This window comes from Patulibacter ginsengiterrae (assembly GCF_056269115.1).
In genome coordinates, this window is record NZ_JBWDOG010000014.1 from 1 (window position 1) to 54,765 (window position 54,765).

A 54,765-nucleotide genomic window follows, 5' to 3' on the forward strand; every position below is an offset into this window, starting at 1 on the left:
CTGATGGAACCGCCAAGACCCCCGCGTCCGCAGCAACCGGGCGGACGCGGGCACCTCCACACGGGACGAATCACGAGGGAAGCAGCGAGGGGCGCGACATCAGTCGCGGCCCTCGTCGTTTCGATGGAGCGGGCGACGGGAATCGAACCCGCCCTAAGAGCTTGGAAGGCTCCTGTGCAACCACAACACCTCGCCCGCCGGTGCTCCTGCAGTTTACCCGGGACCGGCCGATCGCGGTCTGCCCGCGCGCCGAGCCCGGAGCGCACGGGATCCACCGACCCCCGCGGGGTAGGCTCAGCGGATGGCCGACCTGGCGTTCCTCGGACCCGAAGGCACCTTCACCCACCGTGCCGCGCTCGACCTCGCCCGGCCCGGGGAGCAGCTGCGTCCACTCGACCGGGCCGAGGACGTGATCGCCGCGGTCGCCGACGGCACCGCCGAGAGCGCCGTGATCGCGTTCGAGAACAGCCTCGACGGCCCGGTCGCCGCCAACCTCGACCTGCTGCTGGCGACCGAGGACGACATCGTCATCACCGCCGAGCGGGTGCTCGAGGTCTCGTTCACCCTCTGGCGCCGCCCCGGCGACGACTCCCCCCTGCGGGCCGTCGCGTCGCACTCCGTCGGCCTCGCCCAGTGCAAGCGGTTCATCGACGCCCACGGGCTGCTCACGCGGGCGGCCAGCTCCAACGGCGTCGCCTGCCGCGAGATCGCCGAGACCGACGAACCCGGTTGGGGCGCGCTCGCCGGCCCCGACGCCGGCGGTCACTTCGGGCTGGTCGCGATCGAGGAGGGGCTGCGCGACGACGACCGCGCCTCGACCCGCTTCCTCCGCCTCGGCCGCCGCTGCCCCGGCCCGACCGGCCGCGACCGCTCGGCGTTCGTGCTCCACCCGGACCAGGACCGGCCCGGCAGCCTCGTCCAGCTGCTCAGCGAGTTCTCCGGGCGCGGGATCAACATGACCGCGATCAAGTCGCGCCCGACCAAGGAGCTGCTCGGCGAGTACGTCTTCTTCGTCGAGACCCAGGGCCACCTCGACGACCCGCGCGTCCGCGACGCCACCCTCGGCCTGCTGCGGGCCTCGGTCGACGTGCGCTTCCTCGGCAGCTACCCGGAGGACCCGACACGGCCGTCGGGGATCGCCGCCCCGCCCGGCGACCAGGCGCTCCAGGAGCGCCTGCGCGAGATGCTGGCGCGCACGGAGCAGACGTGAGCGGCGCCGGGGAGCGCCCGACGGTCGGGGTCTGCGGCCTCGGCCTGATCGGCGGCTCGGCGCTGCTGGCCCTGCGCGACGCCGGCTTCGACGTTCGCGGCTGCGACGTCTGGCCCGAGCCCCGGACCTGGTGCGAGCAGCAGGGGATTCCCGCCGATGGCTCACCCGAGGCGACCGCCCGCGCCGTCGACGTCCTGCTGCTCTGCGTCCCGCCCCACGCAACCGCACCGGTCGCCGCTGCCGCGCTCGCCGCCAACGAGTCGCTGCTCGTGATCGACGCGGCGTCGGTCAAGCGGCGGGTCGTCGAGGACGTCCGTCTGCGGAGCCCCGAGCACGCCGACCGCTTCCTCCCCGCCCACCCGATGGCCGGCGCCGAGCGCGGCGGCCACGAGTCGGCCCGAGCGGACCTCCTGCGCGGGGCGCCGTGGGCCGTCTGCCCGCCCGCCAGCGACCCCGACGGCGAGTCCGCGACGGTCGACCCGCTGGTGCTCGCCGCTGGCGTGCTGGAGGCGCTGGAGGCGCGGATCGTCGTCTGCACCGCCGACGCCCACGACCGCGCGGTCGCCGCCACCAGCCACGCGCCGCACCTGATCGCCGGGGCGGTCGCCGTCGAGGCGCTGACCACGACCGACGGGCCGCTGCTGGCGGCAGCGCTCTCCGGCGGCAGCCTGCGCGACGCGACCCGGGTCGCGGGCGCCCCGCTCGGGCTCTGGCTGGAGGTCCTCCACGCCAACGCCGACCTGACCGCGGACGCGCTCGACCACGTCGCCGACCGCCTGCGCGAGGCGGCCCGGACCCTGCGCGACGGCGATCACGACCGGCTGGAGGACGCCTGGCGCGACGGCAGCCACGCCCGCCAGCGGATCTTCACCGCCCGCTGGGAGACCCGCGGCTGGGAGCCGTTCACGGTCCCCGCCCGCTGGTCCGCGCTGCTGGCGCTGGGCTCGGCCGGGGTCGCCGTGCGGGCGCTGCGCCTGACCGACGCCGGCCTGCTGGCCGGCGAACGGACCGTGCCGGCCGCGGCGCCGTAGTCCCGCCGCGTCCTCGGTCGCCCCGGTCCGTCGCCCACCGACCGCGTCCTCGGTCGCCCCGGTCCGTTGCCGGCCGGCCTGTCCTCAGTCCCCGCTGACCGCCGGCCGCTCGTGGGCAACCAGCGGCTGCCGGCGCGGCATCACCGTCATCAGCAGCACGAAGGTGATCGCGGCGACCACCGCCAGGCCGACGTAGACGTGGCTGACGGCCGCCGACATCGCCTGCGCCAGGTAGTCGGTGGCCGCCGCGTCGAAGTGCCCCTCCCCCTCCAGCGCCCGGCTGATCCCGTCGATGTCGGCGGGCAGGCGTCCCTGGAGGTCGGCCGGCGCGTCGTTCAGGCGCGCGTGGAGGGTCCCGTTCGCGATCGCCCCGAAGAGCCCGGCCCCGACGCTCTGGCCGAGGAAGCGCATGAACATCGCGGTGCTCGTCACCACCCCGCGGCCCTCCCAGCCGACGGTCGACTGGACGCCGACCACCAGCGGCACCGAGAGCAGGCCGCAGCCGACGCCGAGCACCAGGCTGGTCGCCAGCACCGCGACCATCGACGGCCGCTCGGGCAGCAGCACGAAGGCGATCGTCGCCGCGGTCGCGATCACCGCGCCGGTCATCGCGCTGCGTCGGAAGCCGATCCGCAGGTAGAGGCGGTTGGCGTACGCGGCCGCGATCGGCCAGCTGATGATCATCGTCGCCAGCAGGAAGCCGGACGCGACCGTCCCCAGCCCGAGCACGGTCTGGCCGTAGAGCGGCAGGAACGTCGTCGGACCGATCACCAGGAAGCCGAGGCCGGCCATCCCGAGGTTCGGCCCGACCAGCGAGCGGCGGCTCCACAGCCACGGCGGCATCACCGGGTCCTCGGCCCGTCGCTCGACGAAGAAGGTCGCGATCCCCGCCGCCAGTGCGACCGCGAAGACGCAGATGCTGGCCGTCGACGTCCAGTCCCAGGCGACCCCGCCCTGGAGCAGGCCGAAGACCAGCGCGCCGCCCGCCGTCAGCATCAGCACGGTGCCGGGGACGTCGATCCGGTGCGGCCGGCGGACGACGTCCTCGTGCAGGTGCCGCCACAGCATCCCGGCGGCGACCAACCCGACGGGCAGGTTGATCAGGAAGATCCAGCGCCACGAGAGCGTGTCGACCAGGACCCCGCCGACGAGCGGGCCGAGCACGGCGGAGACGCCCCAGACGCTCGCCAGCTGGGCCTGGATCCGGCCGCGCTGCTGCATCGGATAGAGGTCGCCGGCGACGGTCTGGACGGTCGCCTGGATCGCCCCCGCCCCGATCCCCTGGATCACCCGGAAGGCGATCAGCGCGACCATGCTCCAGGCCGCCGCGGCCAGCCCCGAGCCGACCAGGAAGATCGCGATCCCGATCAGCAGCACCGGCTTGCGCCCGTAGACGTCCGAGAGCTTGCCGTAGACGGGGATCGTGACGGTCTGGGTCAGCAGGTAGGCGGAGAAGACCCAACCGAACAGCGAGAACCCGCCGAGGTCGCCGACCAGCTGCGGGACGGCGGTGGCGACGATCGTGCCCTCGAGCGCGGCGAGCGCGAGGGTCAGCATCAGCGCCGCGACGACCCAGCCGCGGCGCGGATTGGTCGTCGCCTGCGTCCCGCCGGTCGTCATTCCGGGTCGGCCTCGGGCGCCGGATCGGTGTGGACGATCACGTCGGCCAGCCACGGGCAGCGCTCGCGGACCTCGTGCTCGACGCGCCCGGCCCGCCGGTGCGCCTCGCCGACCGAGCGGTCGCCGGGCAGCACGACGGTGGTCAGGACGACGCGGCCCGCCGCGGTGTCACGGAGCTCGATCTCGGCCGGGCCGCGTCCGGTCGCGGCGCAGACGGCCTCCTCGACCACCTCGCGCTCACGACGCCCGTCGTCCTCGGCGACCGCCTCGGCCTCCGCCGGCAGCGCCAGCGGCTCGATGTGGGTCATCACCCGGACCGCCTCCCCGCAGGCGGCGCGGATCTCGTCCTCGACCCGCTCGGCGATCCGGTGCCCCTCGTAGAGCGTCAGCTCGGGCGCGACCTTGACGTGGAGCGTGATCTCCTGCCGGCCGTCGGCCAGCGACAGCACGCCGACGTTGTGGACCTCGTGGACCCGCGGCACCCGCAGCGCAGCGGCGGTCGCCCGCTCGCGGGTTCCGCCCTCGCGCTCGACCGGCTCGACGTGGACGATCACGTCCGCCCCGGGCAGGGCCTCGCCGATCGCCTGCTCGACCTCGTCCGCCCGCGCGTGGGCCAGCTCGAGCCCGGCGTCGGCGCGGACGGCGATCACCACGTCGATGAAGTCCCGCCCGGCGGCGTGGCGGGCCCGCAGCCGCCGCAGGTCCTCGGGCCGGACCATCCCGGCGACCGCCTGCTCGACCGCCGCGACTGCCCGCTGGTCGGCACGGTCCATCAGCACGTCGACCGAGCCGCGGAGCAACCGGATCGCCGCCACGATCACCAGCGCCGCGACCAGCAGCGCGGCGACCGCGTCGGCCTGCGGCCAGCCGAGCGCGACGCCGATCAGGCCGCAGAGGACGGCGAGCGAGCCGGCCAGGTCCCCGGCGAAGTGGAGGGCGTTGGCGGCCAGCGCGGGCGATCCGTAGCGGACCGACGCCCGGTGGGAGGCGAGCATCCGGGTCAGGTCGATCGCGATCACCACGACCAGCACGAGGATCGCCCACCAGGCCGCGTCGATCGTGTGGCCGCCGGGATCGAGCAGCCGGCCGATCGCCTGGGACCCGAGCCAGGCGGACACGAGCAGCAGGAACGCCGACTCGGTCAACGCCGCCAGGTGCTCGGCCTTGCCGTGCCCGAACTGGTGCTCGTGGTCGGCCGGCTTGACGGCGACCGAGACCGCGAAGAGGGTCAGCAGCGCCGCGACCAGGTCGGCGCCGGAGTGCGCGGCCTCGGCCAGCAGGCCGAGCGAGCCGGTGATCAGCCCGGTGACGAGCTTGAGGACGACCAGCACGCAGGCGGCGACGACGCTGAGGACGGCGGTCCGGCGACGACCGGCGTTCGCTTCCTGGTCCGTCTCCTCCCCCGCCGTTGCCGCTCCGTCACGCACCCGGCGATCGTAAGAGGCGGCCGGCGAACGTGAGCGCACGTTGGTGCACGCAGGTGATCTTCGCCGTCTCCCGCGCCGTGCGGCCGATCCCGACGGTGCTCCCCCGGAACGACGAACGGCGCCCGGAGGCGCCGATTCGAGAGGCGGGGGATGGAGGAATCGAACCTCCCGTTACGGTTTTGGAGACCGTCGTGTTACCGATACACTAATCCCCCGGGATCGCGGATAATACCCGGCCCGCGGGGTCCTCTGTCGGCTCGTCCGTCCGACCGCGGCCACCGGGTCCGACGACCGCCGCGGCCCGCCGCCGGAAGGGCGAACGAGCCACGTGGCGCCGTCGCCTGCTCAGCCCGGCAAGTCGCAGCGGCGAACGCTGTCGCTGCCACGGACGGTGATCACCAGCGCGTTGGCGTCGCCGACCTGGCTGTCGTAGGCACCCTGCTGAGCCGCGTCGCACCAGAGCTCGGCGAGTGCGCCGTCGCCGGCGGTCGCGCGAGCGTTGCCGTCGGATCCGATGCTGATCGTCGGCTGATCGCCACCGGCGTCCTTCGGCGTCGTCGCGGCCGGCGTATCCGACGGCGGCGGCGTGCCCCCGCTCGGCTGGGTCGAGGTGGTCGTCGGCGTGGTCGTGGTGCCGGTCGGCGTGGTCGAGGGAGCGGGGTTCGTCGGGGTCGTCGGGGCCGTCGTCGTGCCCGGAGCCGTGGCGACGGGCGCCGTGGTCGTGGCGGGAGCCTCGGTGGACGGCGAGGCCGCCGGCTGCTGGTCGTCGTCGGAGCTGCCGCAGCCGACCATGGCCAGGCTGGCAACGGTCACGACGATCGCGGTCGTGCGGGAGAGGCGCATGCCCTAGGTGATACCGGGCTCGGCCGATCGGCGCGCCCCGTGGGTGTGGGCGCCCAGCCGCGCCGCTCGCCGGACGACGGCGGCCCGTGCGAATGTCGGCGGCCGCAGTGCGAGCGATGACGACCGCAATGCGGACCCGGGCCAGACCCACCCCCCTTCCGTCCGCCGCGGTGCGGCACAAGAGCACGACATCCGTCCAGTTGAACCGTCCCAACTCGTGGACAGCGTCCACATTGGGCGATAGGCCGAAGGTCCAACGACCCCAGGAGCGCACCGTGCGCCGTTCGATCCTCACGCTGGCCTTGCTCGCCGGCACCACCGCCCTCGCCGTCCCCACCGCCTCGACCCTCGCGTCGGTCGCACCAGCCGGCCCGACGAGCCACGCGTCGGTGACGAAGAAGCGCCAGAAGTGCGACAGCAACTACCGCGGTCGCTGCCTCAAGCCGAACGTCTCCGACTACGACTGCGCCGGCGGAAGCGGCAACGGCCCGTACTACGTCAGCGGCCCGTTCCGGGTGGTCGGCAACGACCACTACCGCTTGGACGCCGACCGCGACGGGATCGCCTGCGAGCGATGACGCGACGCCCTCGTCCGGGCTGCCCCGGCAGGGACCGGCCGACGGCATCCGACAGCACGGGCATCGTCGACGAGTGACCGCGCTCAGCCGTTGACGCTCAGGACGTCCTCGTCGGCGACGAGGACGTCCAGCTCGCGGACCCGGCGCGCGCTGTCGTCGTCGGCGGGCGTCATCACCAGCAGCCGGACGTCGCCGCCGCCCTCCCACCAGAGGCTCGCGACCCGGAAGCGCATCAGACCGACCCGCGGGTTGTCGAACTCCTTGACCTGCATGTCGGTGCGGGAGACCTCCTGGCGCGACCAGAGCTCGTCGAACAGCGGCGACGCGTCTCGCAGGCGGGCGACGAGCCCGGTCCACGACGGGTCGTCGAGGTGGTCGACGATCTGGGTCCGCAGACGCGCCACCATCGAGACCGCGACCTCGCGGTGGTCCCGGTAGTAGGCCTCCCAGTCCGGGCTGACGAAGTGCAGGACCATGCAGTTCCGGTCGGCCGGCGGATGACCGTCGACGTCCTCGATCAGGAACCGGTAGGTCCGGTTGTAGGCCAGCAGGTCGAAGCGGCCGTTCTGCACGCAGGCCGGGTACGGCATCAGCTGGGCGACGGTATCCAGCAGCGCGGGGACGATCGCCGTCTCGCTGCGCTCGCCGCTCTTCCGCATCCCGGCGAGCGAGAGCACGTGGTCGCGCTCGTCGTCGTTCAGCCGCAGCACCCGGGCGATCGCCAGCAGCACCTGCTCGGAGGCGTTGATGTCGCGCCCCTGCTCGAGCCACGTGTACCAGGTGAGGCCGACCCCGGCCAGCTGCGCGACCTCCTCGCGCCGAAGACCCGGCGTCCGCCGGCGCTGGCCCTCCGGCAGGCCGACGTCGTCGGGCTGGAGGCGCCCGCGCCGCTCCCGGAGGAAACGGCCCAGCTCCTGTCGGCGGGTCGCGGTCATCCCCCGAGTATGCCCGCCCGGGACGGCCCCACCCTGGTGCTGCTGATACCAGGATCACCAGGGGCCTGGTACCCGGATCCGCGCGGCCCGACCATCACCTCCATGGCCCCGCACCCCGTACCGCTCGACGCCCCCGGCGCCTCCCCCGGCCACACCGAACGCTTGCCCTCGTCCGCCCGCGAGCCCGCGACGCCGGCGACAGCGTCGCCGTCGTGCCCGCCCGGTCCCGCGCCCACGGCCGACCCCCGGCCGGCACCGGACCGGCCCGGCCGGGGCCTGGCCTCGCTGCTGCTCGCGGCCTTCACCGCGACTTACACGATCGGGGCGGTCAACGTGGCCCTGCTGCGGATCGGCGCGGACCTCGATCTCAGCGCCGGTCAGCAGGGACTGGTGCTCAGCGCCTACACGACGATGCTGGCCGCCGTGCTGATCTGCGCCGCCCGGGCCGGGGACCGCTTCGGCCGCCGCCGGCTCTTCGTGCTCGGGGCGTCGGTCTTCACGCTCGCGTCCGTCGTCGCCGGCCTGGCCGACTCCGGCCCCGTCCTGATCGCCGTCCGCGCGCTGCAGGGCATCGCCATGGGCACGCTCAGCCCCCAGATCCTGTCGACGATCCAGACCACGCAGACCGGGTCGTGGAAGGCTCGCGCCGTCGCGCTCTTCGCCACCTGCTCGGGACTCGGGATGGTGGTCGGCCAGATCGCCGGCGGACTGCTCGTCTCCGCCGACATCGGTGGCCTCGGCTGGCGCCCGGTCGTCTGGTCCTCGGGGCTGCTCGCCGTCCTCGTGCTCGCGACCGCGGCCCGGATCCCGCCGACGCGCTCGACCGCCCCGCTCACCCTCGACGCCTCCGGCTCGCTGGGGCTGGCGGCGGCTCTGGTGCTGGTGGTCTACCCGCTGACGGTCGGCTCCGGCACCGGCTGGTCGCCGACCCTCGCCGCGCTCCTGCTGCTCGGGCTGGCCGTCGCGGCGAGCTTCTGGCGGCGCCAGCGGCGGCTCGAGCGACGGGGCCAGACCCCGCTCGTCCCCCCGCGCCTGCTGGGCCTTCCGGCGCTCCGGCTGGGGCTGCTGATGAACCTCCTGTACTTCGTCGGCTTCGGCGCGTTCGTCTACGAGTTCGCGGCGCTGACCCAACGAGGGCTCGGCTACGACGGGCTCGAGTCGGGGCTCGCGTTCGCGCCGTTCGCCGTCGTCTTCGCGCTCGCCTCCAGCATGTTGGGGCGCCTGACCGCGCTCTTCGGGCACCGCACGATGACGGTCGGGGCGTCGGTCCAGCTGCTCTCGCTGGTCGCGATCGGCACGCTCGTGGCGGTCCAGGGCGACGAGGTCGACATGACGCTCGCCCAGGTCCCCCTGGTGGTGCTGGGGTTCTCACAGGCGCTGATGTTCGGCCCCCTGATCAAGACCGTGATGGGGCAGGTCCCGGCCGCGGCCGCCGGGCTCAGCGGCGGCCTCTTCGGCACCGTCCAGCAGCTCGGCTTCTCGTTCGGGGTCGCGCTGCTGGGCGGGCTCTTCGTCGCCGTCTCGCACACCGGCGCCGGCATCACCGGCGCGTTCGGCGTGACGATCGGCGTTCAGGCCGCCCTCGCCGGGGTCTTCGTGCTGTCGTCCCTCCGGCTGACGCGCTCGCGGCGGGCCGCCGCGCTCCCGGACGGGATCGGCCGTTCCCGCCGAAGCTGACGGCGGTCTACGGAGCCGGGGTCTTCTTGCCGTTGGGATCGACCAGCACCAGCTTGCCGTCGGGCAGGCGGTAGACCGTGCCGACCGCCTCGCCGCGGCCCTTGGCCTCGGTCGGGGTGTCGGGCGTGGTCAGGGTCTTCTCCTGGCCGGCGTCCTTCGTCGTCGGCCGCTGCTCGACCTTGCCGGTCTTCGTGTCGACCGAGAGGCCGAGGCCGGCGATCAGGAACGCGACCGCCAGCACCAGGCCGACGTCGAACAGGTTGACCAGGCCGTCGAGCGGATCCCCGGCATCGCTGTCGAGCTGCCCGTGGCGCCCCAGGCCGACGCGCCTCACGCCCCGTGCTCCCCGATCGACTGGGTGATCCGCTGGTGCGGGACGACCGGGGCCGGAGCCGCAGCCACCGGCGTCGCCAGTGCCCCGGGCACGACGACGCTGACCGCCCGCTCGAGCGCCGCCAGGTCCTCGGTGTAGACCCGGGTGCGGATCAGGGTCAGGGTGAAGGCCGCGGTGCCGACGAGAATGCCGATCACGGTCGCGGCGAAGGCGACCTTGAGGTCCCCGGCGAGGGTTGCGAAGTCCCCACGCCCCAGCGCGCCGAGCCCCGGGGCGAGCGGGATCAGGGTGCCCATCAGACCGAGCGCCGGCCCCGCCCGGACCAGCATCCGGGTCCGGTCGAGCCGCCGCTGGACGCCGAGCTCGTAGTCGGCGAGCGCGTGCTCGTAGGCGTCCGGCCGGCCGGTGCTCGCCGCAGCGGCCAGGTCGAGGACCGCGCGCTCGGAGAGCGGACTCGGCGCCAGCCGCGCGAGCCCGGCCCCTTGCGCCGGATCGGTGAGGGCCCGGACGGCGACCTCGTAGAGCCGCACCCGCCGGGGCCGCGCCCGGCGCCAGGTCTCGGTCGCGGACCGCCCCAGCTCCAGCGCGAGCACCAGCAGCAGGACGAGCGCGCCCACGTGCACGGGGATCTCCAGCGCGCTGGCGATGCCCGAGAGGGCGTCGTTGACGAACTCGAGGGCCGCGATTGGCGGGGCGAAGGCGGTCGCGGTCACGTCTAGTTAGGGTGCCAGAACCCGCCCTCCGACGTCGCCGACGGCCGCCAGGCTCAGCCGCCCGCGGGCATGATCAGCAGCGAGCTCGAGCCGCTGGCCAGCAGCTTGCCGGCCCCGTCGCGGACGTCGGCCTCGGCGAACGCCACCCGCCGGCCGGGCTTCGTCACCCAGCCGCGCACGGTCAGCTCCCCGGTCGTGGCGTGGATCGGCCGCAGGTAGCTGACGCTGATGTCGATCGACGTGTAGCCGACCCCGGCCGGCAGCGTGGTGTGGACCGCGCAGCCGAGCGCCGAGTCGAGCATCGTGCAGACGAGGCCGCCGTGGACGAGCCCGATCGGGTTGTAGACCGACTCGTCCGGGGTCCCGACGAAGGTGATCTCACCGTCGCCGATCGTGCCGACCCCGAAGCCCATCAGGGAGGCGATCGGGGACGGCGGCAGCTCCCCGTCCTTCATCGCCTGGAGGTAGTCACGGCCGGCCAGGCCCGCGCCCTTGGCGGCGTTGGCGAACGGGTCGAACCAGGTCACCGTCTTCTGCCGCGGCGTGCCCCAGGAGTCCGGCCCGGAGACGGGCATCCCCCGCTCGTCGCGCTCGATCGTCGGCTCCGTGCTGCTCATGGCGCGAACGCTAGCAGGGCTGAGTTCGGAAAACGAATGGAGAATCTGCGAGACTCGGACGATGCCCACTCCGCGCGTCTGCTCGGTCGCCCGCTCGCTCGAGGTCGTGGGCGAGCGCTGGGCGTTGCTGGTGCTGCGCGAGGTCTTCCTCGGCGTCCGCCGCTTCGAGGCGATCCGCGAGCACACCGGAGCGCCGCGGGCCGTGCTCGCCGAACGGCTCTCGCACCTGGTCGACGCCGGCGTGCTGGAGCGCCGCGACTACCAGGCGCCCGGCACCAGGACCCGCCAGGAGTACCGATTGACCGAGGCCGGGCGGGAGCTCCAACCCGTACTGACCGCGTTGATGCAGTGGGGCGATCGTCACCTCGCCGGCGCCGAGGGTCCGCCGCTGCGGGTCGTCCACGCCGGCTGCGGCGCCCCGGTCCGGGCCGAGCTGGTCTGCGCCCGGGGCCACCGGCTCGCCGACGACGGCCACGAGCTGCGGCCTGCGCTGCCGGCGGGGCCCACCGCACCCACCGCACCCACCGCACCCGTCTGAGCGGCCGGGCCCGCACCCCGCCGGCCCCGCCACAGACACGTGATGCACCGTCCCACCCGGGCCGCCGCCGAAGTTCTGCCCGACCGCGCCCGCCGCGGCTAGGCTCGGGCCGTGTACCGCAACGTCCTCGTCGCCGTCGACCAGGCCGGAACCGCCGTCCGGGCCCTCGAACACGCCACCGAACTGGCCCGCGGCCTGCACGCACGGCTGACGATCCTCTGCGTCGTCTCCGATCCCCCGGCCTCGGTCTACGGGGCCGGGGTCGACGTCGCCGCGCTCGACCGCGACGCCGAGCAGGACGCCGAGGCGCTCGTCCGGACCTCTGCCGCCCAGGCCCCCGACGACCTCTCGGTGACGACCATCGTCCGCCGCGGCAACCCGGGCGAGCAGATCATCGCCCAGTACCGGGAGGGCCAGCACGACCTGATCGTCGTCGGCACCCGCGGGCGCGGGCGCGTGGCCTCGACGATGTTCGGCGGCGTCGGCGCCTACATCCACTTCCACCTGCGGGTGCCGCTGCTCGTCGTCCCGCCGTGCTGCGAGGGCGACGATCCGGTCGAGCCGCAGCGGTAGGCGACGTCCGGCACCGAGCCCGCCGCGAGCGGCGCCCCGAGGCGGCCTCGTGCCTCAGGACGCCGCGACGGCTCGATCGATGCGGGCGGAGGGATTCGAACCCCCACGACTTGCGCCACGGGCACCTAAAGCCCGCGTGTCTACCAATTCCACCACGCCCGCTCGCGTTGCTGGAGCGCACCTGCAGCGTTTTTCCGCCGCAGGTCCTACTGGAGTGTAGGCTGCCGTGCGGTATGGCGAAGAACACGTTGATCGAGTGGCCCAACCGCGAAAAGGCTTCCAGCAAGCTGATGCGGGTCTTGGTCATCGTTGCGCTACTGGTCTCCTCCGTGATGATCGCGATCGTCTCGGTCATGGGCTGGGACCTGATGCAACAAGCGAAGGTCGCGCAGATCGTGTTCATCGCGATCAACCTGATCTTCGTGATCCAGCTCGTGCGCTGGAGCCGCGGGGTGCTGCCGATGGCCGCCGGCCTCGCCGCCCTGATCGCGATCTTCGGCGGCGTCTCGATCTCCAGCTGGTACGAGCGGGACGCCCCCGGCTACCTCGACGCCAGCCTCTCGGCCCAGATCGGCTTCCTCACGATCGTGATCGTGGCGATCCAGTTCGTGGTGGTCGTGCTGACGATCATCGCCTTCACGCAGAACTGGCAGACCGAGGTCGAGCGGCACCACAGCGAGATCGGCGACCCGCCCCCGCGCGCCGGCGGCAGCCGTCCGGGGCGCTCGGTTCCCGCCTGACCGCGGCCGAGCAGCACGGTTCCCCTCGCGCCGCCTACGATGGCGGGGCGAGTCACCTGCCCGGGTGGCGGAACGGTAGACGCGGCGGACTCAAAATCCGCTTCCCGCAAGGGAGTGAGGGTTCGATTCCCTCCCCGGGTACTGACGTGAAAGCCCCGCAAACGCGGGGCTTTCGTCGTTCTGAGTCGATGCTCGGCCTGGTTCCGACAGCCCGGCCGCGCTAACCGAGTGGAAACACGACGGACTGCGACCGCTCGCCGCCGCGCCTCAGGCCGCCTGCGGCCCGACCAGCGCGTACAGCGCGTCGCGGAGCGCCGGCGGCGCGATCAGGACGCCGGGCGAGAGCACGCCGTAGGGCTCCAGCCGCTCGACGCCGAGGCCGACGGCACGGGCGATGACCTCGCCCGCGGCGGTGTCCCACGGCTTCACGCCGTACTCGAAGTAGGCGTCGGCGCGGCCGGCGGCGAGCCAGCAGATGTCGAGCGCCGCGGCCCCCGCCCGCCGCAGGTCGCGGACCTCCGGCAGCAGCCGCGCGACGATCCGCGCCTGCTGCTCGCGGACCGCGCGGTCGTAGCCGAAGCCGGTGCTGACCAGCGCGTGGCCGAGCCCGTCGACCGGCGTCGTGACCGACGCCAACGGAACCCCGTTGAGCGTCGCACGGCCGTCCGCCGCGCCGGCGAAGAGCTCCTCGCGGCTCGGGTCGTAGACCACCCCGACCAGGCCCTCGCAGGCGACGCTGACGCACCACTGCGGCAGCCCGTAGAGGTAGTTGACGGTGCCGTCGAGCGGATCGACGATCCAGCGCCGGCCGGAGCTCCCGAGCACGTCGTCGCCCTCCTCCCCGACGATCCCGTCCTCCGGCACGCGGCGGGCGAGCACGGCGCGGATCGCTCGCTCGGCGGCGAGGTCGGCCTCGCTGACCGGATCGGTCGCCGTCGACTTCGTGTCGATCCGCAGTGCGGCGAGGTCGCCGGCCCGGCTCGTCAGCTCGGCGGCGGCGGCCCGGGCGGCCTCCTCGGCGACGTGCAGCAGCTCGTCGAGGTCGACGGCGTCGGTGGAGGCGAGCGTCGTGTGCATGCCCCCATCGTCGCGCGTCCGGCGACACGGAGAGTTGCGCTCGGGTGACCGCCGCGGTCCGGATGCGGCCGTCGCCGCCCGTGGTCAGCCGAAGCTCGGCGGGCGATCCGCGGCCCACGGACGCTCGTGCTCGAGCTGCCCGGCCAACCCCAACAGCCGACGCTCGCCGTAGGCCGGGCCGATCAGCTGCACGCCCATCGGGAGACCGTCGCCGTCGCGTCCGACCGGCACCGCCGCGACCGGGTAGCCGAGCGCGTTCCAGAGCGGCAGGTGCGGAACCCGCTGCGCCGAGCCGAGCAGGGTCGTGAGCGCGCCGCGCCCGTGGAACCGGCCGATCCGCCAGGGCGGACCGGTCAGGCTCGGCATCAGGATCGCGTCGACCTCGGTGAAGAACGGCAGCATCTGCGCGTGGAGGTCGGACTCCGCCGACCGCGCCCAGGCCAGCGCGCGGTCGGGGACCAGCCGTCCCAGGCGGCGCGACCCGCGGGTCCGCGGCTCCAGCCACTCGGGGTGCGGCAGCTGGTCGACGTCGTCGGCGATCCCGCGCAGGAACCGGAACAGGAACTGCGGGAACGCGCCGGCCCCGATCGGCAGCTCGCGCTCGACGACCTCGTGCCCGAGGCCGCGCAGACGGGCGGCGGTCTCCTCGACCGCCCGCCGCCGCTGGGCCTCGATCGGCACCCGGCCGAGCGGCGCCCGCCAGGCGAGCGCGATCCGCAGCCGGCCAAGCGTGCCGTCGCGGCCGGCCTCGACCGCGGCTCGGTAGGAGCCGGCGGCGTCGCCCCCGTCGGCCCCGCCGACGGGCCGGTCCTCGGCGAGCACGTCGAGCATCGCCGCGGCGTCGGCGACGGTCCGCCCGATCGGCCCGATCCCCGAGAGCCCGTGCCAGCCCTCGACCCGGGGCGCCAGCGAGACCAGGTCGCGGGTCGGCTTGACCCCGAACAGCCCGCAGGCCGCGGACGGGATCCGGATCGACCCGCCGCCGTCGGAACCGGTGCCGGCGCCGACGAGGCCCGCGGCGACCGCCGCCCCGGTTCCGCCGGACGAGCCGCCCGGCGTGCGGTCGAGCGCCCACGGGTTGCGGGTCGCCCCGTAGGTCAGGGTCTCGGTGAACGGCCACTGGCAGCGCTCGGGCACGTGGGTCCGGCCGACGACGACCGCCCCGGCCGCCCGCAGCCGGGCGACGACGGCGCTGTCCGCCTGCGCCGGCGGGCACTGGGCCGGGCCGCCGTAGCCGGTCACGTCGCCGGCGACGTCCTGATCGTCCTTGACGGCGATCGGCACGCCGAGCAGCGGGGTCTCCTCCCCCGCCTCGATCCGGGCCTGGGCGGCGACGGCCTCCGCTCGCGCGGCGTCGGCGTAGACGATCCGGAAGGCGTTGACCCGGGGGCCGACCGCGGCGATCCGGGCCAGCGTCGCCTCGAGCAGCTCGGGGGCCGTCAGCTCGCGTTGGCGCAACGCCCGCGCCTGGGCGTCGGCGCCGGCCCAGAGCAGCTCTTGGAGGTCCATGCCCGCACGCTAGCCGCTCGCCCACTGATAGAACCGACGGCATGCCCGCGCAGCCGTCCGTTCCGCCCACGAGCCGCCCCGTCGCCGTGGTCACCGGCGCCAGCGGGGGGATCGGCGAGGCGAGCGCGCGACGGTTGGCGGCCGATGGCTTCGAGGTCGTGCTCGGCGCCCGCCGGCTCGACCGGCTGGAGGCGATCGCCGCCGAGATCGGCGGTCGCGCGCTGCCGCTCGACGTCACCGACCGCGACTCGGTCGCCGCCTTCGCCGCCGCGGTCCCCGTCTGCAGCGTGCTGGTCAACAACGCCGGCGGCGCGCTCGGGGTCGACCCGGTGCTCGACGCCGACCTCGAGCAGTGGCAGTGGATGTTCGACGCCAACGTGCTCGGCGTGGTCCGCGTGACCCAGGCCCTGACCGCCGCGCTGGAGGCCTCGGGCGACGGCCGGATCGTCACGATCGGGTCGATCGCCGGGTTCGAGATCTACCCCGGCGGTGGCGGCTACATCGCCGCTAAGCACGCGATCTCGGCGGTCCTCAAGACGCTCCGGATCGAGCTGCTCGGCCGCCCGATCCGGGTCACCGAGATCCTGCCGGGCATGGTCGAGACCGACTTCTCGACCGTCCGCTTCGGGGGCGACGAGCAGCGTGCGGCCGCGGTCTACCAGGGGATGACGCCGCTGATCGCCGACGACATCGCCGACATCGTCTCGTTCGCGGCGACCCGTCCCTGGCACGTGAACATCGACCAGGTGGTCGTGCGCCCGCGGGCGCAGGCGACCGCCCGCGACGTCCATCGCGAGCAGGGCTAGTCGACCTACAGCTGCTCGTCCTCGTCGTCGCGCGGGGCGGCCACCAGCACGGGGCGGCGGGGCAACGTGACGGTCGGTGCCTGCTCCAGCCCCGCGGCCTCCTCCGCGTCCGGCGCGATCTCGTGCTCGACCGGCCGCAGCGCGACCACGACCAGGACCACGCCGATCGCCAACAGGATCAGCGGCCAGCCGGTCAGCCCCCGCTCGTCGTGGGCGAGGACCGCGAGCGCGGCCAGCAGCCCGAGCGCCCCGAGCCAGCCCGGCCCACCCTCGCGCAGCGTGGTGCCCAGGCCGACCAGCGCGAAGCCGGAGACGACGAGCAGCACCTGCCAGGCCCAACCGGCGCCGCCGTCCGACCCGGCGGGCAAGCCGAGCGCGGCCGTCGCCCCCGGGAACGCCTCGAGCAGGAAGGTCGCCGCCAGCAGCACGAGCGCGATCGCCAGCACGTCGGCGAGCACCACGGCCTGGCGGTAGCGGCCGTCGATCCGGACCGCGACCCCGAGCGCCAACGCGATCATCGTCCCCAGCAGCACCAGCCGGACACCCCGCAACGGGGAGTCGCCGGGCCACCAGGCGGCGGTCGCCGCGAGCAGCGCGACCACGCCCAGGACCGCCCCGATCCCCAGCACCAGCGTCGCCTGCCGCATCCGCGCCAGCCCCAGGCCGACCGCGGCGCCGACGGCCGCGATCACGGCGACCTCGCCCGCCCCCGGACGCCCGCCGTCGAGCAGGCCGAGCAGCGCGGCCAGGTGCGCCGCCGACGCGGTCACCGCCAGCGCCGCCAACGCCAGCAGCAGCTCCTGGTAGGTCCGCGGGCCGTCGTCGTCGATCGGCGAGCGGAGCGCGCCGAGCCCCGCGAGCACGGCCAGGGCGACGGTCAGCGCCAGCCGTATGCCCAGGCCGGGCCCCGGTCGCAGCTCTGCCTCGACCACGAACGCGGTCAGGACGACGACCCCGGCGGCCAGCGTGTTTCCCCTGTGGGCTCGGACGAACATGTGTCTCCTTGCACCGTCGCACGCCGGCCGTCCGGCCGTCCAGTCGACGCGTGTCACGCGCTTATACTTCCCCGTCGTGTCTTCCCCTGTCGCCATTCTCGGTGGAACCGGTCAACTCGGATTCGGACTCGCGCTGCGGCTCGGTCGCGCCGGCGTCCCGGTCGTGATCGGCTCGCGTGACGCGGGCCGCGCCCAGGAGGCCGCCGAGCGCGCCGCCAAGGTCGTCCCGAGCGCGAGCTTCAGTGGCGCCGACAACGCCGCGGCGACCGCCGCCGCCGGCCAGATCGTGGTCCTCGCGGTGCCGTTCGCCAGCCAGGCGTCGACCCTCAAGGGCCTCGCCGAGGCGCTGCGCGAGGACCAGATCCTGCTCGACGCGACCGTCCCGCTCGGCCCGGCCGTCGGCGGTAAGCCGACCCAGCTGATCGGGGTCTGGCAGGGCTCCGCCGCCCAGCAGGCGCAGTCGCTGGTGCCCAAGGGCGTGCGAGTCGTCTCCGGCCTCCACACCCTCAGCGCCTCGCTGCTCGAGGACCTCGACCACGACCTCGCCCAGGACACCCTGATCTGCGGCGACCGCAAGGCCGACAAGGAGGTCGTCACCGAGCTCCTGAACAAGATCGAGGGCCTCCGCGTCGTCGATGCCGGCCGGCTCGAGCAGAGCCGGATCGTCGAGGGCCTGACCCCGCTGATCATCGGCATCAACATCCGCAACAAGATCCACGCGGGCATTCACATCACGGGGCTCGCGTGACGCCGGAGGGCGCTCCCGGGCCCGTCGTGGTGCTGGCCGGCGGGACGGGCGGGGCCAAGCTGGCCCGCGGTCTCGCCGACCACCTCGGCGAGCAGCTGGTGGTCGTCGCCAACACCGGCGACGACACCGAGATCTACGGCTCCTACGTCAGCCCCGATCCCGACCTGGTGACCTTCTGGCTCGCCGACCGGATCGACGAGCGCGGCTGGGGCCTCGACGGCGACAGCTTCGCCGTGATGGACGGCCTCCGCGAGCTCGGCGACGACGTCTGGTTCAACCTCGGTGACCGCGACCTCGCCGTCTGCGTGCGCCGCGCCCGCCGGCTGGCCGAGGGCGCCCGCCTGACCGAGGTCCTCGCCGAGACGGCGACCGCCTTCGGCGTCACCGCCCGCGTGCTGCCGCCGAGCGACGCCGCGATCCGCACCCGGGTCCGTGCCGACGACCGCTGGTGGCCGTTCCAGGAGTTCATGATCCGCCGCCGCAGCGACGCGCCGATCGAGGACGTCGCCTTCGACGGTGCCGACGAGGCCGCCCCGACCCCGGAGCTGCTGGAGGCCCTGCGGACCGCCCGCGCGATCGTGATCGGCCCCTCGAACCCGGTGATCTCGATCGGCCCGATCCTGGCCGTCCCCGCGATCCGCCGTGCGATCCGCGACGCGACGGCGCCCGTCGTCGCCGTCGCGCCGTTCGTCGCCGGTGAGGTCGTCAAGGGCCCGACCCGCGCCTTCATGGCCTGGGCCGGGGTCGATCCTGACGCCGCCGGCATCGCCCGCTTCTACGACGGCCTGCTCGACGGGCTGGTGAGCGACGAGACCGTCGCGCTGCCCGGCGTCGCCGTCCGTACCACCGACACCCTGCTCGGCGACCCTGCGGCACGCCGCCGGATCGCCGGCGAGATCCTGGACTTCTGCGACGAGCTCGCAGCCGCCCCCACCCAGACCGGAAGCCCCGCGTGAAGACCTACGCGATCGTGCCCGTCAAGCGGTTCGGGCAGGCCAAGCAGCGCCTCGCCGACGCGCTCCCTGCCCGTTCACGCGTGGCCCTGATGCAGGCGATGGTGACCGACGTCCTGATCGCGCTGCGGCGGGCGACGCTGATCGACGGCGTGATCGTCGTGACCGGCGAGCCGATCGCCGAGCAGATCGCGATCAACTACAACGCCGAGGTCCTCGCCGACTCGCGCGACCTCGGCCACAACGAGGCCGCCGCGCTCGGCGTCCAGCTGGCGATCACGCGCGGCGCCGAGCGCGTCGTGCTGGTGCCGGCCGACTGCCCGGCCGTCGACCCCGCCGAGATCGACGGGATGCTGACCAACGTCGCCGACGACGGCCGCGAGGTCACAATCGTCCCCGACCGCCACGGCACCGGCACCAACGCCCTGATCCTGACCCCGCCCGACGTGATGCCCGCATCGTTCGGCGAGGGCAGCCGGGACCGTCACGCCGCCGCGGCCGAGGCCGCCGGAGCCGCCGTCTACCTGGCCGAGCCGGCGACGCTGATGCTCGACGTCGACACCGGCTCCGACCTCGATGCGCTCCAGGTCCGGCTCCAGGAGCACCGCGGAGGCGCGTCGCACACCCGCGGGCTGCTCCCCCGGATCCTCTAGCCGCCGGTCGTGCCCCGCTCGATCGCCGTTCGTGCGCTCTCGGTGCTGCCCGAGGTCCGTCCTGGTGACGACCTCGCGGCGCTGATCGTCGCCGCCAACGACGGCCTGCCGTTCCCGCAGGGGACGGCGGTCGTCGTCTCCCACAAGGTCGTCTCGAAGTCCGAGGGCGCGCTCGTGCGCCTGGCCGACATCACCCCCACGCCGCAGGCCGAGCAGCTCGCCGCGACGCTGGAGAAGGACCCGGCGCTGGTCCAGGTCATCCTCGACCAGTCCGCCGAGGTCGTGCGGGCGCGGCGCGGCGTCCTGATCTGCCGCACCCACCACGGCCTCGTCGCCGCCCACGCGGGCGTCGACCAGTCGAACGTGGCCGACGGCTGGTGCGTGACCCTGCCCGTCGATCCCGACGGCTCCGCCCGCCGGCTGCGGGCGGCGCTGCCGGGCCGCCCGGCGGTGGTGGTCGCCGACAGCTTCGGCCGCGCCTGGCGCCACGGTCAGGCCGAGATCGCGATCGGCTGTGCCGGCCTCCAGGTCGCCGACGACCAGCGCGGAGCCGTCGACCGCGAGGGCCGCGAGCTGCGGGCGACGCTGATCGCGACCGCCGACCACGTCGCGTCGGCGGCGGACCTCGTGCGGTCCAAGACCTCCGGCCAGCCGGCGGTCGTCGTCGAGGGCCTCGACGAGGCGATCACGGCCGACGACGGTCCCGGAGCCGTGGTCCTGCGGCGAGCGGCCGACGAGGACCTGTTCGGCGCCCTCTAGGCACCTGGCGAGGAGCTCGGCGGCGTACACGGGACGTACCCGCGGGGCCGCCCGGCGGCCCGTACCGCGGGCCGCTCGCGACCGGGACGCTCCCGGCCACGGACGGCGCCGCCGGTGACTAGCGGGTGGCGATGCTCTCGACCCGCAGGCTGCGGGCGCCGCGCGGGGTCGTGACCTGGACCACGTCGCCGACGGTCTGGCCGAGGACGGCCTGCGCGACCGGGGACTCGATCGAGATCTTGCCGGCGCTGGCGTCGGCCTCCGCCGCCCCGACCAGCGACCAGGTCTGCTCGCGCCCGGTGTCGGTGTCGACCAGGGTCACGGTCGCCCCGAAGCCGACCACGCTCTGGTTGGTCGAGATCTGGGTCACGACCGCGTTGCGACGGCGCTCGGCGAGGCCGGCGATCCGCGTCTCGAGGTGCGCCTGGTCGTCCTTCGCCTGGTGGTACTCGGCGTTCTCCTTCAGATCCCCGAGCTCGCGCGCCCGCTGGATGCGGGCCGCGATCTCACGCCGGGCCGGACCTTCGAGCTCGTCCAGCTCGGCCTTCAGGGCTTCCAGCCCCTCGGGGGTGATCGACTCGCCAGCGGTATCCATCACGACACCGTAACGGTCGGACGGGACCGGCAGCCGGTTGGCTCCTAGGCCGCTCCGCCCACGAGCAGCGGGTGCTCCCGGCGAACGCCGTACGTGGTGCTGCGCTCCGCGGCGGGGCGTCCGGCCGCGTGGGCGGCGGCGATCAGCTGGGGCGGGTCGAGGCGGACGCCGTGCTGGGCGCCGGCAAGACGCGAGATGTTCTCCTCCATCAGGGTCCCGCCGAGGTCGTTGACGCCCCAGCGGAGCGCCTCCGTGGCGCCCTCGAGGCCCATCTTGACCCACGACGCCTGGAGGTTCTGGATCGTCTTCCCCAGCGCCAGCCGGAAGACGGCGGTGTGGCGGAGGTTGTCCTCGATCGTGATCTCCTCGACCCCGTGGGTGCGGCCGAGGCGGGTCTGGAAGGGGATGAACGAGAGCGGCACGAACTCGGTGATCCCGCCGGTCCGCTCCTGCACCCCGCGCACGACGGCCATGTGGCGGGCCAGCTCCCAAGGCTCCTCGATGTGGCCGAACATCACCGTCGACGTCGAGGGGACCCCGGCGCGGTGCGCGGCCTCGATCACCTCGACCCAGCGGCCGGCCGGCAGCTTGTTCGGCGAGATCCGCTGGCGGACCCCGTCGTCGAGGACCTCGGCGGCCGTCCCCGGCGTCGAACCGAGCCCGGCGTCCTTGAGCCGGGCGAAGAGCTCCTCGAGCGGAAGACCCGAGATCTCGGCCATGTGGTCGATCTCCATCGGGCTGTAGGCGTGCAGGTGCAGCTCGGCCCCGTGCCGCCGGCCCGCGTCCTTCGCGCGCCGCAGCCAGCGCTCGTAGTCCTCCAACGTCCAGTCCGGGTGGATCCCCGACTGGATGCAGAGCTCGGAGGCGCCGAACTCGACCGCCTCCTTGACCCGCTGGTCGAACTCCTCCTCGCCGACGTCGTAGGCGTCGGGCGAGCGCTTCGACTGCCCGAAGCCGCAGAAGGCGCAGCCGACGGTGCAGACGTTCGAGATGTTGATGTTGCGGTTGACGACGAAGGTGACCGTCTCCCCCGCCAGCTCGCGACGGAGCTCGTCGGCGGCGGAGCGGATCTCCTCGACCGCGCCCGGATCGGTCTCGACGAACAGCGCGGTCAGCTCCTGCTCGGAGAGCGCGAGCCCGTCGCGGGCCTTGCCGACCGCCGGCGCGACCAGGTCGCGGTCGATCACGAACGGGGCGTCGCCGCGCCCGCTGGTGCCGCGCGGGATGAAGGTCCAGTACTTGACGGTGATCGTGTCGAGCACCGCCGGATCGATCCACTCCGGATCCATGTACTTGCCGTAGACGCAGAGCCGCTCGGAGAGCGCCACGCCCTGCGGCTTGAGCTGCGCGCGGACCTGGTTCGGCGACGGGAACGGGTGCTCGGGCGAGATGTGGTCGCCGTTGGCGGAGAGGCCACCGAGGTCGGTCGCCCCGGCCGCGACCAGCCGCGGCCACCAGTCGGCGAGGTTCGGCGGGATCTGGATCCCGACGTCGGGCATCAGTCGCCGGGTCGCGACGACCAGCTCCTCCATGTCCTCGACGCTGACCGGGCAGGCCCAGTCGGGCAGCTCGAGGTGCGGGGAGCCCTCCCAGCCGACGCCGTCCTCGGCGATCCCGGTCCGCCAGTACTCGCGCGCCGACCGGTCGGCGATCGCGCCGACGTCACGCCCGTAGTAGCGCTCGTGCGGAACGAAGTTCTGGAGGATGATCTCCTGGATGTGGCCGTGCTCGGCCTGGACCTCGGCCAGCGCCTCCAGCGACGCGATCCGCTCCTCCTTCGTCTCCCCGATCCCGACCAGGATCCCCGTCGTGAACGGGATCTTCAGCTCGCCGGCGGCGCGGATCGTGGCCATCCGGCGGGCCGGGTGCTTGGAGGGCGAGCCGGCGTGGACGGTCTCCATCAGCCGCTCGCTGATCGACTCCAGCATCACGCCCTGCGACGCGGTGACCTTGCGCAGCCGGACCAGCGTCTCGCGGTCGACGGCGCCGAGGTTGGTGTGCGGCAGCAGCCCGCGCTCAAGGGCCTTCTCGCTCGCCCAGACGACGTAGGCGACGAAGTCCTCGAAGCCGAGCTCGGCGAGCCGCTCGCGGACGCCGGGGTGCGAGTCGGGCTCCTCGCCGGTCAGGATCAGCAGCTCCTTGGCGCGGCGCTTGACGGCCTCGTCGAGGATCTCCTCGACCTCGTCGGGGGTGTGCAGATGCGGCTTGCGCGTGGCGAACGCGCAGTACTTGCACACGGAGCTACACGTACGCGAGAGCGACAACGTGTGATTGCGGCTGAACGTCACGCGCCGGGTCATTCCCAGAGATACTACGTACCCCGCGGTACGTCTCCACGACGGCGGGCGAACCCGCGATTTCCTACCCGGCGTTCGATCTTCGCACCGGTCCGCGGCGGGACCCCCGGGGTGCCGTCGTCCGCGCGCCGGCAGCACGCCGAGGTCGCGCCCGCCCGTTGGGCGGCGGCACGCCCGGAGGGGCCGTCGTCCGCAACGATCCAGGGATGTCTGGATCGCAGGACCCTCATGGCCCGACCGCCCACGACCACCGCGCCGGGTGGAGGAGCCGCAGGCTCCGGAGGGGGTTGGTGATCCGGCTGGCCGCGCTCTCGTTGGGCGTGGCTGCGCTGGCGGGCTGTGGGGGTTCCGACGGCGCAAGCACCACGACCCCGGGAGCGACCGGCACGACCCGACTCGACCTGACCCTCGACTTCGCCCCCAACGCGGTCCACAGCGGCCTCTACGTGGCCCAGGAGCGCGGTCTGTACCGCGACGGGCGGCTCGACGTCCGGATCCGCGTCCCCGGCAGCGGGGCCGACGGGGCCAAGCTGCTGGCGGCCGGGCGAACCGACCTGGCGGTGATGGACATCCACGATCTCGCCCTCGCCCGGGAGAAGGGCGCCGACCTGGTCGCCGTGGCGGCGCTCGTCCAGCGTCCGCTGGCCGCGGTCCTGGCCGACGCCGACGTCCGCCGTCCCCGCGAGCTCGAGGGCCGCAAGGTCGGCCTGACCGGGCTTCCCAGCGACGTCGCCGCGCTCGACCAGATCGTCCGCGGCGACGGCGGCGATCCGGCCCGGGTCCGCCGGGTGACGATCGGCTTCGAGGCGGTCGCGTCGATGATCAGCGGCCGGGTCGCGGGCACGATCGGCTTCTGGAACGCCGAGGGCGTCGCCCTGAAGGCCCGCCGCCCGACGACCCGGATCTTCCGGCTCGACGAGTTCGGTGCCCCGCGCTACCCGGAGCTGCTGGTGGTCGCGACCCCGAAGCTGCTCCGCGAGCAGCCCGAGGCCGTCTCCCGCTTCGTCCGCGCGAGCGCCGAGGGCTACCGGATCGTGACCCGCTCCCCGACGACCACCGACGGCGAGACCGTCCGTGCCCTGCGCGAGGGCTCGGGCGACCACACGATCGACCCGGCCACGACCTCGGCGCAGCTCGACGCGGTCATCCCCGCCTTCCTCGACGGCCGCGGCCGAACGCTGACCATCGACCGTCCGACCATGCGCCGCTGGGCGGATTGGGAGGCCGAGGTCGGGATCACCGAGCGGCCCCCGAACGTCGACCGGATGATCTGGCCCCAGGCGCCCGGCGCCTGATCCCCCGGGGCGCGGGTCCGGCCGCGGAGGCGGGCGGGCCGGCCGGCGGCCGACGGGCGAACGGCCGACGGACGGACGGCGGAGGCGCGGAAGGTGGCGGTCGTCCACCGTGACGGTGGCAAACACATCGCGAAGCGCCCCGCAGCGAAGCGGTCGACCTCGAGTGCGCTCACCGCACTCAACCTCAACCGCCCGCCCGAACCAGGCCCCGCGCCACCCCGGCCGGGTGGATGCGGGGCACACGCAGGCCGAGCAGGTCGGTTGAGATCGGCCCGCCCACCCCGAGAGCTGTGCGCCAGTCCTGCCGAGGGCAACGGAGCCGCGATCTAGACCTGACCGCGGCAGTTGCGTCTGAGGTGGTCGTGGACCAAGCAGGTCGGGTCGGGTGGTGCGAGAGCTGGCCGCCAGGCCTGCCGAGTGCCACGCGGCCCGAGATGCGCCGCGTCCACGGCCGCCTCAGACCAACCGCCTAGTGGGCGCGGAGGCGCCGGAACTCTTCGCGGGCGGTCTCGCCGCGGCCCCACATCGGCTCGACCTCGGCGCGGCCGACGCGCACGTCGCGGACGGCGATCTCACCCTCGAGCCCGGCCTCGTCGAGCAACGACAGCGCGCTGAGCACGGCGGTCGGCGCCGCGGCGTGCCCGAAGCGGTGGGCGACGAGGATCTTCCAGTGCCAGTCGTTCTTAGAGTACGGCTGGGCGTTGCAGGTCGGCGTCACGTAGGTCGCGGCCTCGACGTAGCGGTCCTCGTCGGCGATCCGCAGATCGAGCGACAGATCGGACCAGTCGTCGGGCAACGAATCCAAGACGCGCTGGAAGGTCTCGGCGAGCGGCATCGCCCTCCACTTTAGCCGGCCCGCCGCTGCTCCACCCCGCCGGTCGCCCCGGTCCGACCGGGCCGGACCGAAACGGTTCCGTCCCGCCGTCCGGCGACGCTCCGCGCCGAGCGGCGCGTCCGTTCGGTCCCCTCGGCCGCACCCGCGCTGAGAACCCGTTCGTCCCACCGTCCCGGCCCGGCCATCGCCCCCGGGGTCGCCCTGTCCCGCCGGGCCCGACATGCTCGGGCGCTACGCTCGATCACGATGCCCGATCAGCCCCAGGAGCCCGCCCCCGTGACGGGCCTCCCGAACGCGACGGACCCCGAAGGGCCGGAGGCCACCGAGCGTGGCTACCGCCAGGCGACGACCGGCGCCGGCCTGCTCGACCGCTCCGCGTCCGGCAAGCTCGCCCTGGTCGGCGCGGAGGCCGCCGCCTTCCTGACCGGCCAGGTGACCGCCGACGTCGAGGCGCTCACCCCGGGCGCCGGCAGCTACGCCGCGCTCCTGACCCCCAAGGGCAAGGTCGTCGTCGACCTGCGGATCCTGGCCGTCGCCGTCGCCGGCGAGGACCAGAGCAAGGACCAGGCCGGGGAGGAACGGCCGGCCGAGCTGCTCCTGCTCTGCGAGCGGAGCGGCCTCCAGGCGCTCTTCGACCACCTCCGCCGGCACCTGATCGGCTACCAGGTCGAGCTGCAGAAGCGGACCGTCCAGCAGGGTCTGCTGAGTCTGCTCGGCCCCCGCGCGGAAGCACTCGTGGGAGAGGCCGCCCGCGCCCTCGATCCGGCCGAGCACGCGCACGTCGCCGCCGTCGTCGACGGCATCGACGTCCGACTGGTTCGGACCGATCAGGGCCTCGACCTGGTCTGCGACGCCGACGACACCGCCCGACTGCGCGCGGCGCTGATCGCCCGCGGGGCCGTCCCGGTCCCGGAGGAGGCGGCCGAGATCGTCCGCGTCGAGAGCGGCCGGCCGCGGCACGGGCACGAGCTCGACGAGACCGTGATGCCGGCCGAGGTCGGGATCGTCGAACGCGCGGTCAGCTTCACCAAGGGCTGCTACGTCGGCCAGGAGACGGTCGCGCGGCTGCACTGGCGCGGTCGCCCGAACCGGCATCTGCGGGGGCTGCTGCTCGATCGCCCCGTCGAGCCCGGCACGGTGATCGTGGAGGACGGTCGCGAGCTCGGCCGGGTCACCTCGTGTGCCCGTTCCCCGCGGCTGGGGCCGATCGCGCTGGCGCTCGTCCGCCGCGAGATCTCGCCCGGTGACACCGTCGTCGCCCGCCCCGCCGACGGCGGGCCGACCACGGCTCAGGTCGTCGAGCTGCCGTTCTCGGCCGACCCCGCGCCGAGCCACCCGACGACGGGCTAGGGCTCGCGCCAACCGCGGCCTGCCCCCCCTATCCGGTCGGCCCGTGCAGCTCGAGCTGGCGGCGGTGCTCGGCGGTGTCGGTCAGCGTGTCCTGCGCGACGATCCGCTCCTCGTAGTCGGTGACGAACGGGCGACCGTCGACGGCGATCCCCTCGCTGTGCTTGCGCAGGGCCAGCGGGGCGTAGGTCTCGGCGTCGACCAGCAGCTCGTCGTGCTCGCCCTTCATCGCCGGGTCCTCGACCCCGGTCACGATCAGGCGGTACGCGGAGCGTCCGTCGACGCTGGCCCTGTCGCCGAGGCGGACCGTGCGGTCGCCGGCCTCCGCCCGCCGCAGCATCGCGTGGGCCTCGGTCACGACCGACGGCACCATCGCTGCACCCGGGTCCTCCCGGACGCGCTTGGTCCTCGGATCGAACGAGCGGACCAGCGACCGGCCGTCGGCGACGGTCATCACGTCGTCGACCCCGGCCACGGCGTCCTCGCCGTCGGCCTCGGTCACGAGCATGCGCATCCCGAGCACCCGGCCGCCCTGGTCCCGGCGTACCCAGGTCGTCCGGCGCTGCGTGAACCGGCCGCGGGACCGCACCTCGACCTCGCTGGTGATCCGCACGATCGTCCCCGGCGGCGGGGCGGACGCACGAGCGGCCTCGGCCACGATCCCGCCGACGCCCGGCACCCCGCCGCGGTCGTCGGTGGGCCCGAACGCCAACGCCGCGGTCACGACGACGACCGTCGTCCCGGCGAGCGCGGCGCGGTTGAGCACCGCGCGACGACGCGCCCGGAGACGCTGTCTGACGGCATCGTGGGGCCCGGCCGGCGCCCCCTCGAGCGCGTTCGCGGGATCGGCGGCCCGCAGGCGCCGGAGCAGGTCGTGGTCACGGGTGGTCGGCATCAGCGGGCCTCCAGATCGGGATGGATGGGGTGCGTCATCGGTTCGGGGGCGCCACGGGGGCCCGGACGGCTCGCGGCGCGATCGACCCGGAGCGCACGGGCCGCCGTCCGCGCCGCCGGCTCCACGGTCGCGTCGGCCGGAGCCTCCAGGGCCGCCCGCAGACGGCTCCGAGCCCGCGAGAGCCGGACCGCGAACGTCGCCGGCGAGCAGCCGGCCGCGCGCGCCGCCGCGGCCTGCTCGAGGCCCTCCCAGGCGACCAGGCGGATCGCCTCGCGCTCGGTCTCGGTCAGGGTCGCGAACGCCCGCGCCAGCGTCGGATCGCCGTGGACCTGCTCGGCCGGATCCGGGGCCGCGGCCTCCGCACGGCGCCCGGTCAGGCGCACAAGCAGCGCCGCCCGGCGAGACGCGCTGCGCCGGTGGCCGTGCACGACCCGGCGGGCCACGCCGTAGAGCCAGGGCAGCGGGTCCCCCTCCCGTGGGAGCCGTCGCCAGGCGATCGCGAACGTCTCGGCGACGATGTCGTCGACGACGTCGCGTTCGACCCGGCGCGCCGCGTAGGCCCGGATCGCCGGCGCGTGACGCTCGAAGACCGCCCAGCGCTCGGCGGACGGTCCTCGCTCACGGGTCGTTCGATCGGGGATCGGGGGAACGGTCGTCACACCATGCTTCTGCCGCCAACGGCCGCGACCTTACGTCCGGCCCCGAGCGACGACATCGGGGAACCGCCTCGTTCCCTCCGCGAGACGACGACCGGAATCGCGTCGGCGGCGGGTCGCCGCGGCGTCGTCGGGTCTACGCCGCGCGCCGCGCCGCGCACGACGTCGTCGAGGACCGGTCGCCGTGCCCACCGGCCCGCGCCGCCACCGGGGCGCCGCTCGCCGCCGTCGAAGCGACGTGTCGAGCGGTCCCGCCCTCACCGGCCGGACCGACGTCCGCCCGGCCGGTGGACACACGTTCGGACCCCGACGGACGGATCCGTCCCAGGTCACGACCCGACCTCGGGTAGGGTTGCGGGCGACTGTCGCCGGCGAGCACCGCGGCGGCGTAACCGGGAGTACGGGGAAGCGATGCACGTGGCGCGTAGATCGATCGTGGTGATGAGCGCGGGCCTGGCCCTCGTCGGCGGGCTGAGCGCCTGCGGCAGGGTCGACGCCGACGACAAGCCGAGCGCGGCCCGCCCACCGGTCGAGATGCTGGTGAGCGCCGCGATCACCGACGACGGCGTCCACCTCTCACCGGCCGCGATCGGCGGCGGCCCGGTCCGGATCGTCGTCAACAACCAGAGTCGGCGAGCGGTCAAGGCCATGCTCGTCCGGGACGACGGCGGATCCGCCCGGACCCAGTACAAGATCGATCCCGGTCAGAACGCCGCGATCCGCACCGAGGTCAAGAGCGGCAGCTACCGCCTGATCGCCGGTGACGAGGCCCAGGGAGCCGAGCTCGCGGTCGGTCCGCGACGCCCGTCCTCAGACGGCCAGCTGCTGCTGCCGTAGCCCGGCCGAACGGCCGCCCTCGCGCCCCGCCACGGACCGTCCGTGCGCGGGCGCACGGGACCGGAGCGTTCCTCCCCCCGATCGGTGGGTAGGCTTCCCTCTGATGTCGGTCGATCTCACACACCTCCACACCGCCAGCACGGCGCCAGGCGAGCTGCCCGCGACGATGGCCGCCTGGGCCATCCGCGAGGATCGCCTCGGCGAACCGAAGGACGCGATCCAGCTCGAGCAGGTCGACGTCCCCCACCCCGGCGCCTTCGAGGTCGTCGTCCGGGTGATGGCCGCGGGCGTCAACTTCAACAACGTCTGGGCGGCGCTCGGTCAACCCGTCTCCGTCTTCAAGTACGGGGACCACCCGGAGACCGGCCACCACATCGGCGGCTCCGATGCCTCCGGGATCGTCTGGAAGGTCGGCGAGGGCGTCACCCGCTGGAAGGTCGGCGACGAGGTCGTCGTCCACTGCAACCAGGCCTCGTACGAGGACGTCGAGGTCCACGGCCTCGACCCGCTCGCCGCGCCGTCGCAGCGGATCTGGGGCTACGAGACGACCTGGGGCTCGTTCGCCGAGTACTGCAAGGTCCAGGCCCAGCAGCTGCTGCCGAAGCCGAAGCACCTCTCGTGGTCCGAGGCCGCCTCGTACGGGCTGACCTACTTCACCGCGTACCGGATGCTCTTCACGCGGGCCGACATCAAGGCCGGCGACAAGGTCCTCGTCTGGGGCGCCGCCGGCGGCCTGGGCGTGTTCGCGATCCAGCTCTGCAAGGCGGCCGGGGCCGAGGCCGTCGGCGTCGTCTCGAGCGACGAGAAGGGCGAGCTGGTCAAGCAGCTCGGCGCGGTCGACTACATCAACCGCAACGACTTCAAGGGCATGATGCGGACGGGCGACGAGACGCCCGAGCAGGAGAAGGAGCGCTTCGGCGTCTCCCGCGCCTTCGCCAAGAAGGTCAAGGAGCTCCTCGGCGACGCCCCGGACATCGTCTTCGAGCACGTCGGCAAGGCCACGTTCCCGACCTCGGTCTTCACGGTCAAGCCGTTCGGCAAGGTCGTCATCTGCGGCGCGACCTCGGGCTACACGCTCGACTTCGACGTCCGCTACCTGTGGATGAAGCAGAAGTCGATCATCGGCTCGCACTTCGCCAACGCCTACGAGTGCATGAAGGCCAACGCCCTGATCGACGAGGGCAAGGTCCAGCCGGTGCTGTGGAAGACGCTCCCGTTCGACGACGTCGCCGAGGCCCACCAGCTCCTGCGCGACAACCAGCACTTCGGCAAGATCGCGATCCTCGTCGGCGCCAAGGACGGCGAGGAAGGACGTTCTGAGGACGGTCCGGGAGCGATTCATGCTGAAGTAGGCGGCTGATATGTCCGGTCTCGCGATTCACCTTCCGTACTACGCCACCGGCCTGCGGGCCGATCAGCTCTCCGACGCGCTCGACGCGCTGACGCCGAAGCTGCTCCAGCTCGGCGCGTTGGAGGTGCGGGTCTACCGCTCCAAGGACGACGCGTACAAGTTCCTCCAGGTGATCGTCGTGGCCGGCAAGTCGGATTGGCCGCTGCTCTGGAACTCGGCGGCGTTCATCGACTTCCGCACGATCAGCAGCCCGCTCTACCAGAAGCCGCTCGCCTACGTGATGCACGAGGTCGTGTCGGCGGGCACCGGGGCGGGCGTCACCAACCCGCTCGCCGACGCCCCCTTCGCGCCGATCCAGGCCGGGGCGCCCTCCGCCCCCGCCGCGAGCTAGCCGCTCCAGCGAACGCAGGCGTCACCGACGGCCCGCCTACCCGGCGGGCCGTTCTGCGTTGCGGGCGCGCCTCGGCGCGCCCGAGCGTCGCTCAGGCCAGCTCGAGCGGGGCCATCGTCAGGCCCGCGTCCCGCAGCTGCTCCCAGTAGTGCTCGGCCAGCTCCTTGTGGCCGGTCCACACGATCGCGAGGCCGGAGCGGTGGATCTCGTCGGCGAGCCGGAAGCCCTTGTCGACGTTGATGCCGGGCAGCACGCGGGCCAGGATCGTGGCCACGCCCTCGAAGGTGTTGTGGTCGTCGTTGCGGACGATCACGTTCCAGGAGCCGCCCAGGCCGGTTCCGGGGCCGGCGGTCCTGCTCTGTTCGATGGTCTGGCTCACGGCGGTGCAGGGTAGCGGTGTCGGCGGCCCGCGGCGTTCCCGACGGGCCTCGAACGAGGGTAGGACGGCCCCGGCCGATCCGCAACCCGAGACAACCGATGTCCGGTTGACCTCGCGAGGACCGGTCCGCACGCCGTCCGACGCCCCGCACGCCAGCCTACGCCGGACTGGGATACGCCCCGCTGGTCCCGGGCCCGCTCGGGGCAGGTCGCGGCGGCCTACGCGCTCGGGGCGGTCTCCCCCGCGGCCTCGCGCTCCGCGACCTGCTTCCAGTAGCGGTCGAGCCCCGCCCACAGGCCCTCGAACGGGCCAGCGGCGTAGTAGGTCGGCAGGCCGGCCTCGCCCGCGCGCTCGAGCACCCAGGCACGGATCCAATCGGCCATCCCGAACGCGTCGGTCGTCCGCGCCGCCTCGGCGAAGAGGTCGAGCGACTCGTGGACGGTGGCGATCTGCTCGGCGACGTCCTCGGTGGTGACCCCGAAGTGCATGTAGGCCAGCGCCCGCGGCTCCCAGGCGGCGACCGTGTCGAGCGACGCGTGCCAGAGCGGCGGGTCGATGTCCGGCGGCGGGGTCGGGGGCAGCGCCGGTCCCCCGTCGATCCGGATCCCGGTCACGTCGCCGGTGAAGGCCACGCGGGTCGGCCGGTGCAGGTAGCTGACGTGGTGCTTGGCGTGACCCGGGGTGTAGGCGACCTCCCAGGGACCCTCCTGCTCGCCGCCCCGGAGCACCCGGACGTTCTTCTCCGGCACCGGGATCACCTTGCCCCAGAGCTCGTCGAAGTAGTCGCCGAAGACCTGGCGGGCGCTCTTGACCAGCCGCGTCGGGTCGATCAGGTGCTTGGCCCCCAGCTCGTGGACCCAGACCTCGACGTCGGGGAACCGCTCGACCAGCGCGCCGGTCCCGCCTGCGTGGTCGAAGTGGATGTGGGTCAGCAGGATCGCGCGCGGGGTCTCGCCGTCGAGCGCCTCGATCACGCGCTCGATCGTCCGCTCGCAGCCGGGGTCGACGATCACGCCGTCGTGGAGGTGCGCTCCCATCGCCTTCGGCTTCCCCATGTGCATGAGGTCGATCGTCCGCGGCAGGTCGGTGCTCACCTACCCGACATTAGGCCCTCGCTCGTTCTGGCGCGGTCCGCGGCAGCCGGGGGCCGCGCGCACCGCCTGCCGGCCGGCCCCGCAGACCGATCGGCGGCGGGTCGCGCCGAGGTCAGTCGCCGGTCCGCGCGTGCAGCACGTGCTCACGGGCGACGTCGAGCAGCGTCCGGACGTGGTCGTCGTCGAGCGCGTAGTAGACGCTGCGTCCGTCCTTGCGGAAGCGGACGACCCGCTCGGCCCGCAGCAGACGGAGGCTGTGCGAGCAGGCCGTCTCGCTGAGGCCGGTGACGGTCGCCAGCTCACCGACCCGCAGCTCGCCCGCGCTGAGCAGGGCGAGGATCAGGCGCACGCGGCCGGGGTCGGAGAGGACCCGGAACGTCTCCGCCAGCCGCTGCGCGTCCTCGGGGCCGGGGATCGCGGCGGCGATCTCCGCCAGCCGCCGGGCCGGGCCCTCCTCCGCGGCGGGAACGCCATCGCTCTCCGTCGCGGGCTCGACCATCGAGCGAGCCTAGCGCGGGCCGGCGGGTTGCACGCGACCCCCGTCGTTGATATCTTCATATCTGTTCAGGTATTCATACATCTGAGACCAGGAACCGTTCCCATGAGCCACGACCACTCGCACGTCTCCGCCGGGGCCCGCCACCGGCGGCCGCTCGCGATCGCGCTCGGCCTGACCGCCACCTACCTCGTGGTCGAGTTCGTGGTCGGGTTCTCGATCGGCTCGCTGGCCCTGATCTCCGACGCCGGCCACATGCTGACCGACACCGCCGGGCTGGCGATGGCGCTGCTGGCGATCACCGCCGCCCAGCGGGCCGCCAGCGACCAGCAGACCTACGGGCGCTTCCGGCTCGAGGCGTTCGCCTCGCTGGCCAACGCGATCCTGCTGTTCGGCGTCGCCGGCTACGTGCTCTACGAGGCGATCGGCCGCTTCCAGGACCCGGCCGAGGTCCCCGGCCTCGGCCTGATGATCGTCGCGTCGATCGGGCTGGTCGTGAACCTGGCGTCGTTCCAGCTGCTGCGCTCCGGGGCGAGCGAGAGCCTGAACGTCAAGGGCGCGTTCCTCGAGGTCACCGCCGACATGCTCGGCTCGGCCGGCGTCCTGCTCGCCGGGCTGGTGACGATCACCACCGGCTGGGCGTACGCCGACCCGATCGTCGGCGTCGCGATCGGCCTCTACGTGCTCCCCCGCGCCTACCGGCTCGGCCGCTCGGCGATCCGGATCCTGATGGAGGGCTCGCCCGAGCACATCGACGTGGCCGACGTCCGGCGCGGACTCGAGACGCTCGACGGCGTCGCCGACGTCCACGACCTCCACGTCTGGACGTTGACCTCCGGGATGGAGCTGGCCACCGCCCACCTGCGACTGGAGGCCGGGGTCGGTGGCGACGACGTCCGCCGCCGTGCGACCGCGCTCCTCCACGACCGATTCGAGCTGCAACACGTGACCATCCAGACCGAAGCCGACGACGACACGGCCGACTGCGAGCCGGTGATCTGAGGTGCGAACCGAGACGATCGACCTGCTCCTCGAGCGCGACGCCGACTGCGACGCCTGCAGCGACCGGATCCGCACGGCGCTGCGCGACCACGAGGGCGTCGACGACGTCCGCTCGGTCCGCGGCGACACGGCCCTGCGGATCACGCTCGACGGCGACCGCTGCGGGCGCGAGTGCCTCCAGGACGCGCTCGAGGACGTCCGCGAGGAGCTCACCGCCCGCTACGCCCACCGCGAGCTCGGCGTCAGCGGGATGGACTGCGCCGACTGCGCGACGCGGATCGAGCGGACCGTCGCGCGGCTGCCCGGGGTCGACGCCGTCTCGGTCAGCGTGACCGGCGCGCGGATGCGGCTGGAGCTGGACGGCACGACCGACCTCGGCGTCGTCCGCGACCGGGTCGTCCAGCTCGGCTACGGGGTCAGCGACCCCACCGGGCTGCTCGGCGCCGCGCCCGCGACCGGCGTCGAGGCGGGGACCGTCCCCACGGCCGCAGCCGCCACGACCGCCGGGACCGGGCGCGGGACGACCTCCCCGGGCCGCGTCCGGGCCGCCGTCGCCGGCTGGCTGCGCGGCTCCGACCGGATCACCGCGGTCGCCTCGCTGCTGCTGCTCGTCGCCGTCCTGGCCGACCTCGTGCTGCCGGTCCCGCAGCCGATCGTGGTCGGCCTCTACCTGCTGCCGGTGCTGCTCGCCGGCCCCTCGATCGCGCGCGCCGGGATCGCCGGCACCGTCGCCACCCGTGCGCCGGACATGAACCTGCTGATGACGATCGCGGTCGTCGGCGCCGCCGCGATCGGCGCCTGGATGGAGGCCGCGCTGGTCGTCGTGCTGTTCTCCGTCGGCGAGCTGCTGGAGCGCCGTGCGGTCGGCCGGGCCCGCCGCGAGCTGGAGGGGCTGGTCTCGCTGACCCCCGAGACCGCCCGCGTCGTCCGCGCCCACACCCACGCCGACGGGGCCGAGCACCGCGAGGAGCACGAGCTGCCCGTCTCCGAGCTGCGGATCGGCGACCTGGTCGTCGTCCGTCCCGGGGAGCGGATCCCCGCCGACGGCACGATCGCCGAGGGCGCCTCCTCGATCGACCAGGCCCCGATCACCGGCGAGTCGACCCCGGTCGACCGCGAGGCCGGCGAGGACGTCTTCGCCGGCACCCTCAACGGTCACGGTCGCCTGCTGCTGCGCACCACCACCGCGCCCGGCGACACGACCCTCGACCGGATCGGCCGGCTGGTCGCCGAGGCCCAGGCCCGCCGCTCGCCGTCGGAGCGCTGGGTCAGCGCCTTCGCCCGCGTCTACACCCCGATCGTGATCGGGCTGGCGCTGCTCGTCACCGTCGTCCCGCCGCTGGTCGGGGCGATGAGCTTCGGCGCCGCCTTCTACGCCGCACTCGCGCTGCTGATCCTCGCCTGCCCGTGCGCGCTGGTGCTCTCGACGCCGGTCTCGATCGTCTCGGCGCTCGGGCGGGCCTCGGCGGCCGGCGTCCTGATCAAGGGCGGGGCGCACCTGGAGCGGGCCGCGGGGATCACCACCGTCGCCTTCGACAAGACCGGAACGCTGACCGCCGGCCGACCGCAGGTGGTCGACGTCGTGGCGCTCGACGGCGACCGCGACGGGCTGCTGCGGATCGCCGCCGCGCTCGAGCAGGGCTCCGAGCACCCGCTGGCGGCGGCGATCGTCGCCGCCGCCCGCGACGCCGGGCTCGCGCTGCCGGAGCCGAACGACGTCCGCGCGCTGGCCGGGCTCGGGGCCGAGGGCCACGTCGACGGCGTCGCCGTGCGGGTCGGGAGCCCGCGGCTGCTGGCCGACGAGCTGCCCGCGGGCGACCCCGGCCTGGCCCTCGCCGCGCGCCTGCGGGACGCCGGACGGACCGTGGTCCTGGTCGAGCGGGCCGGGGCCGTCGTCGGCGCGATCGGCCTCGCCGACCAGCCGCGACCCGAGGCGGCCGAGGCGATCGAGCGGCTGCGCGCGCTCGGGATCACCCGTACAGTGATGCTGACCGGCGACAACCCGCCGACCGCCCGCGCGATCGCCGACCGACTCGGTGTCAGCGAGGTCCGCGCCGACCTGCTGCCGGAGGACAAGGCGACCGCGCTGGCCGGGCTCGGCGACGACGTGGCGATGGTCGGCGACGGCATCAACGACGCCCCGGCGCTGGCCCAGGCCGACCTCGGGGTGGCGATGGGCAGCGCCGGCAGCGACACCGCGATCGAGGTCGCCGACGTCGCCCTGCTCGGCGACGACCCGCGCAAGCTCGCCGACCTGATCGGGCTCGCCCGCTGGACCCGCGCGATCGTCCGCCAGAACATCGCCTTCGCGCTCGGCACCAAGCTGATCGCGGCGGTCTTCCTGCTGTTCGGCGCGCTGCCGCTGTGGGCGGCGGTCGCGGTCGATGTCGGCGCTTCGCTGCTGGTCGTCGCCAACGGGATGCGGCTGATCCGCCAGCGCCCGCGCGGCGCCGCCGGCCGGCTACCGCTGCTCGGGCCGTAGTCCCGCCCGGCCGCCGGCACGGCGCCCCGCCGACCGCTGTCGCACGCCCTGCGTGCGGCAGCACCCCTCGGTCGGGGGGTCGGTTCTACACTTCCGTGGATGAGCAGCCCTCGCCTGCCGAAGCCGGACCGCCCGTGGCTGATGCGGACCTACGCCGGTCACTCGACCGCCAAGGCCTCCAACGAGCTCTACCGCGGCAACCTGGCCAAGGGCCAGACCGGTCTATCGGTCGCCTTCGACCTGCCGACGCAGACCGGCTACGACCCGGACGACGAGCTCGCCCGCGGTGAGGTCGGCAAGGTCGGCGTGCCCGTCTCGCACCTCGGCGACATGCGGACGCTGATGGACGGCATCCCGCTCGAGACGATGAACACGTCGATGACGATCAACGCGGTCGCCGCGTGGATGCTCTCGATGTACATCGTGGCCGCCGAGGAGCAGAGCCCCAGCGAAGACGACGACAGCGTCCAGCTGAAGCTCCAGGGCACGACCCAGAACGACATCATCAAGGAGTTCCTGGCGCGCGGCACCTACGCGTTCCCGCCCGGCCCCTCGATGCGGCTGATCGCGGACATGATCGCCTACACGGTCGAGCACGTCCCGAAGTGGAACCCGATCAACATCTGCAGCTACCACCTGCAGGAGGCCGGCGCGACCCCGGTCCAGGAGATCGCCTACGCGATGTCCAACGCGATCGCGGTGCTCGACGCGGCGGCCGAGAAGGTCGACCCGTCGGTGATGCCGAAGGTCTTCAGCCGGATCAGCTTCTTCGTCAACGCCGGCGTCCGCTTCATCGAGGAGCACGCCAAGCTGCGCGCGATGGGCGTGCTCTGGGAGGAGCTCGGCCGGAGCCGCTACGGGATCACCGACGAGAAGGCCCTGCGCTTCCGCTACGGCGTCCAGGTCAACTCGCTCGGCCTGACCGAGGCCCAGCCGGAGAACAACGTCCAGCGGATCGTGCTCGAGGCGCTGGCCGTCACGCTCGGCCGCAACGCCCGCGCCCGCGCACTCCAGCTGCCGGCCTGGAACGAGGCCCTCGGCCTCCCCCGCGCCTGGGACCAGCAGTGGGCGCTGCGGATCCAGCAGATCCTCGCCTTCGAGACCGACCTGCTCGAGTACCCCGACATCTTCGAGGGCTCGGTCGTGATGGAGGGCCTCGTCGAGGAGCTGCTCGAGGGTGCCCGCGCCGAGATGGCCGTCGTCCAGGAGCACGGCGGCGCGGTCGAGGCCGTCGACTACATGAAGTCGTCGCTGGTCGAGAGCCACCGCGAGCGGATCCAGCGGATCGAGGCCGGCGAGCAGATCGTCGTCGGGATCAACAAGTACACCGAGACCGAGCCCTCGCCCCTGACCGCAGCAGGCGACGGCGGGATCATGACCGTCGACCACGCCGTCGAGCAGCAGGCGATCGACGCGATCAAGCAGTGGCGCTCGGGCCGCGACCAGGCCGCCGTCGACGCCGCGCTGGCCGAGGTCGCCCGCGTCGCCGGGACCGACGAGAACATCATGCCCGCCTCGATCGCCGCCGCCCGCGTCGGCGTCACCACCGGCGAGTGGGCCAAGACCCTGCGCCAGGCGTTCGGCGAGTTCCGCGCCCCGACCGGCGTCGGCGAGGCCGCGGCCACGACCGGCCAGAGCGACGCCGTCGCCGAGGTCCGGGCCGAGGTCGAGCGCGTCAGCGAGGCGCTCGGTCGCCGGATCAAGATCCTGGTCGGCAAGCCGGGCCTCGACGGGCACTCCAACGGCGCCGAGCAGATCGCGGTCCGCGCCCGCGACGTCGGCATGGACGTGGTCTACGAGGGCATCCGTCTGACCCCCGAGCAGATCGCCCACAGCGCCGTCCAGGAGGGCGTGCACGTGATCGGGCTCTCGATCCTCTCCGGCAGCCACCGCGAGCTGATCCCGGCCGTGATCGACGCGCTGCGCGAGAAGGGCGTCGACGTCCCCGTGATCGTCGGCGGGATCATCCCCGACGCCGACGTGGCGCCGCTGAAGGCCGCCGGGGTCGCCGGGGTCTACACGCCGAAGGACTTCGACATCTCGGTGATCATGGGCGATCTCGTCCGAATCGTCGCCGCGGCCGGCGGCGTGCTCGACGAGGCCGGCGTGCCGGAGCCGACCGGCGGCGCGATCAGCGAGCTGTAGGCCTAGCGCCAGCCGCAGCGGGGCCAGGCGTTCGTCGCCCCGCCCCGCGAGCCGCACCGCAGGCCGGGCGTCCGTCGCCCCCGCCCGCGAAGCAGTGCTGCCGTGGGGCGGCGGACCGGTCGTCCGCCGCCCCTCCGTCGTTCAGGCGAGGCGCTCGACCACCATCGAGGCGCCGGCTCCGCTCTGGAGGACCGCCGCACCGAGCAGCCCGTAGGCCTGCAGGCTCAGCGTCGAGCCGGCGGTAAGGGACACGATCGCGTCGCCGTCCCAGCTGACGACCGACGTGCTCGGGGAGTGGACCAGACCCGGGAACGTCGTGCCGTTGATCAGGAGCCGCGTCGACATCAGCAGGCCTGCGGTCGTGCGGACGCGGTACGTGACCCGATAGCGACCGGCCGTCGACACCGTCAGCGTCGTGTTGCTGCCGTTGATCGTGATCCCGGTGCCGAGGTTCTGCGCGTCGGGCAGGGGGATGTCGGTGCCGCCGAGGACCACCGCGATGACCGTGCTGGTGGTGTTGGCGGCGAACGCCGAGCTGCCGGTCGTGCCGCTGCCGGCCGGCCCCTCGGGACCGGTGTCGCCCTGCGGGCCCGCGGGGCCGATCGGCCCCTGCGGCCCGGCCTCGCCGGCCTCGCCCGTGGCTCCGGGCCCGCCGGCCGGGCCGGCCGGGCCGACGTCGCCCTCCGAGCCCGCGGGACCCACGCCGCCCGTCAGGCCGGTCGGCCCGGCGGGACCGACGAGGCCCTGCGGCCCCTGCAGGCCCTGCATCCCGGGCAGGCCGATCGGCCCCATCGGGCCGACGGGTCCCTCCTCGCCCGCGGCACCCCGCGGACCGGCCGCACCGTCCTTGCCGCTGCCGGCCGGACCGGTGTCGCCCTTCGCCCCCGGCGCGCCCGCCTCGCCCCGCGGCAGGTCGCCCTGCTGGAAGTCACGCGCGCGGAGCGAGCCGTCCTTGACCTTGCTGGTCGTGATCGCGTCGGACGCGATCTTGGTTCCCGTGGCGGCGTGGTACCGCAGCTGCTCGCTGCCGACGCTGCCGTTGGGCAGGACGCCGGTCGCGTAGGCGGTGCCGCCGAGGGCAACGAACAGCGCCGTTGCCGACATCACGTTGGCGGGTGAGAGGACGGCCCGGAGGCGCGCCGTCCGCGGGGTCTCGGGGTCGCGGTGATCGAGCGGGGATCCAGCGTCTCGCATCGCTGAGTTCTATAAGCCCGTCTGGGCCCGTACACCGTTCAGAACCAACATTGGACGTATATCCACTACTTCCCGCCCGGCGGGCCCTGTAGAGACACCAGAGCAGAACGGTCCACTCCATACCATGCGGACCCCCACGCGATCAAACGGTGGTCTGATCTTTATGTACAAATGTCCAGTTTTGCGGCCAGTTTATGTCGAGGATCGGTCATCCGGCCAATCCGCGACAGGCCGCTCGACCGTCGCTCGAGATCGGTCGACTTGACGGGTGCTCGGTACGCGAGGAACGCGCACCAGAGAGCCGCTTTTCCTCCCCCACGAAGTGCTCGAGGCCCATGAGCCGTAACACCGTCCGTCCGCGCCAGGACCGTCGTCCAACCTCCGATGAGTTGCTCCGCCGCTGGCGGGCCTACCGATCAACCGGCGACCGGGCCCTCCGCGACGAGCTCGTCTTCCTCCTCACGCCGCTGGTGCGGCACATCGTCGGCCGCAAGGTCCGCCAGCTCCCGGCCTACTGCGAGATGGATGACCTCGCCGCCGCCGGGTTCGAGGCCCTGGTGGTCTCGATCGAACGCTTCGATCCGGTCAAGGGCGCAACCCTCGACCAGTTCGCCTGGACCCGGATCAACGGTGCCGTGCTCGACGAGCTGCGGCGGCGTGACTGGGCGCCGCGCTCGCTGCGGCGGTGGGAGCGCGAGGCCGAGCAGGCCCAGCGCGAGCTGCGGGTCAAGCACGACCGCGAGCCGACGGACATCGAGCTGGCCGCCCGGATGGAGTCGACGCCCGACGAGCTGCGGATGCGGCGCGACCAGCTGGTCCTGGCCGAGGTCGAGTCGCTGTCGGCCAGCGTCGCCGGCACCGACGGGACCGCGATCGACCGGTCGGAGACGATCGCCTCGCGCGATCGCGCCACCAACCCGGAGCGGATGGTCGCCGTCCGCGAGGCCCACGGTCGCCTCGCCGACGCCGTCGCCGCGCTGCCCGAGCGCGAGCGGGCCGTCGCGACCCTGCTCTACGTCGAGGGTCGGCGTCTGCGCGAGGTCGGCGACCTGCTCGGTGTCTCCGAGTCGCGCGTCTGCCAGATCGCCAACACCCTCCGCTCGCGACTGCGCAGCGCGCTCGGCGACCACAGCGAGCTGCTGGTCGGAACGCTCGACTAGCGGTTCCGGCCGTTTGGACCGTCCGGCGCCGATCAGGGCAGCCGGATGTAGCCGATCGCCTCGCCGGCCGGGTGCTCCCGGGCGGCGACGCTGTCGGTGGTGTTGCCCTCGATCGTCTGGACCCGCCCGTCCGGCAGGACCCCGGTCACGATCCCCGTGTGCTGGTTCAGCACGATCACGTCGCCGACCTGGGGCACGACGCCGGGGCCGTTGACGATCCCCCGGCCGCTGCTCTGGGCCCAGGCCCACATCGCGTCGACCGACCCGAAGCCCTGACCGGCGTCGCCGAGCGGCGTGCCGGCCTGCTTGGCCGCCCACGAGACGAAGTACGCGCACCACGGCCCCGGACCCGGCGCGCCCGCTACGGCCTGGCGGTAGGCGGCGATCTCCGGTCCGTCGTTCGAGCCCGGCGGCTGCTCGACGACCCCGGTCTGCGACTGCGCGGCCGCGATCATCGGCGAGGTCCCCGGGGCGGCGGCCTGCGTCGCCGAGCGGAGCGCGGTCGCGAAGGTCCCGTTCGGCGCGCCCTGGACGCTGGTCGCACCGGCCGAGAACCCGGTGGTGCTCGTCGTACGGGCGGTCCGGGCCGCCTCGGCGGCGGCCGCTCGGGCGGCGGCGTGCGGGTCGGCGAGGGCCTGGAGCTCCGCGATCCGTTCGACGGTGGTGGCCAGCGTCATCGTTCAGGTGATCGGCCGGTCCGGTCGCAGCTTGAGTGGCCGGGCCAACCTGCGGCCGCCCGACGACCACAGCCGCCCGGCCCGTACCCGCGGGGTCGGCCGAGGGCGCCCCGGCGCCGGACGCTCAGACCGTCAACCGCTCCGCCTCGGCGGCGAAGCCGACCGCGTCCTCCTCGTGACCGAGCTCCTTGGCGACCTCCGCCAGGCCGCGGAACGCGTCGGCGTCCGGCCCCTGCTCGCGGATCACCGTCATCCACTCCTCGGCAGCCGACTCCAGGAAGCCGCTGCGCAGGTACAGCCGCGCCATCCCCTCGCGCCGCTCGCGCCACGGAAGACCGAGTCGCTCGAAGACCGCCACCAGCCGCTCGAAGGCGTCGAACCGCTCCAACCGGGCGAGGGCGTTGAGCAACGTGGCCGTGTACGGCGCCGCCTCCGGCACCAGCGTGGCCTCACCTCCGGCCCAGGCGACCAGGACCTGGTGCTCGTGGTCGGGCAGCAGCGGGGCGGCCCGGTCGAGGATCGCCGTGGCGGGCGCGCCGAGGGCGATCGTGGCGAAGGCGGCGGTGCTGAGCACCGCCCGTTCGGTCGTCGCGCCGGGCCGGACCAGCAGCCCCTCGGAGGCCGCCTCCTCGAGCCGGTTCTGGAGCAGCAGCGACTCGACCAGGGCGAGCCGCGTCTGGTCGTGGGTCGACGCGGCCTCGAGCGCGAGCAGCTCGCGCAACTCGACCTCCGCCTCCACGATCGCGCCGCGCCCCAGCAGCACCTGGGCGACCTCGAGCCGGATCTTCGGCGAGGCGGTCGGAGCGAGCACCCCGATCCGGTCGAGCACCGCGGCAGCCGGCATCCCGCGCCGCAGCATCACCCGCGCGAGGTCGGCGACCGTCGCCGGCTGCCCCGGGTGCCGGGCGACCGCCTGCTCGAGCAGCTCCTGGGCCTCGTCCTGAGCCTCGCGATCGTCGTTCGCCATCAGGATCTCGGCCAGTGCGCGGGCCGCCTGGTAGCTGCCGGCGCCGACCGTCGGCGAGTAGTGGTTCGGGGCGTCGCCCATCTCGAGGCAGGTACGGAACCCCTGCTCGGCCGTGGCCAGATCGCCCCGATCGCGGGCGATGTAGGCCCGCTCGAGCACGATGTCGGTGAAGTCGGGATACAGCTGCAGGACCTCGACCGCGCACTCGTCGGCCCGCTCGGCGTCGCCCGCGAACCGGAGGCTGTTGACCAGCCGGGCGGCGAGCAGCGGCACGTAGCCGATCATGCCGTGGCCGTTGATCTCCCGGAGGTCCGCCCACGACCGCTCGAAGTGCTCCGCCGCGGCCGCGGGGTTGCCCATCGCCACCTGCTCCGACCCGAGGTTGAAGTAGTGGAAGGGGCTGTCCTCGCCCTCCTCGCTCTGCCGCGCCAGCAGGTCGAGGTTGCGGTGCTGCTTGTCCTTCGCGATCCGGACGGCGTCGAGGTATCCGTAGTGATCGATGCCGACGGTCGAGACCTCGAGCCGCTCGGGCTGGTTCACGGGGAGTCCGCCCATCTGCTCGTGCAGACGGCCGGAGTAGCGGTACTCGGGGCGGTTGCGGTACAGCCGCAGCGCGTCGTGGACGACCGCGGTCTCGTCGTCGAGCGCCCCGGTGTGGTTGGTCTCGACGAGGAAGATCGCCTCCCGCCAGACGTGGCTCAGCAGCTCCCGCAGCTTCGGCGCGTCGCCCTCCGCCAGGACCTCGTCGGCGTCGAGCACGACGAACCAGTCGCAGGTCGAGGCCGCGAAGCCGACGTTGCGGGGGGCGGCGAAGTCGCCGTCCCACTCGCGGTGGAGGACGCGGGCCCCGAACGACTCGGCGATCTCGACCGTGCGGTCGGTCGACCCGGTGTCGACGATCACCATCTCGTCGACCGCGTCGGCGACGGCGGCGAGGCAGCGCTCGAGGATCGCCTCCTCGTTCTTGACGATCATGCAGAGCGAGAGGGTCATCCCCTCCGCCGGCTGGGCGTCCGCGGCGATCCGGGCGACGCGCGGGGCGAGGGCCCGGAGCACCTCGACCACGGGCAGCGGCAGCCCGGGCAGCTCGGTGACGCCCTGCGCGCGGCGGCGGCGGATCTCGGCCAGGTTGCCCGCGACGTGCCGCAGACCGGGATCGAGCCGGCGCGCGGCCTCGAACAGGGCCTCGGCCGGGTCCAGAGCACCGAGCTCGTAGAAGGCGACGCCGGCGTGGTTGAGCAGGACCGGCTCGCGCGGCTCCTCCTCCAGCAGCACGACCAGCACGGCCGCCAGCTGGCCCAGCCGTTCGGCGAGCTGGAAGTCGGTCCCCGACGGGCAGGCGACCGCGGACTCGACCAGCGTTCGTCGTGCCTCGTAGCGGAGGTGCCGGTCGGGCTCGGCCGCCGCCTCAGCGAACAGGTCGCTCCAGCCGGCCAGGTCGTGGGCCTCCAGCAGGGCATCGGCGCGGCGGCCGAGCTGCTCGGGGAGTCGCGGCGAGTCCTGGTCCGCAGGGGCGGTCGGTCGAGACACCATGGGCCGGTGATCGGCGCCGGGTCGGGCGACTTGAGGGCACGGTCGGCCGGCCGGGCAGAACGAAGAACGCCCCCGGAGCGGCAGCTCCGAGGGCGTCGGTTCTTCCCCAAGGACCGGACACGCCCCCAGCGCGCCCGGACCAGTTGTCGTCCTGCGTTACCGCAGCAGCGACAGGACGCTCTGCGAGGCCTGGTTGGCCTGCGCCAGGATCGCCGTGCCGGCCTGCGACAGGATCTGGTTCTTCGTGAGGTTGACCATCTCGCTGGCCATGTCCACGTCGCGGATCCGGCTCTCCGAGGCCGTGAGGTTCTCCTGGTACACCGAGAGGTGGTTCAGGGTGTGCTCCAGGCGGTTCTGCACCGAACCGAACGCGGCACGCGTCGACGAGACGTTGCCGATCGCGGTGTCGATCGCGGCCATCGTGACGCCCGAGAGCGTCGTCGCCGTCGCCAGGGCGCCGAGCTTGGCACCGAGGCTGATCAGCGAGACGACCGTCGTCTCGCTGTCGTTCGCGCCGACCTGGAACGTGACCGTGCTGGCCGTGCTCAGCAGCTTGGTGCCGTTGAACTCGGCGCGGGTGCCGATCGCCGTCAGCTCGGTCGAGAGCTGCGAGACCTCGGCGTCGATGGCGCCCTTGGCGTCGCTGTTCAGCGTGCCGTTCTGGTATTGCACCGCCAGCGTACGAATGCGCTGGAGGATCGAGTGAACCTCCGTCAGCTGACCTTCCGCCGTCTGGACGAGCGAGATGCCGTCCTGGGCGTTACGGCGAGCCTGCTCGAGGCCACCGATCTGACCGCGCATCTTCTCGGAGATCGACAGACCCGCAGCATCGTCCGACGCGCGGTTGATCCGCAGGCCGGAGGAGAGACGCTCCATCGACTTCGCGATCTTGTCGCTCGTGTTGGAGAGGTTCCGGTGGGCGTTGAACGCCTCGACGTTGGTGTTAATGCGAAGGGACATGCGCTGATCTCCTTGATCGGCTGTGGTTGATGCTCCCCGGGTGACGTCCGTGTCACCCGTTGCGCACTCTTCATCGGCCGGTTCGATCAGGACTTGAGCGCCAGAATGAAGAACGCCCCCGGAGCGGCAGCTCCGAGGGCGTCGGTTCTTCCCCCAAGGCCCAGACGCACCCCCAGCGCGCCCGGACCAGTTTGTCGTCCTGCGTTACCGCAGCAGCGACAGGACGCTCTGCGAGGCCTGGTTGGCCTGCGCCAGGATCGCCGTGCCGGCCTGCGACAGGATCTGGTTCTTCGTGAGGTTGACCATCTCGCTGGCCATGTCCACGTCGCGGATCCGGCTCTCGGAAGCCGTGAGGTTCTCCTGGTACACCGAGAGGTGGTTCAGGGTGTGCTCCAGGCGGTTCTGCACCGAACCGAACGCGGCACGCGTCGACGAGACGTTGCCGATCGCGGCATCGATCGACGCCAGCGCCACGCCCGAGAGCGTCGTGATGCCGTTGACGCCGCTGAGCTGAACGCCCAGGCTGATCAGCGAGACGACCGTCGTCTCGCTGTCGTTCGCGCCGACCTGGAACGTGACCGTGCCCGCCGCGTTCAGCAGCTTGGTGCCGTTGAACTCGGCGCGGGTGCCGACCGCGGTCAGCTCCGTCGTCAGCTGCGTGACCTCGGCGTCGATGGCGCCCTTGGCGTCGCTGTTCAGCGTGCCGTTCTGGTACTGCACCGCCAGCGTACGAATGCGCTGGAGGATCGAGTGCACCTCCGTCAGCTGACCTTCCGCGGTCTGCACGAGCGAGATGCCGTCCTGCGCGTTGCGGCGAGCCTGCTCGAGGCCACCGATCTGACCGCGCATCTTCTCGGAGATCGACAGACCCGCGGCGTCATCGGAGGCGCGGTTGATCCGCAGGCCCGACGAGAGACGCTCCATCGACTTCGCGATCTTGTCGCTCGTGTTGGACAGGTTCCGGTGGGCGTTGAACGCCTCGACGTTGGTGTTAATGCGAAGGGACATGCGCTGATCTCCTTGACCGGCTGGGTTTGATGATCCCCGGGTGACATCCGTGTCATCCGTTGCGCTCCGTTGATCGGCCGCCCCGCCACGGACTTGAGCGGAAACGACGACACCCCCGGAGCGGCTGCTCCGGGGGTGTCGGGGACCTGCGGGTCAGGGCGCTCGTGCGCCCGGACCAGATGCTGCTGCGGCTCTAGCGCAGCAGCGAGAGGACGCTCTGCGAGGCCTGGTTGGCCTGCGCCAGGATCGCCGTGCCGGCCTGCGACAGGATCTGGTTCTTCGTGAGGTTGACCATCTCGCTGGCCATGTCCACGTCGCGGATCCGGCTCTCCGACGCGGTCAGGTTCTCCTGGTACACCGAGAGGTGGTTCAGGGTGTGCTCCAGGCGGTTCTGCACCGAACCGAACGCGGCACGCGTCGTCGAGACGTTGCCGATCGCGGCATCGATGTCCGACAGCAGGATGCCGGCCAGCGAGGTGATGCCGTCAACCGCGCCGAGCTCGGTGGCGAGGTCCATCAGCGAGACGGTGGTCGTCTCGCTGTCGTTCGCGCCGACCTGGAACGAGACCGTGGCGACGGTGCCGTCGAGCAGCTTCGTGCCGTTGAACTCCGCACGATCGCCGATCGCGGTCAGCTCGGTGGTGAGCTGCGTGACCTCGGCGTCGATCGCGCCCTTGGCGTCGGCGTTGAGGGTGCCGTTCTGGTACTGGACGGCGAGCGTCCGGACGCGCTGGAGGATCGAGTGAACCTCCGTCAGCTGACCTTCCGCCGTCTGGACGAGCGAGACGCCGTCCTGGGCGTTACGGCGAGCCTGCTCGAGGCCACCGATCTGACCGCGCATCTTCTCGGAGATCGACAGACCCGCAGCGTCATCGGACGCGCGGTTGATGCGCAAGCCCGAGGACAGGCGCTCCATCGACTTCGCGATCTTGTCGCTCGTGTTGGAGAGGTTTCGGTGGGCGTTGAACGCCTCGACGTTGGTGTTGATGCGAAGGGACATGCGCTGATCTCCTTGACCGGCTGGGGTTGATGCTCCCCGGGCGACATCCTTGTCACCCGTTGCCCCCGGTTGATCGGCCGTTCACCAGCGGACTTGAACCCCGTGCCCTGCCTCGCGCCAGGACCCCCCGAACGGGTGGCGACCGGCCCGCTGCGGCCGGCCGGGCGGCCCCGGGCCCCGATCGCGTCCGGGCACCGGGCCGCCGTCCGGCGCCGCTCAGGGGTTGAGCAGCGCCTGGGCCTCGGTGGCCTCCTCGGCCTTGGCGGCCTCTGCCTCGGCCTCGGCCTCGGCGGCCTCGCGGGCGGCCCGGTGGGCGCTGACCTCGGCCTGCACCAGCGCCCGGCCGACCTGGACCGCAGCGGCCCAGACGACCATCCAGGCGACGATCCCGCCGATCAGCGCGCGCCAGAGCACGTCGAAGGTCTCCGCGCCGGCCCCGGCCGAGGCCAACGCGACCAGCACGAAACCGATCAGCCCGCCCCAGGCCTTCGCCGTCTCCACGTGCCGGGCGATCCGCGGGTGTTGGGCGACCGAGACCCGCCGGTTGGCGGCCCCCAGCGGGTTCCGTCGGCCCCCGCGCCGCGGCGTCCGCGACCGCACGGCCGGCTGGACCCGGGTCGGCTGCTCGCGGCTGCTCACGGCTGCACCATCCGCGCGAGGCGAGCGGGATCGGCGATCGCGATCCCGTCACCGGAGGTCAGGTAGGAGATCGGCAGCTGTCGTTCGATCGCGACCCCGACGGTCGCCCCCGGTCGTTCGCTGCGGTCGCGGTGGGTCATCACGATCGCGACCGCGCCGAGCCCGGCCAGGCCGCTGACCGCGGCCGAGCTCTCGGCCCCGCTGTCGGTCGCCCGCAGCGCGAGGTGGACCTCGTCGACGCCGGCCGTCCGCAGGACCGCCGCCAGCGCTCGCGCGCCCTCGCCGTCGGTCGGGTCGACCGCCGGAGCGTCGATCAGGCAGATCTCGGCCTTGTTCGCCCGTGCCGCGGCGGCGATCGCGCCCCCGCTGCGGGTCCCCAGGACCTCGGCCTCGGAGCCGACCAGCGCGGCGGAGAGCGCCGCGCCGCCGTCGGCGGCGTCCAGTGCGACCGCCAGCGTGCGCCGACCGGTCGCCGCGTAGGCGACGGCCAGCGCGGCGATCGCGGTCGTCCGTCCGACCCCGGGGGCGCCGACGATCGCGATCGTCCGGACCGCCGTCCGCTCCCCCATCCGCGGCAACCGCCGGGCGAGGACCGCGCGGGTCGTGCGGTCGAGCCGGTGGCCGGCGTCGAGCGGCAGGCCATGGGCGGCCGCCTCGGCGACGACCGAGCGCGCGAGCGCCGGCGGCAGGCCGCGGGCGACCAGGCCGTACTCGGCGACGTCGACGTCGACGCTGACCCGGGCGCTCGGCCCGGTGGCCAGCGCGGCGAGCTCGTCGGCCGGGGCCGTGCGCTCACGGATCCGCTCGCGAGCGGCGTCGAGGTGCTGGAGGAAGGCGGGCCCACCGAACGGCGCCGTCTCGGCCGGAGGCGCGGGACGGCGGTCGTCGGGATCCTGGACCGCGGCGTCGAACGCGGGCAGGTCCGCGTAGCCGCGCCGGCCGGGCGGTGCCGCGCTCGCGGCCGGGGCCTCGGGCGTGGCGGGCTCGTCGTCGAAGCCGTCGAAGCCGAAGGCGTCGCCGGCGACGGCCTCGACCTCGACGAAGCGCTGCTGGAAGAAGCCGCCGACGCCGCCGGTCAGCCCCTCGCGGCGGCGCAGGATCACGGCGTCCTCGCCGAGCTCCTCGCGGATCGGGTCCAGCAGCTCCTCGAGGGTCCGGCCACGGTAGGTCCGCACGCCACGCGCCGGGGCCTTGGCCGCGGCCGCCGGCGGGTCCGACGGGGCCGGGGTCGCGGCCGGAGCGGCTGCGGTCGGCGTCGGAGCGGCGCCACGGGCCGCAACCGGTGCCGCCGTGGCGCCGGTCGTCGCCGGGTCCGCGACCGTCGCGGTGGTGGCCTCCGCGGCAGCCGGGGCCGGCGCGACGGTGTCCGCCACGAGAGCCGGCGCCGTCGCGACGGCGCCCTCCGCGGTCGGGTCCACCGGCGGGGTCGCGGGTTCGTGGGGGGTGTGCGTCTGGCTCACGGGTTGATCACTCCGACGGTTTCGACGTTGATGCCCGGCCCGATCTCGTTGTACGAGCAGACGGGGAGCTGCGGCAGCGATTGCTCCACGAGTCGCCGCAGGTGGCGGCGGACGCGCGAGGAGCAGAGCAGGACCGGATGGATGCCACGACGGGCGGCGCTCTCGCTCTGGGTCCGGAGCGCACCGACCAGGACCTGTGCCCGCCCGGGATCGAGCGCGAGGACCTCGCCCTCGGGGGTCTGGACGAGCGCGCCCGCGACCTCCTGCTCGAGGTCGGGGTCGAGAGCCAACGCCCGCAGGCAGTGGTCCTCGTCGACGTGCGGTGCGGTGATCTGGCGGGCCACGGCCTGGCGGGCGTGCTCCGCCAGCAGGTCCGGGTCGCGGGTCAGCCGCGCCCGGTCGCCGACCGCCTCCAGGATCGTCCCGAGATCGCGGATCGAGACGCCCTCGACCAGCAGCCGCTGGAGCACCCGCTGGAGCTCGCCGAGCGTGATCGCCTCGCCGATGACCTCCTCGACGGCGGCCGCGTTGGTGACCTTCAGCGCCTCGGTCAGGTCGCGGACGCCCTGGCGGGTCAGCAGCTCGCCGGCGTGGGTCCGGATCTGCTCGGTCAGGTGGGTGACGATCACCGACTCGCCGTCGACGACGGTGTAGCCGAGCGCCTCGGCCTCGGCCCGCCCGTCGTCGGCGATCCAGACCGCGGGCAGGCCGAAGGCCGGCTCGGTCGTCGGAACGCCCGCGATCTGACCGACCGCGTCGCCCGGGTCCATCGCCAGGTGGTGGCCGACCAGCAGCTTGCCGCGGGCGACCTCGCCCCCGCGCACCCGGACCACGTAGCCGTAGGCGTCGAGCCCCGGCTCGTCGTGGACCCGGACCGGCGGCACGATCATCCCCAGCTCGGTCGCCAGCTGGCGACGGACGTGCGAGATCCGGCGCAGCAGCGAGCCGCTGGAGCGCTCGTCGACCATCTGGATCAGGCCGTAGCCGATCGCCAGCTCGAGCGGATCCGGCGGCTGCGCGTCGGCGGTGAGGTCGCGGCCCATCTCGAGCTCGGGCCGCGAGGCCTGCTCCAGCGCCAGCGCCTCGGTCGCCTCGCCGCGCTCGCGGGTCCGCTTCTTCAGCGCCAGCCCGACCGCCAGCAGTCCGCCGCCGACCAGCAGGAACGGCAGCTTCGGGAGCCCCGGGACCAGCGAGAAGACGAGGATCAGGCCGCCGGCCACGATCGGGGCCTTCTCCTGGCCCAGGATCTGGCGGGCGATGTCGGAGCCGAGGTCGCCGTCGGACGCGGCGCGGGTGACGATGATGCCGGTCGCGATCGAGATCATCAGCGCCGGGATCTGCGCGGCGAGGCCGTCGCCGATCGTCAGCAGCGAGAACTTGTGGGCAGCGTCGCCGAACGTCATGCCCATCATCAGCATCCCGATCGCCAGCCCGCCGAGCAGGTTGATCAGGGTGATCAGGACCGCGGCGATCGCGTCGCCCTTGACGAACTTCGAGGCACCGTCCATCGCCCCGTAGAAGTCCGCCTCCTGCGAGATCGCGGCCCGCCGCTCGCGCGCCTGGTCCTCGGTGATCTGGCCGGAGTTGAGATCGGCGTCGATCGCCATCTGCTTGCCGGGCATCGCGTCGAGGGTGAAGCGCGCGGCGACCTCGGCCACGCGGCCGGCGCCGTTGGTGACGACCACGAACTGGATCACCACGAGGATCAGGAAGACGACCAGGCCGACGACCAGGTTGCCGCCGATCACGAACGAGCCGAAGGCGTGGACGACCTGTCCGGCGTCGCCGTCGGACAGGATCAGGCGGGTCACGGAGACGTTGATCGCCAGCCGGAAGATCGTCGCCAGCAGCAGCAGGCTCGGGAAGACCGCCAGATCGAGCGCGTGCTTCAGGTACAGCGTGGCGACGACGATCGCGATCGCGCCGGCGATGTTGATCGTGATCAACAGGTCCAGCAGCATCGGCGGCAGCGGGACGATCAGCATCGCCACCACGACCATGATCCCGACCGCGGCCAGCAGGTCGGTGTGGTGCATCACCCGCGCGAGCATGCCCGGACCGGGGCCGCCCTTCGCCTTCTGTGACGGCATCATCGTGCTCATGCGCCGACCGCCGCCTGGCGTCCGGCGAGCCGGAAGACGAACGCGAGGACCTCGGCGACCGCCTGGAACAGCTCCTCGGGGATCGGGTGGCCGACCTCGACCTGGCGGTGCAGCTGACGCGCGAGCGGCGGGTTCTCCACGATCTCGACGCCGTTCTCGCGACCGATGTCGCGGATCCGCAGGGCGACCAGGTCCTGGCCCTTGGCGACCACCGTCGGGGCGGCCTGGGCCGGGTCGTAGCGCAGCGCGACCGCGAAGTGGGTCGGGTTGACGATCACCACGTCCGCGGTCGGCACGTCGGCCATCATCCGCGCGCGAGCGTTCTCGCTCTGGCGGCGGCGGATCGCCCCGCGGACCTCCGGTGGGAGCTCCTGTTGGCGATGTTCCATCCGTACCTCCTGGGTACTCATACGAATCGACTTCGCGTGGCGGTGACGCTGCCAGCCGTAGTCGGCGGCACCGATCACCAGATAGACGAGGGCCGCTCGCTGGGCGATCGTCATGATCGTCGAGCCGAGCAGCGAGCCCAGCTCGGCGGGGCTGATTCCGGTCAGGGTCGCGACGTCCTTGACCAGCGGCATCACGGTGTAGAGGACGACCCCGGCGACGACGGCGATCTTCGCCATCGCCTTGACCGACTCGACCAGCGCGTTGGGGCCGAAGACGTTCTTCGCGCCCTGGAGCGGATCGAGCTTGCGGAAGTCCGGCTTCAGGGCCTTCGGCGTCAGTCGCCAGCGGACCTGGAGCAGGTTGACCACGACCGCCGCGATCGCGACGGTGGCGGCGAGCGGCGCCAGTACCCGGACCATCACCCAGGCGCTCTCGCGGGCGAGCCCGTTGAGGTCGGCGGCGTTGCTGACCATCCCCGGCCGTGCGGTCAGCATCAGCCCGTCGTGCATCGCCGCCTGCATCTCGCCGAACATCCGGGGCCCGACGGCCGAGAGCGCGAACAGCCCGGCGAGCAGCACGACCGCGCCGTTGAGGTCGATCGAACGGGCGACCTGCCCCTTCTCGCGGGTCTCGTCCTGGCGCTTCGGGGTCGCCTCCTCGGTCTTGTCCGAGGCCGTCATCAGCCCGCCACCCGCAACGTCCGGAGGGTCGTCCCGACCGTCGTCGCGACCCGGTCGCCGAACCAGCCCGCCGCGAACGGCAGAGTGACGATGATCATCAGCATCCCGACGATCACCTTGGCCGGGAAGCCAACCGCGAAGATGTTCATCTGGGGCACCACGCGGGAGACCAACCCGAACGCCGCGTCGGCCAGCAGCAGCGTCATCAGGACCGGAGCCCCGACCTCGAGCGCCGCGACCAGGATCCCGGAGAAGGCCGAGAAGACCCCGCTCGTCATCAGCGCGAAGTTCGGGAACTCGTCCAGCGGGACGGCGTCGTAGGTCCGCGCGAGGCCCTGGATGATCAGCTGGTCGCCGCCGATCGCGACCAGGATCGCGACCCCGACGAAGGCGTAGAGCTGCGCGAGGATCGCGCCCTGGGTCCCGGTCATCGGGTCCAGCAGCGCCCCGAAGGCGAAGCCGATCTGGATGTCGAGCAGGGTCCCGACCGCCTGGAAGCCGGCCAGCAACGCCGCCAGCGCGAACGCGAACGCGGTCCCGATCAGCAGCTCCTTGACCAGCAGCTCGACCATCGGCAGCGGGTCGGTCGGGATCGTGATCCCGTGGAGCGCGACCGGGGCCAGCCCGAGCGCGAGCGCGACGGCGATGATCCCCTTGACGCGCCGCGGGATGATCCCGGACGAGAACAGCGGCGCCAGCAGGAACAGCGGCGAGACCCGCGCGAGCACGAGCAGGAACCCCGCCGGCTGGAGGCCGGTGACCTGTTCGAGCATCTGCGCGGGCGTCATCGGATCAGCCCCGGCCGACGGTGGTCGGGATCGTGCCCCAGAGCTCGATCGTCCAGGTCACGACCTGCCCGAGCATCCAGGGACCGGCGATCAGCAGCACGACGCCGGCCACCACCAGCTTCGGGATGAACTGGAGGCTCTGCTCCTGGATCTGCGTGACCGCCTGGAAGATCGAGACGATCACGCCCACGAGCAGGCCGGCGATCAGCACCGGCGCGCCGATCTTGAACGCCAGCTGCATCGCCTCGGTGGTGATCGAGACCGCGGTGTCCTGATTCACGCGGAACCCCCTAGGACCGTCATCCGAATGATTGGACGAGCGATCGCGTGACCAGCGCCCACCCGTCGACGAGGACGAAGAGCAGGATCTTGAACGGCAACGAGATGAAGACCGGTGGCAGCATGATCATGCCGAGGCTCATCAACGTCGCCGAGACCACCAGGTCGATGATCAGGAACGGCAGGAAGATCAGGAACCCGATCTGGAACGCCGTCTTCAGCTCGCTGACGATGAAGGCCGGGATCAGGACCCGGGTCGGGACATCGGCCCGCGTCCGCGGCTGCTCGACCTTGCCGAGCTTGACGAACTGCTGGAGGTCGGAGCTGCGGACCTGCCGGAACATGAAGTCCCGCATCGGGACCTGGCCGCGCTCGATCGCCTCGGAGGTCGAGATCTTGCCGGCGATCGCCGGCGCGATCGCGACGTCGCGGACCTTGTCGAAGGTCGGTCCCATCACGAACAGCGTCAGGAACAGGGCGATCCCGACCAGGACCTGGTTCGGCGGGGTCGACTGGGTCCCGAGCCCGGCCCGGACGAAGCCGAGCACGATCAGGATCCGGGTGAAGCTGGTGACCGTGAACAGCAGCGCCGGAATCAGCGACAGCGAACCGACCAGCAGCAGCAGTTGGACCGCGTTGCCGCCGTCGACGTTCATCGCCGCACCGTCCAGTCACGGAGTCGCTCGAGCACGCGTTCGAGCACGCGGGCGAAGAGGGAAGGAGGAACGACCGGTCGGTCGGTCCCGTCGAGCGGCTCGGGATCGGGCCAGAGCTCGAGCGCGCGGGCCTCGTCCTCGTCGTAGCGGCGGAGCACGGTCGCGCCGTTGGCGCCCGAGCCGAGCAGCAGCAGCTCGTCGCCGACCCGCACCAGCTGGAGCGCGCCGCCGCCCCCGAGCGGCATCGTCGTCACCAGCTCCATGCCGACGCCGACCGCCTGCTGCTTCGAGCGGCGGGTCTGCTTGAGGATCCAGGTGACGCCATAGATGACGGCGATCACGATGAACAGCCCGCCGATCACGCGGGCGATCCCGCCGCCGCTGGAGCCGGTGTGGGCCGCGCCGGCCTCCCCCGCGTCGAACCCGAGCGGGGTGTCCTCGCCCTTCGCCGCGGCGGCTTCGGCCAGCGCGAGCGTCGGCAGCACCAGCAGCACGACGATCCAGGCGGCCAGCCCGGCGAGGGCGGCGCTCAGGGCACGAGCGGTGCGGGGTGGCAGGGCGGGTCGGGGAATCAGGACGGTCGAAGGCATGGGGAGGAAGCCCGGGTCACGTCGTCCCGGACAAGCGCAGTGATCGGCCTGCCGGGAGAGAACTTGAGCCGTTTCGCAACGGATGTGAAACGGGATGGGGAGACTCGGAAGCGGGCCGTGGAGACCGCTAGATGGGGGGTTCCACGGAGTCGTGGATGTGGGTGTCCTGAGGTCGCACGGTGCCGAGAGCCAGGCTGGGAGGCCTGACCGAGGTGCCGGGTGGCGTCAGGTGCCGTTCAGGACGTGCAC

Annotated in this window: 53 protein-coding genes and 4 tRNA genes; 22 read left to right on the forward strand and 35 right to left on the reverse strand. The window is 73.3% G+C overall.

Features of this window, described 5'->3' with window-relative positions; genetic code table 11:
* Positions 1-124: 124 nt before the first annotated feature.
* Positions 125-198: transfer RNA gene (locus tag ACVUH9_RS16605), tRNA-Gly, on the reverse strand.
* 103 nt (positions 199-301) lie between these two features.
* On the opposite strand from ACVUH9_RS16605, the gene pheA reads away from it, so the two are divergent.
* Together pheA and ACVUH9_RS16615 are read left to right on the forward strand one after the other, a co-directional pair.
* Positions 302-1,210, forward strand: a complete 909-nt coding sequence (pheA, locus tag ACVUH9_RS16610; RefSeq protein ID WP_475758879.1) for a prephenate dehydratase — start codon at positions 302-304, stop codon at positions 1,208-1,210.
* Complete coding sequence (locus tag ACVUH9_RS16615; protein ID WP_475758881.1) at positions 1,207-2,241, forward strand: prephenate dehydrogenase; 1,035 nt, start codon at positions 1,207-1,209, stop codon at positions 2,239-2,241. Before pheA ends, ACVUH9_RS16615 begins: the two co-directional genes overlap by 4 nt.
* An 84-nt stretch (positions 2,242-2,325) precedes the next feature.
* Here ACVUH9_RS16615 and ACVUH9_RS16620 read toward each other — a convergent pair whose 3' ends face one another.
* The 4 genes from ACVUH9_RS16620 to ACVUH9_RS16635 form a co-directional block, all read right to left on the reverse strand.
* Positions 2,326-3,861: an MFS transporter gene (locus ACVUH9_RS16620; protein ID WP_475758883.1), complete on the reverse strand. Its 1,536-nt coding sequence runs from the start codon at positions 3,859-3,861 to the stop codon at positions 2,326-2,328.
* Positions 3,858-5,288: a cation diffusion facilitator family transporter gene (locus ACVUH9_RS16625; protein WP_475758884.1), complete on the reverse strand. Its 1,431-nt coding sequence runs from the start codon at positions 5,286-5,288 to the stop codon at positions 3,858-3,860. The genes ACVUH9_RS16620 and ACVUH9_RS16625 overlap by 4 nt, the downstream gene beginning before the upstream one ends.
* A 144-nt stretch (positions 5,289-5,432) precedes the next feature.
* Positions 5,433-5,503, reverse strand: a tRNA-Trp gene (locus ACVUH9_RS16630).
* Between the two features lie 130 nt (positions 5,504-5,633).
* Positions 5,634-6,131, reverse strand: coding sequence for a hypothetical protein (locus tag ACVUH9_RS16635; RefSeq protein WP_475758886.1), 498 nt, complete (start codon positions 6,129-6,131; stop codon positions 5,634-5,636).
* A 275-nt stretch (positions 6,132-6,406) separates the two neighbouring features.
* On the opposite strand from ACVUH9_RS16635, the gene ACVUH9_RS16640 reads away from it, so the two are divergent.
* Positions 6,407-6,709, forward strand: coding sequence for an excalibur domain-containing protein (locus ACVUH9_RS16640; protein WP_475758888.1), 303 nt, complete (start codon positions 6,407-6,409; stop codon positions 6,707-6,709).
* An 83-nt stretch (positions 6,710-6,792) separates the two neighbouring features.
* Here the strand turns inward: ACVUH9_RS16640 and ACVUH9_RS16645 are convergent, their stop codons facing one another.
* The gene (locus ACVUH9_RS16645; RefSeq protein ID WP_475758889.1) at positions 6,793-7,644 is read right to left on the reverse strand and encodes a helix-turn-helix transcriptional regulator; all 852 of its coding nucleotides are present in this window, start codon (positions 7,642-7,644) and stop codon (positions 6,793-6,795) included.
* Between the two features lie 102 nt (positions 7,645-7,746).
* Here ACVUH9_RS16645 and ACVUH9_RS16650 point away from each other — a divergent pair, with 102 nt between their 5' ends.
* Positions 7,747-9,321, forward strand: coding sequence for an MFS transporter (locus ACVUH9_RS16650; protein ID WP_475758890.1), 1,575 nt, complete (start codon positions 7,747-7,749; stop codon positions 9,319-9,321).
* A gap of 7 nt (positions 9,322-9,328) precedes the next feature.
* Here ACVUH9_RS16650 and ACVUH9_RS16655 read toward each other — a convergent pair whose 3' ends face one another.
* The 3 genes from ACVUH9_RS16655 to ACVUH9_RS16665 are packed head-to-tail and all read right to left on the reverse strand — an operon-like array spanning position 9,329 to position 10,985.
* Positions 9,329-9,655, reverse strand: a complete 327-nt coding sequence (locus ACVUH9_RS16655; protein WP_475758891.1) for a DUF2149 domain-containing protein — start codon at positions 9,653-9,655, stop codon at positions 9,329-9,331.
* A complete protein-coding gene (locus ACVUH9_RS16660; RefSeq protein WP_475758892.1) occupies positions 9,652-10,368 on the reverse strand; it encodes a MotA/TolQ/ExbB proton channel family protein in 717 nt (238 codons plus the stop codon). Before ACVUH9_RS16660 ends, ACVUH9_RS16655 begins: the two co-directional genes overlap by 4 nt.
* A gap of 53 nt (positions 10,369-10,421) precedes the next feature.
* Complete coding sequence (locus ACVUH9_RS16665) at positions 10,422-10,985, reverse strand: PaaI family thioesterase (RefSeq protein ID WP_475758894.1); 564 nt, start codon at positions 10,983-10,985, stop codon at positions 10,422-10,424.
* 61 nt (positions 10,986-11,046) lie between these two features.
* Between ACVUH9_RS16665 and ACVUH9_RS16670 the strand changes: the two genes are divergently transcribed.
* A complete protein-coding gene (locus ACVUH9_RS16670) occupies positions 11,047-11,523 on the forward strand; it encodes a winged helix-turn-helix transcriptional regulator (RefSeq protein ID WP_475758896.1) in 477 nt (158 codons plus the stop codon).
* A 111-nt stretch (positions 11,524-11,634) separates the two neighbouring features.
* Entirely contained in the window at positions 11,635-12,096 is a 462-nt protein-coding gene (locus ACVUH9_RS16675) for a universal stress protein (RefSeq protein WP_475758898.1), read from the forward strand.
* 80 nt (positions 12,097-12,176) lie between these two features.
* Here the strand turns inward: ACVUH9_RS16675 and ACVUH9_RS16680 are convergent.
* Positions 12,177-12,258, reverse strand: a tRNA-Leu gene (locus ACVUH9_RS16680).
* A gap of 71 nt (positions 12,259-12,329) precedes the next feature.
* Between ACVUH9_RS16680 and ACVUH9_RS16685 the strand changes: the two genes are divergently transcribed.
* Together ACVUH9_RS16685 and ACVUH9_RS16690 are read left to right on the forward strand one after the other, a co-directional pair.
* Entirely contained in the window at positions 12,330-12,836 is a 507-nt protein-coding gene (locus ACVUH9_RS16685) for a hypothetical protein (protein WP_475758900.1), read from the forward strand.
* Positions 12,837-12,894: 58 nt separating this feature from the next.
* Positions 12,895-12,977: transfer RNA gene (locus ACVUH9_RS16690), tRNA-Leu, on the forward strand.
* 126 nt (positions 12,978-13,103) lie between these two features.
* On the opposite strand, the gene ACVUH9_RS16695 is transcribed toward ACVUH9_RS16690, so the two are convergent.
* Together ACVUH9_RS16695 and ACVUH9_RS16700 are read right to left on the reverse strand one after the other, a co-directional pair.
* Complete coding sequence (locus tag ACVUH9_RS16695) at positions 13,104-13,913, reverse strand: inositol monophosphatase family protein (protein WP_475758902.1); 810 nt, start codon at positions 13,911-13,913, stop codon at positions 13,104-13,106.
* 84 nt (positions 13,914-13,997) lie between these two features.
* Positions 13,998-15,422, reverse strand: coding sequence for an amidase (locus ACVUH9_RS16700; protein WP_475758904.1), 1,425 nt, complete (start codon positions 15,420-15,422; stop codon positions 13,998-14,000).
* Between the two features lie 41 nt (positions 15,423-15,463).
* Between ACVUH9_RS16700 and ACVUH9_RS16705 the strand changes: the two genes are divergently transcribed.
* Complete coding sequence (locus ACVUH9_RS16705; protein WP_475758906.1) at positions 15,464-16,228, forward strand: SDR family NAD(P)-dependent oxidoreductase; 765 nt, start codon at positions 15,464-15,466, stop codon at positions 16,226-16,228.
* 5 nt (positions 16,229-16,233) lie between these two features.
* Here ACVUH9_RS16705 and ACVUH9_RS16710 read toward each other — a convergent pair whose 3' ends face one another.
* Positions 16,234-17,223 (reverse strand): hypothetical protein, encoded by a 990-nt coding sequence (locus tag ACVUH9_RS16710; RefSeq protein WP_475758908.1) that lies wholly within the window; start codon positions 17,221-17,223, stop codon positions 16,234-16,236.
* Positions 17,224-17,299: 76 nt separating this feature from the next.
* On the opposite strand from ACVUH9_RS16710, the gene npdG reads away from it, so the two are divergent.
* Genes npdG through cofE form a run of 4 tightly spaced genes read left to right on the forward strand, consistent with a single transcriptional unit; the run spans position 17,300 to position 20,336 of the window.
* Positions 17,300-17,971 (forward strand): NADPH-dependent F420 reductase, encoded by a 672-nt coding sequence (gene npdG, locus ACVUH9_RS16715; protein WP_475758910.1) that lies wholly within the window; start codon positions 17,300-17,302, stop codon positions 17,969-17,971.
* Positions 17,968-18,927 carry a 2-phospho-L-lactate transferase gene (gene cofD / locus ACVUH9_RS16720; protein ID WP_475758912.1) on the forward strand — a complete coding sequence of 320 codons (960 nt, stop codon included), beginning with the start codon at positions 17,968-17,970 and terminating at the stop codon, positions 18,925-18,927. Before npdG ends, cofD begins: the two co-directional genes overlap by 4 nt.
* Positions 18,924-19,577 carry a 2-phospho-L-lactate guanylyltransferase gene (gene cofC / locus ACVUH9_RS16725; protein WP_475758914.1) on the forward strand — a complete coding sequence of 218 codons (654 nt, stop codon included), beginning with the start codon at positions 18,924-18,926 and terminating at the stop codon, positions 19,575-19,577. The genes cofD and cofC overlap by 4 nt, the downstream gene beginning before the upstream one ends.
* A 9-nt stretch (positions 19,578-19,586) precedes the next feature.
* Positions 19,587-20,336: a coenzyme F420-0:L-glutamate ligase gene (gene cofE / locus ACVUH9_RS16730; RefSeq protein ID WP_475758916.1), complete on the forward strand. Its 750-nt coding sequence runs from the start codon at positions 19,587-19,589 to the stop codon at positions 20,334-20,336.
* A 118-nt stretch (positions 20,337-20,454) separates the two neighbouring features.
* On the opposite strand, the gene greA is transcribed toward cofE, so the two are convergent.
* Positions 20,455-20,931, reverse strand: a complete 477-nt coding sequence (gene greA, locus ACVUH9_RS16735) for a transcription elongation factor GreA (protein ID WP_475758918.1) — start codon at positions 20,929-20,931, stop codon at positions 20,455-20,457.
* A gap of 44 nt (positions 20,932-20,975) precedes the next feature.
* A complete protein-coding gene (gene cofH, locus ACVUH9_RS16740) occupies positions 20,976-23,231 on the reverse strand; it encodes a 5-amino-6-(D-ribitylamino)uracil--L-tyrosine 4-hydroxyphenyl transferase CofH (protein ID WP_475758920.1) in 2,256 nt (751 codons plus the stop codon).
* A 287-nt stretch (positions 23,232-23,518) separates the two neighbouring features.
* Between cofH and ACVUH9_RS16745 the strand changes: the two genes are divergently transcribed.
* On the forward strand, positions 23,519-24,523 hold the full coding sequence (locus tag ACVUH9_RS16745; protein WP_475758922.1) for an ABC transporter substrate-binding protein: 1,005 nt from the start codon (positions 23,519-23,521) through the stop codon (positions 24,521-24,523).
* A gap of 469 nt (positions 24,524-24,992) precedes the next feature.
* Here ACVUH9_RS16745 and ACVUH9_RS16750 read toward each other — a convergent pair whose 3' ends face one another.
* A complete protein-coding gene (locus tag ACVUH9_RS16750) occupies positions 24,993-25,358 on the reverse strand; it encodes a hypothetical protein (protein WP_475758924.1) in 366 nt (121 codons plus the stop codon).
* A 246-nt stretch (positions 25,359-25,604) separates the two neighbouring features.
* On the opposite strand from ACVUH9_RS16750, the gene ygfZ reads away from it, so the two are divergent.
* Positions 25,605-26,708: a CAF17-like 4Fe-4S cluster assembly/insertion protein YgfZ gene (ygfZ, locus tag ACVUH9_RS16755; protein ID WP_475758926.1), complete on the forward strand. Its 1,104-nt coding sequence runs from the start codon at positions 25,605-25,607 to the stop codon at positions 26,706-26,708.
* 28 nt (positions 26,709-26,736) lie between these two features.
* Here ygfZ and ACVUH9_RS16760 read toward each other — a convergent pair whose 3' ends face one another.
* Both ACVUH9_RS16760 and ACVUH9_RS16765 read right to left on the reverse strand, forming a co-directional pair.
* The gene (locus tag ACVUH9_RS16760; RefSeq protein WP_475758928.1) at positions 26,737-27,600 is read right to left on the reverse strand and encodes a hypothetical protein; all 864 of its coding nucleotides are present in this window, start codon (positions 27,598-27,600) and stop codon (positions 26,737-26,739) included.
* Positions 27,600-28,259 (reverse strand): RNA polymerase sigma factor, encoded by a 660-nt coding sequence (locus ACVUH9_RS16765; RefSeq protein WP_475758930.1) that lies wholly within the window; start codon positions 28,257-28,259, stop codon positions 27,600-27,602. Before ACVUH9_RS16765 ends, ACVUH9_RS16760 begins: the two co-directional genes overlap by 1 nt.
* A 438-nt stretch (positions 28,260-28,697) precedes the next feature.
* Between ACVUH9_RS16765 and ACVUH9_RS16770 the strand changes: the two genes are divergently transcribed.
* The 3 genes from ACVUH9_RS16770 (at position 28,698) to ACVUH9_RS16780 (ending at position 30,835) form a co-directional block, all read left to right on the forward strand.
* A complete protein-coding gene (locus ACVUH9_RS16770) occupies positions 28,698-29,093 on the forward strand; it encodes a hypothetical protein (protein WP_475758932.1) in 396 nt (131 codons plus the stop codon).
* Between the two features lie 103 nt (positions 29,094-29,196).
* Complete coding sequence (gene ccrA / locus ACVUH9_RS16775) at positions 29,197-30,453, forward strand: crotonyl-CoA carboxylase/reductase (RefSeq protein ID WP_475758934.1); 1,257 nt, start codon at positions 29,197-29,199, stop codon at positions 30,451-30,453.
* Position 30,454: 1 nt separating this feature from the next.
* Entirely contained in the window at positions 30,455-30,835 is a 381-nt protein-coding gene (locus ACVUH9_RS16780) for a hypothetical protein (protein ID WP_475758936.1), read from the forward strand.
* A 91-nt stretch (positions 30,836-30,926) separates the two neighbouring features.
* Here the strand turns inward: ACVUH9_RS16780 and ACVUH9_RS16785 are convergent, their stop codons facing one another.
* The 3 genes from ACVUH9_RS16785 to ACVUH9_RS16795 form a co-directional block, all read right to left on the reverse strand.
* Positions 30,927-31,214, reverse strand: coding sequence for an ATP-dependent Clp protease adaptor ClpS (locus tag ACVUH9_RS16785; RefSeq protein WP_475758937.1), 288 nt, complete (start codon positions 31,212-31,214; stop codon positions 30,927-30,929).
* 218 nt (positions 31,215-31,432) lie between these two features.
* A complete protein-coding gene (locus ACVUH9_RS16790; RefSeq protein ID WP_475758939.1) occupies positions 31,433-32,308 on the reverse strand; it encodes an MBL fold metallo-hydrolase in 876 nt (291 codons plus the stop codon).
* A gap of 112 nt (positions 32,309-32,420) precedes the next feature.
* Positions 32,421-32,807, reverse strand: coding sequence for an ArsR/SmtB family transcription factor (locus ACVUH9_RS16795; RefSeq protein WP_475758941.1), 387 nt, complete (start codon positions 32,805-32,807; stop codon positions 32,421-32,423).
* Between the two features lie 102 nt (positions 32,808-32,909).
* On the opposite strand from ACVUH9_RS16795, the gene ACVUH9_RS16800 reads away from it, so the two are divergent.
* The 3 genes from ACVUH9_RS16800 to ACVUH9_RS16810 all read left to right on the forward strand — a co-directional run bounded on the left by ACVUH9_RS16800 (position 32,910) and on the right by ACVUH9_RS16810 (position 38,433).
* Positions 32,910-33,806 (forward strand): cation diffusion facilitator family transporter, encoded by an 897-nt coding sequence (locus ACVUH9_RS16800; protein WP_475758943.1) that lies wholly within the window; start codon positions 32,910-32,912, stop codon positions 33,804-33,806.
* A 1-nt stretch (position 33,807) separates the two neighbouring features.
* Positions 33,808-36,288 (forward strand): heavy metal translocating P-type ATPase, encoded by a 2,481-nt coding sequence (locus tag ACVUH9_RS16805; protein ID WP_475758944.1) that lies wholly within the window; start codon positions 33,808-33,810, stop codon positions 36,286-36,288.
* Between the two features lie 99 nt (positions 36,289-36,387).
* On the forward strand, positions 36,388-38,433 hold the full coding sequence (locus ACVUH9_RS16810) for a methylmalonyl-CoA mutase family protein (RefSeq protein ID WP_475758946.1): 2,046 nt from the start codon (positions 36,388-36,390) through the stop codon (positions 38,431-38,433).
* A gap of 141 nt (positions 38,434-38,574) precedes the next feature.
* Here the strand turns inward: ACVUH9_RS16810 and ACVUH9_RS16815 are convergent, their stop codons facing one another.
* On the reverse strand, positions 38,575-39,627 hold the full coding sequence (locus tag ACVUH9_RS16815) for a BclA C-terminal domain-containing protein (RefSeq protein WP_475758948.1): 1,053 nt from the start codon (positions 39,625-39,627) through the stop codon (positions 38,575-38,577).
* 335 nt (positions 39,628-39,962) lie between these two features.
* On the opposite strand from ACVUH9_RS16815, the gene ACVUH9_RS16820 reads away from it, so the two are divergent.
* Positions 39,963-40,787 carry a sigma-70 family RNA polymerase sigma factor gene (locus tag ACVUH9_RS16820; RefSeq protein WP_475758950.1) on the forward strand — a complete coding sequence of 275 codons (825 nt, stop codon included), beginning with the start codon at positions 39,963-39,965 and terminating at the stop codon, positions 40,785-40,787.
* 32 nt (positions 40,788-40,819) lie between these two features.
* On the opposite strand, the gene ACVUH9_RS16825 is transcribed toward ACVUH9_RS16820, so the two are convergent.
* The 13 genes from ACVUH9_RS16825 to ACVUH9_RS16885 all read right to left on the reverse strand — a co-directional run bounded on the left by ACVUH9_RS16825 (position 40,820) and on the right by ACVUH9_RS16885 (position 54,516).
* Positions 40,820-41,464: a CHAP domain-containing protein gene (locus tag ACVUH9_RS16825; protein WP_475758951.1), complete on the reverse strand. Its 645-nt coding sequence runs from the start codon at positions 41,462-41,464 to the stop codon at positions 40,820-40,822.
* Positions 41,465-41,588: 124 nt separating this feature from the next.
* Complete coding sequence (locus ACVUH9_RS16830; RefSeq protein ID WP_475758953.1) at positions 41,589-43,964, reverse strand: tetratricopeptide repeat-containing glycosyltransferase family 2 protein; 2,376 nt, start codon at positions 43,962-43,964, stop codon at positions 41,589-41,591.
* Positions 43,965-44,120: 156 nt separating this feature from the next.
* Positions 44,121-44,924: a flagellin N-terminal helical domain-containing protein gene (locus ACVUH9_RS16835; RefSeq protein WP_475758955.1), complete on the reverse strand. Its 804-nt coding sequence runs from the start codon at positions 44,922-44,924 to the stop codon at positions 44,121-44,123.
* Positions 44,925-45,128: 204 nt separating this feature from the next.
* Positions 45,129-45,932 (reverse strand): flagellin N-terminal helical domain-containing protein, encoded by an 804-nt coding sequence (locus ACVUH9_RS16840; protein WP_475758957.1) that lies wholly within the window; start codon positions 45,930-45,932, stop codon positions 45,129-45,131.
* 193 nt (positions 45,933-46,125) lie between these two features.
* Positions 46,126-46,932 (reverse strand): flagellin N-terminal helical domain-containing protein, encoded by an 807-nt coding sequence (locus ACVUH9_RS16845; RefSeq protein ID WP_475758959.1) that lies wholly within the window; start codon positions 46,930-46,932, stop codon positions 46,126-46,128.
* Between the two features lie 216 nt (positions 46,933-47,148).
* The gene (locus ACVUH9_RS16850) at positions 47,149-47,571 is read right to left on the reverse strand and encodes a hypothetical protein (RefSeq protein WP_475758961.1); all 423 of its coding nucleotides are present in this window, start codon (positions 47,569-47,571) and stop codon (positions 47,149-47,151) included.
* On the reverse strand, positions 47,568-49,031 hold the full coding sequence (locus tag ACVUH9_RS16855) for a hypothetical protein (protein WP_475758962.1): 1,464 nt from the start codon (positions 49,029-49,031) through the stop codon (positions 47,568-47,570). Before ACVUH9_RS16855 ends, ACVUH9_RS16850 begins: the two co-directional genes overlap by 4 nt.
* Positions 49,028-51,133 carry a flagellar biosynthesis protein FlhA gene (gene flhA / locus ACVUH9_RS16860; RefSeq protein WP_475758964.1) on the reverse strand — a complete coding sequence of 702 codons (2,106 nt, stop codon included), beginning with the start codon at positions 51,131-51,133 and terminating at the stop codon, positions 49,028-49,030. The genes ACVUH9_RS16855 and flhA overlap by 4 nt, the downstream gene beginning before the upstream one ends.
* Positions 51,130-52,203, reverse strand: a complete 1,074-nt coding sequence (flhB, locus tag ACVUH9_RS16865) for a flagellar biosynthesis protein FlhB (RefSeq protein WP_475758966.1) — start codon at positions 52,201-52,203, stop codon at positions 51,130-51,132. Before flhB ends, flhA begins: the two co-directional genes overlap by 4 nt.
* Entirely contained in the window at positions 52,203-52,991 is a 789-nt protein-coding gene (locus ACVUH9_RS16870) for a flagellar biosynthetic protein FliR (RefSeq protein WP_475758968.1), read from the reverse strand. Before ACVUH9_RS16870 ends, flhB begins: the two co-directional genes overlap by 1 nt.
* Before the next feature lie 4 nt (positions 52,992-52,995).
* Positions 52,996-53,271, reverse strand: a complete 276-nt coding sequence (gene fliQ / locus ACVUH9_RS16875; protein WP_475758970.1) for a flagellar biosynthesis protein FliQ — start codon at positions 53,269-53,271, stop codon at positions 52,996-52,998.
* Between the two features lie 19 nt (positions 53,272-53,290).
* On the reverse strand, positions 53,291-53,926 hold the full coding sequence (gene fliP / locus ACVUH9_RS16880) for a flagellar type III secretion system pore protein FliP (RefSeq protein WP_475758972.1): 636 nt from the start codon (positions 53,924-53,926) through the stop codon (positions 53,291-53,293).
* Entirely contained in the window at positions 53,923-54,516 is a 594-nt protein-coding gene (locus tag ACVUH9_RS16885; RefSeq protein ID WP_475758974.1) for a FliO/MopB family protein, read from the reverse strand. The genes fliP and ACVUH9_RS16885 overlap by 4 nt, the downstream gene beginning before the upstream one ends.
* Positions 54,517-54,765 lie beyond the last annotated feature (249 nt).

Bases quoted from the DNA above. Each gene is read 5' to 3' on its own strand.
- pheA (WP_475758879.1), top strand. From the start codon at position 302: ATGGCCGACCTGGCGTTCCTCGGACCCGAAGGCACCTTCACCCACCGT.
- ACVUH9_RS16620 (WP_475758883.1), bottom strand. From the start codon at position 3,861: ATGACGACCGGCGGGACGCAGGCGACGACCAATCCGCGCCGCGGCTGG.
- ACVUH9_RS16635 (WP_475758886.1), bottom strand. From the start codon at position 6,131: ATGCGCCTCTCCCGCACGACCGCGATCGTCGTGACCGTTGCCAGCCTG.
- ACVUH9_RS16645 (WP_475758889.1), bottom strand. From the start codon at position 7,644: ATGACCGCGACCCGCCGACAGGAGCTGGGCCGTTTCCTCCGGGAGCGG.
- ACVUH9_RS16650 (WP_475758890.1), top strand. From the start codon at position 7,747: ATGGCCCCGCACCCCGTACCGCTCGACGCCCCCGGCGCCTCCCCCGGC.
- ACVUH9_RS16665 (WP_475758894.1), bottom strand. From the start codon at position 10,985: ATGAGCAGCACGGAGCCGACGATCGAGCGCGACGAGCGGGGGATGCCC.
- ACVUH9_RS16670 (WP_475758896.1), top strand. From the start codon at position 11,047: ATGCCCACTCCGCGCGTCTGCTCGGTCGCCCGCTCGCTCGAGGTCGTG.
- ACVUH9_RS16685 (WP_475758900.1), top strand. From the start codon at position 12,330: ATGGCGAAGAACACGTTGATCGAGTGGCCCAACCGCGAAAAGGCTTCC.
- ACVUH9_RS16695 (WP_475758902.1), bottom strand. From the start codon at position 13,913: ATGCACACGACGCTCGCCTCCACCGACGCCGTCGACCTCGACGAGCTG.
- ACVUH9_RS16700 (WP_475758904.1), bottom strand. From the start codon at position 15,422: ATGGACCTCCAAGAGCTGCTCTGGGCCGGCGCCGACGCCCAGGCGCGG.
- ACVUH9_RS16705 (WP_475758906.1), top strand. From the start codon at position 15,464: ATGCCCGCGCAGCCGTCCGTTCCGCCCACGAGCCGCCCCGTCGCCGTG.
- ACVUH9_RS16710 (WP_475758908.1), bottom strand. From the start codon at position 17,223: ATGTTCGTCCGAGCCCACAGGGGAAACACGCTGGCCGCCGGGGTCGTC.
- greA (WP_475758918.1), bottom strand. From the start codon at position 20,931: ATGGATACCGCTGGCGAGTCGATCACCCCCGAGGGGCTGGAAGCCCTG.
- cofH (WP_475758920.1), bottom strand. From the start codon at position 23,231: ATGACCCGGCGCGTGACGTTCAGCCGCAATCACACGTTGTCGCTCTCG.
- ACVUH9_RS16750 (WP_475758924.1), bottom strand. From the start codon at position 25,358: ATGCCGCTCGCCGAGACCTTCCAGCGCGTCTTGGATTCGTTGCCCGAC.
- ygfZ (WP_475758926.1), top strand. From the start codon at position 25,605: ATGCCCGATCAGCCCCAGGAGCCCGCCCCCGTGACGGGCCTCCCGAAC.
- ACVUH9_RS16760 (WP_475758928.1), bottom strand. From the start codon at position 27,600: ATGCCGACCACCCGTGACCACGACCTGCTCCGGCGCCTGCGGGCCGCC.
- ACVUH9_RS16770 (WP_475758932.1), top strand. From the start codon at position 28,698: ATGAGCGCGGGCCTGGCCCTCGTCGGCGGGCTGAGCGCCTGCGGCAGG.
- ccrA (WP_475758934.1), top strand. From the start codon at position 29,197: ATGTCGGTCGATCTCACACACCTCCACACCGCCAGCACGGCGCCAGGC.
- ACVUH9_RS16780 (WP_475758936.1), top strand. From the start codon at position 30,455: ATGTCCGGTCTCGCGATTCACCTTCCGTACTACGCCACCGGCCTGCGG.
- ACVUH9_RS16795 (WP_475758941.1), bottom strand. From the start codon at position 32,807: ATGGTCGAGCCCGCGACGGAGAGCGATGGCGTTCCCGCCGCGGAGGAG.
- ACVUH9_RS16800 (WP_475758943.1), top strand. From the start codon at position 32,910: ATGAGCCACGACCACTCGCACGTCTCCGCCGGGGCCCGCCACCGGCGG.
- ACVUH9_RS16810 (WP_475758946.1), top strand. From the start codon at position 36,388: ATGAGCAGCCCTCGCCTGCCGAAGCCGGACCGCCCGTGGCTGATGCGG.
- ACVUH9_RS16815 (WP_475758948.1), bottom strand. From the start codon at position 39,627: ATGCGAGACGCTGGATCCCCGCTCGATCACCGCGACCCCGAGACCCCG.
- ACVUH9_RS16820 (WP_475758950.1), top strand. From the start codon at position 39,963: ATGAGCCGTAACACCGTCCGTCCGCGCCAGGACCGTCGTCCAACCTCC.
- ACVUH9_RS16825 (WP_475758951.1), bottom strand. From the start codon at position 41,464: ATGACGCTGGCCACCACCGTCGAACGGATCGCGGAGCTCCAGGCCCTC.
- ACVUH9_RS16830 (WP_475758953.1), bottom strand. From the start codon at position 43,964: ATGGTGTCTCGACCGACCGCCCCTGCGGACCAGGACTCGCCGCGACTC.
- ACVUH9_RS16835 (WP_475758955.1), bottom strand. From the start codon at position 44,924: ATGTCCCTTCGCATTAACACCAACGTCGAGGCGTTCAACGCCCACCGG.
- ACVUH9_RS16840 (WP_475758957.1), bottom strand. From the start codon at position 45,932: ATGTCCCTTCGCATTAACACCAACGTCGAGGCGTTCAACGCCCACCGG.
- ACVUH9_RS16845 (WP_475758959.1), bottom strand. From the start codon at position 46,932: ATGTCCCTTCGCATCAACACCAACGTCGAGGCGTTCAACGCCCACCGA.
- flhA (WP_475758964.1), bottom strand. From the start codon at position 51,133: ATGAGCACGATGATGCCGTCACAGAAGGCGAAGGGCGGCCCCGGTCCG.
- flhB (WP_475758966.1), bottom strand. From the start codon at position 52,203: ATGACGGCCTCGGACAAGACCGAGGAGGCGACCCCGAAGCGCCAGGAC.
- ACVUH9_RS16870 (WP_475758968.1), bottom strand. From the start codon at position 52,991: ATGACGCCCGCGCAGATGCTCGAACAGGTCACCGGCCTCCAGCCGGCG.
- fliP (WP_475758972.1), bottom strand. From the start codon at position 53,926: ATGAACGTCGACGGCGGCAACGCGGTCCAACTGCTGCTGCTGGTCGGT.
- ACVUH9_RS16885 (WP_475758974.1), bottom strand. From the start codon at position 54,516: ATGCCTTCGACCGTCCTGATTCCCCGACCCGCCCTGCCACCCCGCACC.